Here is a 56,314-nt window from a genome sequence, read left to right as displayed (position 1 = left end):
TATCCCGGCAGCTCACAAACGATGTTGCGATGCCCATATAATAACCTCACGGTCAACGCTTCCTTTTTCAGCCTGTTTTTCTCCACCGCTCTCCACCCACAGTTTAATGAAGCGGTATTCCACCGGGGCTTGCCCCATGCAAAAAGTTTTCCAAACATGTCCGCCTTTGGCTTTTTTTGAAAAAAGTGCTATACTATAGATAAAGAAATATTGCTCGCTTTGTCTCCAATGGAAAGCCCGGTTGCGGACAAAGTGCATGCGTTTTCCCGCGCTTTGCTGCTGAATGATCAGCGGCAAGGCGCTTTCTTACAGGCAAAAATCACACGGGCTTGAAATGCGAGGTGGAACATGTATCAAATCGGACAATACATTATTTATGGCAACACCGGCGTATGCAAGGTGGAGGGACTGGTGGAAAAGCCGCCGCTTGGGCTTTATTATATTTTAAAGCCCCTGTATGAAAGCGGGACCATCTACACCCCGGCCGAGCATCCCAAGGTTTTTATGCGGCCGGTCATCAGCCGCGACGAGGCGGAGGCGCTGATCGATCAGATCCCCCAGGTCGTTGCGCAGCCGGACCGGACCAAGAACCTGCAGGAGCTGAGGGAGCATTACCGCACCGCCACTTGCAGCCATAACTGCGCCGATTTGACCCGGCTCACCATGTCGATCTATGCCAAGAAAAAGGAGCAGGAACAACGGGGCCGCCGCTTCGGCCAGGTGGACGAACGCTTTATGAAGCAGGCCGAAAGCATCCTGTTCGGGGAGTTCGCGGTGGCGCTCGGCATCCCCAAGGAAGAGGTCCACACCTATATTTCCCGCCGGGTGGAAGGCCTGCGCACCGTCCAAGCATAAGCATTTTGTGCAGCCGCACTTGCATTTTGACCAACGGGTCGATGCAAATGCGGCTCTTTTTCTACTTTTCATAAAACATGTTCATCATTACGCCAGATTTTTGTACAATTGTTTGTTTAATTTATCAATTGAAACAATTGCGCAAAATATTTATACTATAAACTAACAAATCAACCACTGAACAACAGATTTTAGAAGGGGGTGTACGGAATGAGCGAACCTACCGCACGTGAACTGTTGGTTCAGCTGACCCAGGAGGCGGAACGTCTCCGGCTGTTGGATTTGGCAGACCGCTGCCGTTCTTTGGACGAGCTGAAGGACTGCCTGCGCGCCATGCTGAAAGGCGTTGTTTGATTTTACCTTTTTCTTTGCTCTCTATCATCTCTACATAGGGAAAGCCCCGGGCCAATCGGCCCGGGGCTTTCCTGTTTTGATTTTGATTCAATCCGCTGCCTGCATATCTGAGGGCGGCGTTTTTTTCAGGTAACGACAAGCAAATTCCTCCGGCGGAATGGGGCAGCTGTAGAAAAAGCCCTGCCCATATTCACAGCCAATGGAAGAAACGAATTCTTCGTCCTGCTGCACCTCCACGCCTTCGGCCACGGTTGTGATCTGCAGGTCCTTCGCCAGCTTGACCACATTTTTCAGCGCAAGCTTGTTCCTTTCCTTCTTATCCGGTGCGCTTTCCAGCAAAAAGTCCTTGTCGAACTTCACCTCATCCACCTGGATACCCGCCAGCACATTCAGCGAAGAATATCCGCTGCCGAAATCGTCCAGCGAAAGGCGGAAGCCCTTTTCATGCAGCTGGGTCAGCGTTTTGTTCATCTGCTCGATGTTCTCGATGGCCAGACCTTCCAGAATCTCCAACTGGATAAGTCCATTTGGAATCTCATACCGCTGCAGAATCGAGCACAGCCGGTCCACATAATCGGACTGATAAAACAGCAGCCGGGACTGATTCACCGAAATACAGATTGGCTCATAGCCCGCATCCAGCCACTTCCTCAGCTGGCAGCAGGTGCGGTCCACCATATAAAGGTCCAGTCGGGCACAGAATCCGTTTTTCTCAAAGGCGGGGATAAACTCATTGGGATAGACCAGCGTTTCGTCCGGACGAATCCAGCGCACCAGCGCCTCTGCGCCCTCCACCTGGCCGGTCTGCAGCCGCACCTTGGGCTGCAGGAACAGCTGAAATTCCTGCTTGGCCAGCGCGCTCTGCATGCTGCTTTCGATGCTGTTTTGGAAATTCTCCTTCCGGTGCATGGCCCGGTCGTAAAAAGCAAGCACGTTCTGGTATTTTTTCACCGCGTGCTTCTGGGCAAACTCCGCCTTGTGCAGCAGCAGCCGCACCTGATCCTCCGGCGGCGCTGTCTCCTGCACCACCGCCGCACCCGCATACAGGATGATGGGGTAACTCACGTTCAGCTCCTGGGCAATGCTGCCCGCACGGTCCATAATCTGCTCCACCCGGGCACGCACCTGTTTCTCCTCATTGGTATGAAGCAACAGATAAAACTGGTCGGCGCTGGAACGGCAGAAACACTCCTTCTCCCCTACCAGTTCTCTCAACAGAACAGCCAGCTTTTTCAGCACCTGATCTGCCTGCGCCTTGCCCAGGATCTCGTTGATGTACTGGAACTGCCGAATGTTCATGGTAACCAGCGAATACGCGCTGTCTTGCTCCAGCAGATCCTCTGCGCACTGAGCGAATTTTTCAAAGTTGTAGGTGCCGGTCAGCCGGTCGTAAAAGGCCAGCTTCATCAGCTCCTTGTTGCTGCCCCACATGGCCCAGCGCACATACCATAGAAGGCCAAGGCACAAAAGGATAATCATTCCGCTGAGCACATTGGCGGTGATCAGGATGGAATAGATCGGACTTCTGCCGGAATTCACCGTGTCTGCATAGCACAGATACCAGCCATTCATTCCAAAGGGCTGCATGTAGACCTTCTGTTCCTTGCCTTCCAAACGGAAAGTAAAATGGAACGCTTCGTTGTTTGCCATCTGCTGCTGCGCAGACTGAGCAGTCTGCTCATCCACACCGGCCTGACTGAGAAAATTCTCCGTGCCCTGCGGTGCAAGGGGGGTATTCTCCGACGCAGCGATGATCCGGCCGTCCTGCTCCACCCAGACCACATCCAGTTTGTTCTGGGACACCGAAGGCTGGGTGAGGATCTTCTGAAAAGCGCTCAGGTCCTTGGAGGCAGCCACCACACCGGTCACCTGCCCGCTGTCCGACTGCACCGGCGCCGCATACATGATCAGCTGCAAGCCCATCTCTTCGTCATAGTAGACCTGAGAAGCCGTTTTTTTGCCCTGCAGTGCATAATAGAGCAGCTGCTGAACCTCTGGCTCCAGTGCTTCCATGGGAATGTTCTCTTCCAATGTGCCGTCCGCACGGACACGACTCTGCATGCCCTCCTGGGTGTAATAGCCCATACGCAGGAAGGAATTTTCCTGACGGGCAGTCTGCAGATCCACCACAAAGCGGCGGAATTCCTCGCTGGATTTGCCCTGCATAAACTCCGCCAGGATCTGCAGCGCCTCCCGGTCAGTCCCCATCCGGTTGCGCATCTCCAGCCAATATTCATTCATAGAGGTTTGCAGCTGCGTATTGTAGGATTTTCGGTTGGCCTGCTGGATCGATGCGATTCCCATACAGGAAACAACGATCAGTGAAATACCAATCAGCACCGTGGAAAGGGTGATTTGCACAAAACGCTGATGCATCCGGGGCCGCGACGCCCGCTTGGATTGGTTGCTTTGTTTCAGGAGCGCCATCTCCCGCCTCCTTCCCCTACTCTTTTGGCATTATTCTTTCGACTATATTACAATAAAATGCTCTTTTTATTTTACCCCATAAAAGCCGCTTTGTGCAAGATGGCGCCGGGCCTTTTGGCACTGTTAATGTACTGCTTTTCGCAAATTTCTTCGTTTTTCTTTGTTTCGTTTATTATACATCTTTATTATATAAGCAGCTTGTACCCCGTGCAACGTGGCAGCCACAAAAAAGATTCAAAAATTTTAAGTTTTTCTCTTGACAATCCCCGGATTCTTGCTACAATATACTTAAATAATTTTAGTTAAATAATTTTAATTAAAATTATGAAACCATTTTTCGACACATTTCAACACCTGAAAAAATAACCAAGGAAAGCGAGAGTTTATTATGTTTGAGAAAGTACGCGATATCATTGTGGACACCCTGAGCTGCGACGCTGACAAAGTGACCATGGAGGCCAGCCTGGCCGACGATCTGGGCGCTGACAGCCTGGACGCTGTTGAGCTGAACATGGCTCTGGAGGACAACCTGGGCGTTGCCATCTCCGACGAGGAGCTGGCCAACATGAAGACCGTTGGCGACATTGTGAATTACCTGGAGGCCAACGCCTGATTTTTGCGGCATAAGGCAAGGCGCTTTTTACCGGTGCTTTGCATCAGCTCTGGCAGGGCGGTCGGAACGCGGCGATCCGCCGCCTGTTCCGGCCGGCTTCTGCCGGAGCTGATTTTCTTTTTGCGCAAAGGCAGCGCAATGCGCCGCCTTCTCGCGCCCCTATCACGATTTATAAGGAGGTTCCCGGCATGACCTTGGAACAAATCACCAGCCTGCTGAAGGCGTTTGACGAAAGCTCCGCCAGCCGTTTGAAGTACACCTGCGGTGAGGAGCAGATCACTTTGGAAAAAGCAGTCGCCCAGAGCGCCGTTGTCTGCGCGCCGGCCGTGGAGGCTGCCCCTGTTGTTGCTGCCGTCCAGCCCGCAGCTGCGCCCGCCGCCGCTGCTCCTGCTGCCGGGGCCACCATCGACGCGCCTCTGGTAGGCACCTTCTATGTGGCCAGCGCCCCGGGCGAAACACCCTTTGTGCAGCCCGGCGACACCGTGCACAAGGGTCAGACCATCGGCCTGATCGAAGCCATGAAAATGATCAACGAGATCCCCGCTCCCTGCGACTGCGTGATTGAAAGTCTGGTCGCGCAGGACGGCGCTCTGGTGGGCTTTGGCGATCCGCTGTTCCAGATCCGGGAGCTGTGAGCCATGTTCAAACGTATTTTAATCGCCAACCGCGGCGAGATCGCGGTGCGCATCATCCGCGCCTGCCGTGAGCTTGGCATCGAGACCGTGGCGGTGTATTCTACCGCCGACGCCACCGCCCTGCATGTGCAGCTGGCCACCAAGGCCGTGTGCATCGGTCCTGCCAAAGCAGCGCAGAGCTACTTAAACCAGACCGCCATTCTGACCGCAGCGGTGGAAAGCGGCTGTGAGGCCATCCACCCCGGCTACGGTTTCCTTTCGGAAAACGACGAATTCGCGGATCTGTGCGCCCAGTGCGGGCTCAAGTTCATCGGCCCCAGCGGCGATGTGATCCGCAAGATGGGCAACAAGGCTGCCGCCCGTGAGCTGATGATCAAGGCGGGCGTGCCGGTGGTTCCTGGCTCCGACGGCGTGATCGAGAGCGCCGAGGATGCTTTGAAGGTGGCCGAGCGCATCGGTTACCCAGTGCTGCTGAAGGCCAGCGCCGGCGGCGGCGGACGCGGCATGCGCCGGGTGTTCAGCCCGGAGGAGCTGCCTGCCGCTTTTGCCTCCGCCCAGGCGGAGGCCGTGGCCTGCTTCGGCAACGGCGAAATGTATCTGGAAAAGCTGGTTCTTTCCCCCCGGCATATTGAGTTCCAGATCATGGCCGACCAGCAGGGCCATGTGGTTCATCTGGGCGAGCGCGACTGCTCGATCCAGCGCAAGAACCAGAAGCTGATGGAGGAATCCCCCTCCAAGGCGCTTTCCCCCGAACTGCGCCAGGCCATGGGCCGGGATGCGGTAAAGGCCGCCCAGAGCTGCGGCTACGAGGGTGCGGGCACCATTGAGTTCGTGCTGGACCCGGAAGGCAACTACTACTTTATTGAGATGAATACCCGCATTCAGGTGGAGCACCCGGTCACCGAGATGGTCACCGGGCAGGATCTGGTCAAGGAGCAGATTCGTGTGGCCGCCGGGCTGCCGCTCTCCTTCACTCAGGAGGATGTGAAGCTGAATGGCCACGCCATCGAGGTGCGGATCAACGCGGAAGACCCCGCCAAGAACTTCGCCCCCATGCCCGGCAAGACCGAATTCGTGCACTTCCCGGGCGGCTGCGGCGTGCGGGTGGATTCCGCTTTGTACAACGGCTACGAGCTGAGCCCCTTCTACGATTCTATGGTGGCCAAGCTCATCGTACACGCCCCCACCCGCCTGGCTGCCATCCGCCGGATGCGCCGGGTGTTGGAGGAGTTCATTGTGGAGGGCTATCCCACCGGCGCGGAACTGGCCCATCTGATCCTGTATCACCCGGATTATCTGAAGGGCGATTACAACACCTCCTTCATTGAAAACAACCTGGACGAGGTGCTGAACTGGATGGAGAAGGGTGCGCCTCTGGCCGACGAGGAGGAACGCTAAATGCTGAACGAACGATTTTCCGATCGGCGGCAGCGGCTGCTGCGCCTGAAGGTGATGCGGGAGGGCGGACGCCTGCCCTCCTCCAGCCGCATTGACGCGCCGGCCATTTTTGAGCAGTGCCCTGCCTGCGGCGAAGCCGTGAGCAAGCGGCAGTGGGCCGATCAGTTGTACGTCTGCCCCCACTGCGGCCATCACCGGCCCATCGGCGCATACCAGCGGCTGGCCCTCACACTGGATTCCGGCACCTTCCAGGAACTGAACGACGGCATGTGCGCCTCGAATCCCCTGGATTTTGATGGCTACGACGACAAGCTGGAGGGCCTGCGCCGCCGCACCGGACTGTCCGAGGCGGTGGTCACCGCTAAGGGCCGCATCGGCGGCTGGCCCGCTGTTGTGGCCGTAATGGACGGCCGTTTCCTGATGGGCAGCATGGGCGTTGCAGTGGGCGAAAAGGTGGCACTGGCCGCCGACACCGCCCGCAAGGCAAAGCTGCCCCTGGTGATCTTCTGCGCTTCCGGCGGTGCCCGAATGCAGGAGGGCATCCTCTCGCTGATGCAGATGGCCAAGACCGCCGAGGCCATCACCCGCTTCCAGCAGGCAGGCGGGCTGTACATTGCTTGCCTGACCCATCCCACCACCGGCGGCGTGACCGCCAGCTTTGCGTCCCTGGGCGACATCACTCTGGCTGAGCCCAAGGCCCTGATCGGCTTTGCCGGCCCCCGCGTGATCGAGCAAACCATCGGCCAGAAGCTGCCGGAGGGCTTCCAGCGCTCCGAGTATCTGGAGGAGCACGGCTTTATGGATGCGGTGGTTCCCCGCGGTCAGATGAAATCCACACTGATGCAGCTGCTTCGGCTGCACGCCAAAGGAGGTGCCCGCCGTGGCTGAACTGCATACCCCCGCTGAGAAGGTGGCGCTGGCCCGGCATGCGGGCCGCCCCGGTACGGCGGATTATATCAAGGCCCTGTTCACCGATTTCTTTGAGCAGAAGGGCGACCGGCTGTGCGGTGAAGACGCGGGCATTCTGGGCGGCATCGCCATGTTCCACGGACGCCCGGTCACGGTGATCGGCCACCGCAAGGGCCGCAATCTGGAGGAAAACACCCGCTGCAACTTCGGTATGCCCAGCCCGGAAGGCTACCGCAAGGCCCAGCGACTGATGCGCCAGGCGGACAAATTCGGCCGGCCCATCATCACCTTCATCGACACCCCCGGCGCCTACCCCGGTCTGGAGGCCGAGGCACACGGCCAGGGTGAGGCCATTGCCCGCAGCCTGGCCGTGATGAGCGAGCTGAACGTACCTCTGATCGCGGTGGTTACCGGTGAGGGCGGCAGCGGCGGCGCACTGGCGCTGGCCATGGGCAACACGGTGCTGATGCTGGAAAACGCCATCTACTCGGTGCTTTCCCCCGAGGGCTTTGCCAGCATTCTGTGGAAGGATTCCACCCGCAGCGCCGAGGCCTGTGACGTGATGAAGCTCACTGCCCAAGACCTGGAGCAGCTGGGCATCATCGACGGGATCATTCCCGAACCGCCGGAGGGCGCACATGCAAACCCCGCCGCAATGTTTGACGCGGTGGACGCGGCGCTGCAGAAGGCCCTGCGCCAGGCGGACCGCATTTCCGACCCGGCGGCTCACCGGCACAAAAAATTCAGAACCATGGGTTCCGCATTCCTGCAAGAGCCCGGAAAGGACCTTTTCTGATGACGGGACTGGAAATTCTGGGCACCGGGCGCTGCCTGCCGCAGCGCTGTGTGACCAACGACGATATGGCCCGCATGGTGGAAACCAGCGACGAGTGGATCTCCACCCGCACCGGCATCCGCCAGCGGTATTTCTGCGGGGAAGACGAGGGCGTTGTGAGCCTTTCTGCGGGCGCGGCCCGCAAGGCGCTGGAGAAGGCTGGCGTGAGCGCGGATCAGCTGGGTCTGATCCTGACCGCCACCTTCACCCCGGACAGCTTCACCCCCTCGGTGGCCTGCCAGGTCCACGAAGCGCTGGGCTGCACCGCCGCCATCCCCTGCTTTGATCTGAACGCCGCCTGCACCGGCTTCATCTACGCGCTGGAAACCGCCCGCTCCCTTCTGATGGCGGGCAGCGCCGGGGAATATGCCCTGGTCATCGGCGCGGAGTGCATCTCCCGCGTGCTGGACATGGAAGACCGCTCCACCTGCGTGCTGTTCGGCGACGGCGCGGCCGCCGCTGTGGTTCGTCTGGCGGATCTGCCCTACGCCTGCATTCTGGGCGGCCGGGGCGAGGCTGCCGGTCTGCATGCCAACAGCCTGCTGCCCGGCCAGAGCCGATATCTGTTCATGGACGGACGGGCGATCTTCCGCTTTGCGGTGGACATCATCCCCAAGTGCCTGGGTCAGCTGTTCGAGAAGAGCGGCACCAGCCTGGAGCAGGTGGATCATGTTGTCTGCCACCAGGCAAACAGCCGCATCATCGACCATGTGGTGAAAAAGCTGGGCGCTCCGGCGGACAAATTTTACAAGAACATGCATCGCTACGGCAACACCTCCGCTGCCAGCATCCCCCTCGCTTTGGACGAGATGCTGGAATCCGGCGCGATCCGGCCCGGTCAGACCGTGGCCTGTGTGGGCTTTGGCGCGGGGCTGACCTGGGGCGCGGTACTGCTGCGTTTCTAAGCAAAGCCCCTCTGATAAAAAAGGAGTAACAATATGCGTTTGAACGAGATCCTCGGGACCGAATTCCCCTTCATCCAGGGCGGTATGGCCAACATTGCCACCGGCACCTTTGCCGCAGCGGTTTCCAATGCGGGTGCGCTGGGCCTGATCGGTGCGGGCGGCATGACCGCCGACATGCTGCGGGAGCAGATTCACATCTGCCGCAGCCTGACCGACAAGCCCTTCGGCGTTAACATCATGCTGATGAACCCGGACGCTGAGAAGATGGCCCACATCGTGGTGGAGGAAAAGGTTCCCGTTGTGACCACCGGCGCTGGCAACCCCGGCGCTTACGTTCCCATGTGGAAGGAAGCGGGCATCAAGGTGTTCCCCGTTGTGCCTGCTGTTGTGCTGGCCCGCCGCATGGCCGGCCTGGGTGTGGACGGCATCATCGCCGAGGGCACCGAGAGCGGCGGCCATGTGGGCGAGATGACCACCATGGCCCTGGTTCCCCAGGTGGTGGACGCCATGAAGGAGTACAATCTGCCCGTAATCGCCGCCGGCGGTATCGCTGACGGCCGTCAGCTGCTGGCTGCCTTTGCACTGGGCGCCTGCGGCGCGCAGCTGGGCACCTGCCTGCTGGTGAGCGAGGAGTGCCCTGTTCATGAGAACTACAAGAATGCCGTGCTCAAGGCCAAGGACAACGACACCGTGGTCACCGGCCGCATCGCCGGTACCCCCGTGCGCATCCTGAAAAACAAGATGGCTCGCAGCTATGTGGCCCAGGAGAAGGCCGGTGCCGACAAGATGGAGCTGGAGAAGTACACTCTGGGTTCCCTGCGCCGCGCCGTATTCGAGGGTGACACCGACACCGGCAGCCTGATGGCCGGTCAGGTGGCGGGCATGCTGCATGAGATCCGCCCCCTGCGCACCATTTTTGAGGAGCTGAACAACGGCTGCATCGAGCGGCTGCACCAGCTGGAACAGGAGTAAGCTTATGCAGGCTGTAACCATCCGCGGCCGTACGCTGCAGCTGCCCATTTTGCAGGGCGGCATGGGTGTCGGCGTTTCCCTGGGCGGTCTGGCCGGTGCCGTTGCTGCCTGCGGCGGCATGGGCACCATCAGCACCGCGGTGGCCGGTTTCAACGAGCCGGACTTCGACCGCGACCCCAACGGGGCCAACCTGCGTGCTCTGGAAAAGGAAATCAAAAAGGCCAAGGAACTGGCTGGCGGACTGGGCATGGTTGCCATCAATGCAATGGTCGCCACCACCCAGTATGCGGACAGCATCCGTACCGCTATCAAAGCCGGTGTGGATGCGGTGGTCTGCGGTGCAGGCCTGGCAGTGGACCTTCCCGCCATTGCCGGTGACGCGGACGTGGCGCTGGCGCCTATCGTGTCCAGCTCCCGTGCTGCGGCCACCCTGTGCAAGCTGTGGTACAAGCGCTTCGGCGTTCTGCCCGACTTCATGGTGGTGGAGGGCCCCCTGGCGGGCGGACATCTGGGCTTTGAGGAGCAGGATGTGAAAAACGGCTCCGCCCAGTGCCTGGAAACGCTGGTGCCCGCCATCACCGAGCAGCTGCGCCCCTTTGAGGAGCTGGCAGGCCGTCCCATTCCGCTGTTTGCGGCGGGCGGTGTTTACACCGGCGAGGATGCGGCCCGGCTGGAGCAGCTGGGCGCAGCGGGTGTGCAGCTGGCCACCCGGTTCATCGGCACCTACGAGTGCGACGCCTCCCCTGCCTACAAGCAGGCCATGCTGGATGCAAAGCCGGAGGACGTACGCATCGTGCACAGCCCGGTGGGCATGCCCGGTCGGGCGCTGAACAGCCCGCTGATCCAGCGGCTAGCCGCGGGCGAGACTTTTCCGCCCAAACGCTGCGTAAACTGCCTGGTCCCCTGCAAAAAAGCCGATACCATCTACTGCATTGCGAGTGCACTGATTGAAGCGGTGCGCGGCAACTGGCAGGAGGGACTTTTCTTCTGCGGCGCCAACGTGGGCCGCATGACCAAACTGGTTCATGTGCGGGAGCTGATGGATGAGCTTGCCGCCGAATGGAGGAAACAGACACAATGAAACTTGCGATTTTGTATGCCGGTCAGGGCGCTCAGCACGCCGGGATGGGCAAAGACCTTTACGAGAGCGAACCCTTGTTCCGCGCCGCGCTGGACGCCGCGGACGCTTCGGTGGATTTTGATCTGAAGCAGCTGTGCTTTGAGGGCCCGGACGAGACCCTGAGCCAGACCCAGTTCACCCAGCCCTGCATGGTAGCCTTTGCCGCCGGTCTGACCGCCGTGCTGAAGGACAAGGGCATCAAGCCTGCCGCCGTGGCTGGCCTGAGCCTGGGCGAGTATTCCGCCCTGTGCTGCGCCGGTGTGTTCGACGCAGCTACTGCCGTTTCTCTGGCCGCCTTCCGTGGCAAGGCCATGGAGCAGGCTGTGACCGGCCGCCCCTGCGGAATGGCTGCTATTCTGGGTCTGGACCGTGAGGCGCTGAGCGCTGCCTGCGCCCAGGCTGCCCAGGCCACCGGCGGTGTGGTGGAGATCGCCAACTACAACTGCCCCGGCCAGATGGCCATTGCGGGCGACCAGGCCGCTGTGGACGCTGCCTGTGAGGCTGCCAAGGCCGCCGGTGCAAAGCGCTGCGTGCCCCTGAAGGTCTCCGGCCCCTTCCACACCTCGCTGATGGCTCCCGCCGGTGACGCGCTGCGGGAAAAGTTCAAGGAGGTATCCTTCGGCGAGATGAGCTGCCCGGTGTACTTCAACTGCCTGGGCGGCCCCAAAGCCGACAGCGACACCATCCCCGCCCTGCTGGAGAAGCAGGTGCAGTCCAGCGTATACATGGAGGACATCATCCGCCGCATGGCCGAGGACGGCGTGGACGCATTTTTGGAAGTAGGCCCAGGCAAGACGCTGGCCGGCCTTGTGAAGAAGACCGTGAAGGGCGCTGCTGTTCGCTCGGTGGAAACCGCTGAGGATCTGGCCGCTGCCCTCGAATGGCTGAAAGGAGAAACCTGATGGAAGCAAAACAGAGTGCACTGGTAACCGGCGGCAGCCGCGGCATCGGCCGGGCCATCTGCCTGGCCCTGGCCGCACAGGGTGTGAACGTGGCCGTGAACTACGCGGGCAGCGCCGCTGCCGCCGAGGCTGTAGCCGAGGAATGCCGCGCCCTGGGCGTGGAAGCCTTCGCCATTCAGGGCAACGTGGCCTGCGAGGCTGACGCCCAGAACCTGATTGCCCAGACCCTGGAGCGCTTCGGCCGCATCGACGTGCTGGTAAACAACGCAGGCATCACCCGCGACAACCTGATGATGCGCATGAGCGAAGAGGACTTCGACGCGGTACTGAATACCAACCTGAAGGGTGCCTTCCACTGCATGAAGGCCGCCTGCCGCCCCATGATGAAGCAGCGCAGCGGCCGGATCGTGAACGTTTCCAGCATCGTGGGCGTGCGCGGCAACGCGGGTCAGGCCAACTACGCGGCCAGCAAGGCCGGTCTGATCGGCATGAGCAAGAGCCTGGCCAAGGAACTGGCCGCCCGCGGCGTGACCGTGAACTGCGTGGCCCCCGGCTTTATTGAGACCGATATGACAGACGTGCTGCCCCAGGCCGTGAAGGAGAAGCTGCTTGGCGAGATTCCCATGGCCCACCTAGGCAAGCCCGAAGATGTGGCCGCCGCTGTGGCGTTCCTCGCCAGCCCCGCTGCCGGTTATGTGACCGGTCAGGTGCTGTGTGTGGACGGCGGCATGGCCGTTTGAGCCCGGAACGAGAAGGAGGAGAGACAAATGGATAAACGACGCGTTGTAATCACCGGCATGGGCGCGGTGACTCCCCTGGGCCTGACCCTGGAGGAAAGCTGGGCCGCTGTAAAAGCCGACACCTGCGGCATCGGCCCCATCACCCAGTACGATACCACCAACCAGAAGGTAAAGCTGGCGGGCGAGGTCCGCGATTTTAACCCCGAGCAGTACATCGACAAGCGTGAGGTACGCAAGACTGACCGCTTCGTGCAGTTTGCTCTGGCCAGCGCCGCCCAGGCCATGGAGCACAGCGGCCTGGTGATGGAAAACGAGAACAGCCAGCGCTGCGGCGTGGTATTCGCCAGCGGCATCGGTGGTTTCTCCACCATTCAGAACGAGTGCTTGAAGGGTAACGAGAAGGGCTACGACCGCGTAAGCCCCTACTTCATTCCCATGGCCATCTCCAACATGGCGGCGGGCAACATCGCCATCCGCTTTGGCTTCCACGGCATGTGCACCTGCCCGGTGACCGCCTGTGCCTCCGGCACCAACGCGGTGGGCGACGCTTTCCGCCAGATCCGCGACGGCTATGCCGACGTGATCCTGGCCGGCGGCACCGAGGCCACCATCACCTCCCTGGCGGTGGGCGGTTTCACCTCTCTGCATGCCCTGCACACCGGCAGCGATCCCAAGCGCGCTTCCATCCCCTTTGACAAGGAGCGTTCCGGCTTCGTGATGGGCGAGGGCGCGGCTGCTCTGGTGCTGGAGGAGTACGAGCACGCCAAGGCCCGCGGCGCCAACATTCTGGCCGAGGTTGTGGGCTACGGCTGCACCTGCGACGCCCACCACATCACCGCTCCCCTGCCGGACGGCTCCGGCGCGGCGGGCGCCATGACCCAGGCTCTGGCCGACGCGGGCGTGGACGCTTCCAGCGTGGATTATATCAACGCCCACGGCACCTCCACCGCCATGAACGACGCGGGCGAGACCGCTGCCGTGAAGCTGGCCTTCGGTGAGCATGCCCATGAGCTGGCCATCAGCTCCACCAAGTCCATGACCGGCCACCTGCTGGGCGCTTCCGGCGCTGTGGAGGCTGCCTTCACCGCCATGGCCCTGCACGACGGCTTCATCCCCGCCACCCTGGGCTACCAGGTGCCGGACGAGGCCTGCGATCTGGACGTTGTGCCCAATCACGGCCGCGAGGCTGCCATCCGTTACGCCATGTCCAACTCTCTGGGCTTTGGCGGCCACAACGCAAGCATCCTGTTGAAGAAGTGGGAGGAGTAAACCAATGACTTTGAATTCCAATGAGATCATGGAGGTTCTGCCTCATCGCTTTCCCTTCCAGCTGGTGGACCGCATCACCGAATGCGTGCCCGGCCAGATGGCGGTGGGCCGCAAATGCGTGACCGTAAATGAGCAGTTCTTCTGCGGCCACTTCCCCCAGAAGCATGTGATGCCCGGCGTGCTCATCATCGAGGCCCTGGCCCAGGTGGGCGCAGTGGCCATTCTCACCGAGGAGGAGAACAAGGGCAAGATCGTGCTGTTCGGCGGCATCAAGAACGCCCGCTTCAAGCGCCAGGTCGTTCCCGGCGACGTGCTGGAGCTGAAATGTGAGCTGACCGCCCGCCGCGGTCCGGTGGGCTTCGGCAAGGCCGTGGCCACCGTGGACGGCCAGGTTGCCGCCATGGGCGAGTTGACCTTCGCCATCAGTTGATTTAAGCAATATATCTTGCTATAATATTATCACCGCAGCAGGCATACGGTTTTTTACACCGTCCCATGCTCTTTTGCCTGGGCCGCGCAGTCAAGGAGGATCGAACGAATGCTGGAGCAAGCATTTGCAGATGTGTATTCTAAATTCAAATTACATTTCTATCAGAAGGTATTCAGTCGGTTCCAGGCGCGGGAAGCGAGCCTGACCACTGTGGAGACCTTCTGCATGGAGATCATCCAGGCGCTGGGTAAGCCCACCATCAACGAATTTGCCAGCTTTGTGCAGATTTCCCCGCCCAATGCGGCCTACAAGGTCAACAGCCTGATCAAAAAAGGCTACCTGAAAAAGGTGCAGTCGGAAAACGACCGCCGGGAGTATTTTTTGGTGGTAACACAGAAGTACGAGGATTACTACAACATCAGCTACAGCTATTTGTCCACCGTGATGAACCGCATCAAGGACCGGTTCTCCCCTGAGGACGTGGCCAAAATCGAGGAGATGCTCACCATCATCTCGGACGAGCTGATGCCGGAGATTCCTTTGAAGTCGCCCAACGCCAATCATTACGCCCCGAACGCCTGAATCAACTGATTCTCAAGCCCTTTATTGTCCGGCAGGCAAGCGCCTGCCGGCAGTAAGGGCTTTTTGTGCTTGTGTGCCCGCCTGTCAGGCGCGGCCCGAGCATCAACGCGCGGAAGCCCTGCGCACAACATTCCTATCCTGGAGGGACCCCTCATGAGCGTTACGTTAAAACAGGCGCTGGTACTGCCCAGCTTGCGCCAGGCCACCCTGCTGGCCGGCTTCGACAATCTGGACCGGCCCATCACCTCGGTCAACGTGCTGGAATACATCGGCACGGAAACCCTGCACCAGCAGAATGAAACGGCAGGCCGGTTTGCCGGCGGCGAGCTGGTCCTCACCTGCTTTTCTTCCATCCCCACCAATGTGAACGCCCAGTGCGAATGCCTGCGCGCTCTGGCCCAGGTGGGGCAGGCCGGTCTGGTGCTGTATTATGTGGGCACCGTGATGCCTCAGGTGGACCCCGCCCTGGTAACGTTGGCCCAGGAGCTGGATTTCCCGCTGCTGGTGATGCCGCCCCGCATGGAGCTGCGCTACAGCGAAGTAATCGGCGATGTGATGGATGCCATCCTGCGGGACCAGGCAGACAACACCCATCTTCTGGGAGACATTCTGGAACACATGACCCTGCTGCCTGAGCATCAGCGCACCGTGGACACCGTGCTGCAGCTGCTCAGCGACCGGCTGCGTGCCACCGTGCTTTTGCTGAACAGCACCGGCCAGCTGCTGGGCGCCTGCGCCTGGCCCCGTGGCTCTCAGACGGATATGACCGATCTGCTGATCCAGGCCCGCCAGGGCAACGCGGACCAGTGCTGCCGTCTGACCATCGATCCCGGCGACGCGGCCCCCATGGAGCTGTGCCTGCTCAAGGCCGGTCAGCCGCTGAGCAACGAGGTGCAGCAGCAGGCCCAGGACGTGATGCAGCTGGCTCTGAACCTGTGGAGCCTGAAGCACGCCGAATTGGCCATTGAGGAGCTGGTGCGGGCCATTCTGCGGGACGAACCCATCAAGATGCGCCGCCTGGCCGCTCTGTTCCGGCTGAACGTGGCGTCCATCCACTGCATGTGGATGCTCAGCCCGCTGGACCCCGCCTGCCGGGAAGAGTTTTTGCGCCGGGTGCCCACCATTGCCTCTCAGCTGCTGGAGCCCCACTGCCAGGCCGCCATTGCGGGCAGCTATCAGGACTTTGTGATCGTGCTGGCGGACAACGGCGTGTTCGGTCCCGAGGGCGAGACGCTTGCCGCCCAGCTGGATGCACAGCTGAAGGCCGAGGGTCTGGGCGCGGGCTTTGTGTGCTGCCAGGGCCTTGAAAACACCGCACAGGTGCGGGCTGCTTTTTTGCGCAGCAGCGAGGGCCTGCCCAGCGCTCAGACCATCTGGCCCACCCGCACCGTACATACTCTGGGCGAGATTGATTTTGCTCTGCACTGCAAGAACGATCTGGTGCAAGACGAGGCCAGCGTGACCCGCTGCCGGGCGGTGCTTGCGCCGTTGCACAGCTCCGCCGAGGAGCTGCCCCTGGTGGACACGCTGGCGGTCTATCTGCTGGATGCGGACCAGAACATCGCCCGCTGTGCCCAGCAGCTGTTTTTGCACAAAAACACGGTGAAATACCGCTACCAGCAGATCACCCACCGGCTGGGCCACACCCCGGACAAGCTGCCCGAGCTCACCGCCCTGTATGAGGCCGTGGCGCTGTACCGGCTGCTGGAAAAGTAATGAAATTTGACCTTTGCGGGCGGCTTCGGGCCGCCCGTTTTTCATGTTTCCTTTGCTGCAATTCATGCACCGGCGCTTTGTTTTTCGACACAGTGTGCTATAATAAAAACGTTCGTCGGCTCGCTTTGCCGGCTGTTTTGATTCTATGTTTTGTGAGGTAACTGCCCATGCATTCCGCCCTTTCCTGGCTGCGCAAAAATCCGCATGCCTGGCTGATGGGGTACTGGGCATTCTATCTGTTCGACTTCTTCAGCCTGGAACAGCTGGACCCGGAATACACCATCATCCATTGCTTCATCGATGACCTGATCCCCTTCAACGAGTGGTTCGTGATCCCCTACTGCCTGTGGTATCTGTGGATGCCCGGCACCATGCTCTATTTGTTTTTCAAGGACAAAACCGACTACTGCCGCCTGTGCTTCATCATGTTCGTGGGCATGACGCTGGCCATGCTGACCTATCTGGTCTGGCCCAACGGCCTGGACCTGCGCCAGCCGATCCCGCGGCAGAATGTTCTGTGCCAACTGGTGGAGCTGCTGCGCGGTATTGATACGCCCACCAATGTCTGCCCCTCCATCCACATTTCCAGCACCGTTTCCATTGCCATCGTGGGGCTGCGCTGCAAGCTATTCCGGGTCAACCTGCCGGTACATGCGCTGATCTGGGCCATGACCATCCTGATCACCTTGTCCACCCTGTTTTTGCGCCAGCATTCGGTGATCGACGTGGTGGCCGGGGCGGCGTTGAGCCTGGTGCTGATGCTTCCCGCCTACCGCATCAACTGGGCGAAAATCTTCCCGGAGATCGCGCCTGCATGCGCCAAAAACAGCGCCTGCTAAAAGCCGTTTTCTCCCTTTTTTCTTTTGGAATTTGCCCAGCGATGAAAACAAGATCTTTTTCTTGTTATTTGCCTGCAATGCGGCTTATTTTCTGCCGCAAATCCATTGACAATCATAGCGGAATCTGAAATAATAAATATGTCTTCGAGACTGTTTGCCTAAAGAAATATTCCATGGAAACAGTCCGCTGGGTTGCGCCGGAAACAGCGCCGCCTTCCATTTTGAAAAGGAGACAGGATTGATTCGGTGCCGCTATGGCCCCGGGTGTTTTTGTTGTGTATCCGTCTCTGAAAAGGAGGCGGATTTTTTTGTATTTCCGCCTTCCGCCGTGCATCTTTACCCGCTCGGGTTGAAAAAAATTCGCGACGTTGAAAGGACTATGTATGAAACACCTGGATTTCAAAACAGCACAGAAAATGCTGATGGACCACGTGCATCCCGTTCAGACCGAACGGCTCCCGCTGTCGCTTTGCGGCGGCCGGATTCTGGCGGAGGATCTTCTGGCGGCAGGCAACATTCCCCCATTTGACCGTTCCCCCTATGACGGCTATGCGTTCCGTGCCGCGGACAGTGCTGCCGCTTCCCCGGACGCTCCGGTTTCATTGACCATTCTGGAAGAGCTGCCTGCCGGGTCCGTGCCCACCAGACCCGTCCTTCCCGGCACCGCTGTGAAAATTCTTACCGGCGCCCCCATTCCCGCCGGGGCAGACGTGGTTTGCAAATATGAAGATACCCGGTTCGACCTTCACACCGTGACCCTTTCCCGTTCCTATCGGGCCGGTGAAAACATCGTGCATGCCGGTGAAGATATCCGCGAAGGCGAGCTGCTCGCCCGCAAAGGCACCCGGATCGACGGCGGACTTGCCGGCACACTGGCCTCTCAGGGAATCTCCTCCCCTCTGGTGTATCGCCGCCTGCGGGTGGGAATCTTGTGTACAGGCAGCGAAGTGGTGGAGTGCAGCGAAATCCCCTCGGCCGGAAAAATCCGCAACGCCAATCGCCATACTCTGGAAACGATACTTGAGGGGCTCGGCTTTGAGCCCGTGTACCTGGGCCTTGCGGGCGATGACCTTGCCGCCATTGCCGCCCTTGTTCAGAATGGGCTTGCGCAATGCGATGCAGTGATCTCCACCGGCGGTGTTTCCGTGGGCGACTACGACCTGACGCCGGATGCCATGAAACAGGCGGGCGTGGAGATGCTGTTCCAGGGCGTGGACCTGAAACCGGGCATGGCCTGCGCTTACGGAATCCAAAACGGCAAACCGGTCTGTGCACTGTCCGGGAACCCGGCATCCGCCATCACGAATTTTTATGTCGTGGCTCTGCCGGCTCTTCGCAAAATGGCCGGTCTGGAAAAATTCGAATTCACCGAGATCACCGTGACCTTGGCCCAGAGCTTTCACAAAAAAAGCCCCTGCACCCGCCTGCTGCGGGGAAAATTGGATTTGAGCGACGGGACCGTTCGCCTTCAGCTTCCTCAAAAGCAGGGCAACGTGGTCCTGAGCAGCTCCATTGGATGCAACGCAATGGCGGTCGTTCCCGCAGGCAGCGGTCCCATTGATCAAAACACACCACTGAAAGGGTTCCTTCTCACATGAAAAAGGTAAATGTAGAACAAGCGGTCGGCATGACGCTCTGCCACGACATCACCGCCATGTTCGACGGGTTCAAGGGCCCGTTGTTCAAGCGGGGCCATATCATCCAGCCGGAAGATATCTCCAAGCTGCTGGACATCGGCAAACGTTCCATTTTTGTGTGGGAAGAGAATGCCGGCGAGCTTCACGAGGATGACTGCGCCCTGCGCATGGCTGCCATGGCTCCGGCAGAAGGCGCTCATTACGAAGGTCCTGCCGAGGGAAAGGTCCTTCTGAAAGCGGATGTGCGAGGCATGTTCCGGGTAAACACCGCCCTGCTGCATCAGATCAACTCCATTGGCGACATCACCATCTGCACGCTGCCGGACCATTTTCCCGTGGAGCCGGGAGACCGGCTTGCCTCCATGCGGATCGTCCCCCTTGTCACCAAAGAGGAACAGATCCTGCAGGCAGAGGCGCTTTGCAAAGAGGAAAAGCTGCTGGACCTGCGCCCTTACCGGCACAAAAAGATCGGCGTTGTCATCACCGGTTCCGAGGTATATCACGGCCGTATTCAGGATAAATTCGAGCCGGTGGTCCGGGCCAAGATGAAGCAGTACCCCAGCGAGATCCTGGGGGTCACCGTCTGCGATGACGACCTGACCATGATCTTGAACGCGGGCCGCCGGTTCCTTGATAAGGGCGCGGATGTTCTGATCTTCACCGGCGGTATGTCGGTGGACCCGGACGATCTGACCCCCACCGCGATCCGCGCTCTGGGGGCGGAGATCATCACCCACGGCGTGCCCTCGCAGCCCGGAAACATGACTTTAGTGGCTTATCTGGACCAGGTCGCCATCCTGGGGGTTCCCGGCGCTGCCATCAGCCTGCCCACCACGGTTTTCGACGTGCTGCTGCCCCAGATCTTTACCGGGGATAAATTGACAAAACAGGATCTGATCCGCTTGGAAGAGGGCGGACTTTGCCGCATGTGCAAGGTGTGCCACTTCCCCACCTGTACGTTTGGGAGATATTGAATTATGATCGACTCCTATGGCCGCCGCATCACATATCTGCGGCTTTCCGTCACCGAACGGTGCAATCTGCGCTGCCGCTACTGCATGCCGGAGGAAGGCATCTGCCAGAAGGACTGCTCCGAAATGCTGACCGAGGACGAGATGATCGCCGCGGTACAGGCTGCCGCCAGCCTTGGCATTACCAAGCTGCGCATCACCGGCGGTGAGCCTCTTGTAAAAAGGAATATCGTTTCCATCTGCCGCCGCGCCTGTGCCGTTCCCGGCATCCAGGACGTCGCCGTTACCACCAACGGACTTGCCCTGCCCGCTCTGGCAAAACCGCTTCGGCAGGCCGGGGTCAACCGTGTGAACATCAGTCTGGATACTCTGGACCCGGAAAAGTACCGGCACATCACCCGCATTGGCCGGTTGGACCAGGCGCTGGCCGGTATCCGCGCCGCGCTGGATGCCGGATTTGACAAGGTAAAGATCAATGTGGTTCTGATCGGAGGTTTCAATGACGACGAAATCGTTCCCCTTGCCAATCTGACCCGGGAGTATCCGGTGGATGTGCGCTTCATCGAGCTGATGCCCATGAACTCCAGCCCGGAATTTGGTCCCGCAGCCTATCTGCCCAGCCGTATTGTTCTGGAACAGCTGCCGGATGCGTCCGCTCTGCCGGAAAGCGATGGCGTCGCCCGGCTGTACCGGCTGCCCGGAGCGCTTGGAAGCATCGGTCTGATCAGCCCGGTGAGCAATCATTTTTGCGCGCAGTGCAACCGCATCCGCCTGACCGCCGACGGGAAACTCAAGCCCTGCCTGCACTCCGCTGTGGAGTACCCCGTCAAAGGGCTTTCCTCGGCGGAAATGCTGGAGCAATTCCGCCGGACCATCGGTTCAAAGCCGGAAAAGCACGAACTTCTTTCCGCCCTGCATCCCAGCCAGGCAGGCCGGATGATGAATCAGATCGGCGGCTGAACGTGTTATTATAACAGAGGAGGAATTTTCTTGATCGAGAATATGAATGATTTCACCCACTTTAACGCCCAGGGCCGGGCAAAAATGGTGGATGTGGGCGAAAAAGACCCTTCCCAGCGGCAGGCCGTTGCCGCCGCCCAGGTATTGGTGGGCCGGCAGACCTTTGAACGCATCCGCAGCGGCGGAATGAAAAAGGGCGATGTGCTTACCGTGGCACAGGTCGCCGGAATCATGGGCGCCAAGCACACTTCGGCTCTGATCCCCATGTGCCATCCGGTTGCGGTGAACGGGATCGACATGGATCTGTGGCTCGACGAGGAGCAGTGCAGCGTGGAGATCCGGGCAACCGTTTCCTGCTCCGGACGCACCGGCGTAGAGATGGAAGCGCTGACCGCAGTTTCCACCGCGGCCCTGACCGTTTACGATATGTGCAAGGCCATCCAGAAGGATATCGTCATTTCGAACATCCGCCTTCTGCGAAAAACCGGCGGCGTTCATGGAGATTTTGAAAGAGAGGAAGCATAATATGGCATATAATGCAGCTGTTATCACCGTCAGCGACAAGGGGTCCAAGGGACAGCGCGTGGACACCAGCGGCCCCGCGCTGGTATCCATCCTCAGCGAAAACGGGTACAATGTGATTCACACCAGCATCGTTCCCGATGAGCGTGAGCAGATCATCAATGAACTGATCGCCTGCTGCGACCAGAAAAACTGCACCCTGGTGCTCACCACCGGCGGGACCGGCTTCTCTCCCCGGGACATCACCCCGGAGGCAACTCTGGCGGTAATTCAGCGGGAAACCCGCGGCATCGCGGAAGCAATGCGTGCCGCCAGCATGAAGGTCACCCCCCGCGGCTGCCTTTCCCGCAGCGCCGCCGGCATCCGTGGCCGCAGCCTGATCATCAACCTGCCCGGAAGTGAAAAAGCCGCTCGGGAGAATCTTCTGGCTGTGATCGGCAGCATTGGCCATGGCCTGGATATGCTTTGCGGCGAGGGCTCTGCGGACTGTGCCGCCCCGGCGGCAGCTTCTGCCGGAAAGGCTTCTCCCAGCCTGGACCAGTGGCTGAAAGAGGCGAAACAAGCTCCTGACGCCGAAAAGGTCGGCATGTATCTGACCCACAACGGAACCGTTCGGATCACGCCCAAGGCCCAGGTGCGCAACGGGCAGACGGACGCCGCGCCGGTGACCGGGATGGAGTTCTCCTACGATCCCCAAAAGCTGGAACAGGCCATTCAGGAGGCCCGCAAGCTGGAGGGAATCTACTACGTGCGCGTCTGGCTGAATGAGGGACGCCTGTCGGTGGGCGACGATTTGATGTATGTGCTCATCGGCGGCGATATCCGCCCCCATGTGGTGGATGCACTTCAGTTCCTGGTGGGCACCATCAAGCGCGAATGTGTTGTGGAAAAGGAGCTTCACTGAGCTCTCTTCCCTATCCATCTGCTTGTTTAAGGAGTATTTTTCATGGAACAACATATCCCCATGATCGGGTTTGCCGCCTATTCCGGCACCGGAAAAACCACCCTGGTGGAACAGCTGATCCGCTTGTTTAAGCAGCAGGGGCTGCGGGTGGCCGTTGTGAAGCATGACGGCCATGACTTTGAAATGGACCGCCCCGGCAAGGATTCCTGGCGCTTCACCCAAGCGGGCGCGGACATCACGCTGATCAGCTCCTCCTCCAAAACGGTCATTCTGGAACAGCGGCCCAGGTCGTTCCAGGAAAACATTGCCTGCCTGCAGGGCGTGGACCTGATCCTGGTGGAGGGCTATAAATACGAAGACCTCCCCCGGGTCGGCATCTGCCGAAAAGCTACCGGGAAAGGTCTTCCTTCCAATGCGGATACATATATTGCCGTGGTTACCGATGACGAGCTGCTGAAGCAGCAGTTCTCCGGGCCCTGCTTTGCGCTGGATGATGTTCGCGGACTTGCCTGTTTTCTGCTGGAATATACCGGTCTGACCTGCTGACCCTTTCACTCGGTCACGCTTTGGCCGCACAGGCTCTGATATATTTCCTGCGTGTTCACGTTGGTCAGCTGCTCCTCCATTTCAGCGGGGATCTCCACGATGTGAAGATTCTGCTGTTCCAGAAACCGCATCACACGCCGGTCGCCTTGTTCCAGGCTTTGCCGCAAAACCGGCGCCAGCTCTTTTTTGTAAATACCGCACAGGGGGTGGATTCGTCCATCCCCTGTTTTTGCTATGCAGCAATCGTATTGCGGCTTCCATTGGCGGAACAGATATTCCACCAGCTCGCTTTTCAAAAGCGTCGTGTCGCAGGCCGTGATGAAAACCAGCTGCGTGTCGGCTGCCTCCAGGCTGGAATAGATCCCGCTCAGCGGTCCGCAGTCTACATACCGGTCCTCTACGGTTTCACCAATGTTTTCGAACCGGTCCTTTCGATCCACCGAGACCACACAGCGGGAAAAATGGGTCAGCTGAGAAGAAAGCGCGCTTAAAAACGACCCGCCCTGCCAGGGCAGGTGGCTTTTGGGATAATAGTTCATCCGGCTTGATTTTCCTCCGGCCAGAATTACCGCCGTACTGGACCGGATCAAGCTCTGGGGGTCCGTTTCCGTATACTGGTTTTTCACAAGCAGTTCCCTCTGTCTTTCCTGGATTTTCCGTCAGTCTCAGCCTTCATTGCGGTACTGCCTTGGCGTACAGCCCACATAGGACTTGAATACCAGTGCAAAATGCTTCGCATCTTGAAAGCCGCAGGCCTCGGCGACTTCGTAGATCTTGTATTCCGGTCTTTTGAGCAGCTGCTTCGTTCGTTCCATCCGGCATTGCGTGATGTAATCGCTCAGATTCTGCTGGGTTTCCTTTTTGAACAGCTTCGACAAATAGGTCGGATGCACATAGACCAGCTGGGCCATGTCGCCCAGCAGGATGTTCTCTGCCAGATGCTCCCGGATGTATCGCTTTACGATGCGCACCATATTGCTTTGGTTCTCAGAGTCCTGAAAATCAAAATGATATCTGTTCCCCCAGACATCCAGCAGCCGCTTTTGTTCCTGCGGCGAATGGAGGCAGGTAAAGCGGCAAAAATCCGGCGTACATTCCTGCACCCGGCCGCAGAGCTCCTGGCATCGCTCCAGACTGGCGCCGTTCACGCTGAAAATCACATCGTTTTTTCGGACCACACTCAGGATCTCTCCCTGTCGGATCTCCCGCATTCGCTCAACAGTCTGCCGGCATCGGTCCATCTGGTCTTCCCCCAGTTCCCCGGTGCGGCAGTTCCAGCAGACCACGCCGCAAAATTTGTCCATCTTCATCTGGGCGACCAGCTGCTCGGCTTCTCTGGACCACAGGGACTCCTGTTCATTGCACAGCATCCGAAACGCCTTGGTTCGCGATTCGTTGTATTTCTGGACCGCAGAGGATATGGCCTGCCGAAATTTCAGCGGGTCCACCGGCTTCAGAAGATATTCCTGAACGCCCTCCCGCATTGCCTGCTGGGCATAGCTGAAATCCGCATATCCGCTGATCACAATGCATTGTACGTTTTTGCGCTCCATCCGGTGCAGCATTTCCAGCCCGTCCAGACCGGGCATCCGGATATCGGTGCAGAGCAGTTCAAAGTCTTCCTTGTCCAGCATCTGGAGCGCTGTAAATGCATCCGCCGCACATTCCACCTGAATCCAGGGCTCAAACCGATTGACCAGCTTCTGCAATCCCGCCCTTGTCTTCGGCTCATCTTCCACTATCAGCAGTTTCATCTTGCATACCTTCCAAGTCTACAATCAGTCTTACGCGGGCATACTCATTTTCCCGGCTTTCGATCGAAAGTCCGCTGCTGTTGCCGAACACGTAGCGCAGCCGACTGTTCACATTGGCCAGACCAATGTGAAAGTCCTGTTCATCCTGAAACTGATGGCTTTCCTGAATGCATTGGCGAAGCTTCTCCAAACGCTTTTGGGGAATCCCCGCGCCGTTGTCTTCCACAAGAATCTCCAAACCATACTCTCTTTGGGCCACCCGCACCACAAGCATTCCGTCGTTTTTTTCCTCAAGGCCGTGGCGGATCGAGTTCTCCACAATGGGCTGCAGAATCATTTTGGGGACCAGGACCGCCATGACCGCCTGGTCCTTTTCAATGCGATAATCGAACCGGTCGAAGAACCGGTTTTTCTGGATGATCAGATAGTTCTCCACCTGTTGAAGCTCCTGCTCCACAGACACAAGGTCTGTGCTGTCTTCCATGCTGTACCGAAGCATGGAGGACAAGGCGATCAGGATCCGGCTGGTTTCCCAGTCTTCCTTTTCGATCAGATTCCAGTTGATGCAATCCAGGGCATTGTACAGAAAATGAGGGCTGATCTGGCTTTGCAGCACCTTGATCTTTGCCTCCCGCTCGCTGATTTTCAGTTTCAGCGTATGCTCGTCGCCGAAGGCGGTGGGGCCTGCGGCCACATCGCCGGCCGCGTAAACATCCGGCACATTGGTCTGCATGAATTCGTTGACCGGAATGCCGCGCTCCACCGTTACGCCGCTGCCTTCCAGGAAAGCCACGTTGGGGCGAACACCGGTGCCGACGATCACAAAGTCAGCGGCAACGGGCTCTTTGTCCTTCAGATGGACCAGGAAGGAACCGTCTTCCAGCTTTTCGATCCGCTCGGTGACCGTTCCGGTGTGCAGAGTCACACCCTTTTCGTGAATCTTTTCCACCAGCACATCTGCGCCCTGCTGATCCAAAACGCTGGGCATGATGCGGTCCATCAGCTCGATGACCGTCACCTTCATGCCTCTGTAGCAGGCTGCCCACGCGGCCTGCAGCGCCACAAAGCCGGAACCGATCACAGCGGCGCGCTTGCTATTCTGGAATTTCGGCATCCGCTTGTCCACATCCGCCTTGGTCCACATGTTGCACACGCCTTCCTGATGCGCGCCCTCGATGGGAGGAGTCAGTGCGTAAGAGCCGGTGGCGATCAGCAGCTTATCGTAGTCAAAGCTGCGGCCGTCTTCCAGGAATACCTTGTGCGCCTGTGCATCCAATTTGGTCACGGTGCCTTCCACGCACTCTGCATGCAAGCGTTCAAAATAATCCTGTGTGCGGATGGTCATGCCCTCGTAAGGAAGCTTGCCCCGCAGCACATAGGAAAGCAGCACGCGGGAGTAAGGCAGAAAGCCCTCCTTGGAGATCATGACAACCTTGCTGTCCTTATCTACTTTACGGAAGTTTTGCAGTGCCGACAGGCCGGCGGCGCTGTTGCCGATAATTACTATATTCACGCAATCACTCCTCATTTTTTTGATGTTTTCTGCTAAGAAAATAGCACAGGAACTTTGCCAAGCAAATATTTAACAGGTGTTCTGACAATTTCATCCCCCTAAAATGCAAGCCTACACCCCTTTTGTTTTCCGGCGTATTCGGCTGGGCCGCCAAGCACCGAAAATGCAATTTGCATCTTTTTGTGCAAATTGCCCCTTGTTTCCTCTTCGTCCGGCGAATATGATAATAATAGAACAGGGTGCGAAGTATCTCGCCGCCCATCGGAAAGGAGCGTGTTTCCAATGCACCAAACCATCGAATCTCTGCTTTTGGCCCACGGGCGCGCCATTCTGAATTCCCCGGGAATGCAGCTGGAGCAGCAGTTCATCCAGCATGGCAGTGTGACCTGCTTCGACCATTCGCTGGCCGTGGCCTATCTGAGTCTGTGGATCGTTCTGCGGCTGGGCCTTCGCCTGGATCTGCGCAGTCTGGTGCGCGGCGCTTTGCTGCACGACTACTTTTTGTATGACTGGCACGAAAAGGACGCAAGCCATCGCTGGCATGGCTTCCACCACGCCCGCCGGGCCCTGGAGAACGCCAGCCGGGATTTTGAGCTGAACTGCATCGAGCAGGATATCATTGAGAAGCACATGTTCCCGCTGAACCTCACCCCGCCCCGCTTTGCGGAAAGCGTTGTGGTGACCTGTGCGGACAAGATCTGTGCTTGCTTCGAGGTGTTTTCCATTCTGCTCTACCGCCCGGACTTTTCCCGTCTGGGCCTTGCGGCAGCAAACAACAACTAATAAATCGCTCCGGGAGGCTCAATGCTCCCGGAGCGATTCTTTTTCGTTAATTCCTTGTATTTCCCTATGAATTGTTTTCAATTTATTCACAATTACCCCATTGACAGAAGATGTCAAAAGAGTTACAATTTAGTTGCAAGAAAGTTACACCCCCTTTTTCATGTGTTGTGAGACGTCTCCGGTTCATCTCCTCCTTCCGCCCCCCTAGCGGTTCTTTGATCCGGCTGAGCAGGGCGTCTCGAAATTCCTGTGGCAAGCTCCACCGCCTGTTGTTGGGCGGTGGAGTTTGTTTTTGCCCTTTTTCTCTTGTACCGCGGTGCCGTAAACGGTATGATAAAAGCAGTAAGGGGACGTTTGCCCCAAACGAAAAGGAGCGTTTGTCATGTCTGCCGTTTTTACCCGGCTGGCCCCGCTGCGTGTGGCGAAATACGCCCTGGGCGGGCTGCTCGCCAGCTTTTTTGCGGCGATGCTGGGGCTTTCCTACAGCACCTCCGCCGGAGTGATTGCCATTCTGAGCATCCAGACCACCCGCAAGCAGACCCTTGCCCTGGTGGTCCGGCGGTTTGCCGCCTTTTTTGCCGCCATGGCGCTGGCCTTCTGCTGCTTTTCCCTGCTGGGCTACCATCTGGCGGCCTTCGGGCTGTTTCTGCTTTTGTTCGCTGCCTTCTGCCAGTGGTTCGGCCTGCAGGAGGCGCTGGTGATGAACACCGTGCTGGTACTGCATCTGTATGCAGAGCGCACGATAGACCTCTTCTGGCTGCGCAACGAACTGCTTTTGCTTTTGACCGGTGCAGGGATCGGGATACTGGTCAACCTGTACATGCCGGGCGCGGCAAAGGCCATCCGCCAAAATCAGGCTCAGATAGAGCAGGCCTTCCGGGACATTCTGCAGCGCATGGCGGACCGGCTGCTGACCCGCAGCAAGCAGGGCTACACCGACAGCTGCTTTGCCCCATTGGAACAGCAGCTGGATGGACTTGCCCGCAAGGCCCGGGAGAACCAGGGCAACGCGATGCTCAGTGACCAGTGGTATTTTGTAAACTATGTGACCATGCGCCAGCGCCAGCTGACGGTACTGCGCCGTGTTTATGACAACATCCACCGACTGGATCAGGTACCCGAGCAGGCCCTTGGCATCGCCGATCTGCTGGAGGATATCAGCCGCTCCTTCCACGAGCACAACAATGCGGCCGCCCTGCTCCAGCGGCTGCACGGCATGCAGGCCGCCATGCGCGGCGAACCCCTGCCCCAAAGCCGCGCCGAGTTTGAAAACCGAGCGCTGCTTTATCGTGTGCTGTACGATCTGGAGGACTTTTTGCAGCTGAAAGCGGATTTCGCCGCCGCACTCACCGAACAGGAGCGCAGTCGTTTCTGGGGCGCCTGACGGCGTCTCAGGCCGCTGAGATTTGGTGTAATTCCACCAAGATAAGTCATACTTCGGCCCATTCTTTGACATATTGCCGGTTTTCCCGGCCTGCCGTTTGAAAAGTTTGGCGGCGGTGCATTTTGTATTTTGCGGTCAAATGTGATACACTTTTAAAAACCACCCGGCACGCAGGGCCGCAGGGCGCAAGCTTTGTGCAAATTTGTGCCCCAAATGCCCGCGTTGTTCTTGTTAGAAAGGCGATTCTGTCTTATAATAAAAGGAACGAAGCGTTTTGCTGGAGAATTGTAATTGCAAAGGAGACAAGGAATATGGCTTATTATTTTGAGGAACCTTCCCGCACGTTTGGCGAGTACCTGCTGGTACCCGGTTACTCTTCCTCCGCCTGTGTACCGGACGCTGTGAGCCTAAAAACACCGCTGGTCAAGTACCGCAAGGGCGAGGAGGAATGCCCCCTCACCATGAACATCCCCATGGTGAGCGCCATCATGCAGTCGGTTTCCGGTGATCGCCTGGCCATTGCGCTGGCGAAGCAGGGCGGCGTATCCTTTATTTACGGTTCTCAGTCTGTGGAAGACGAGGCGGCTATGGTTGCCCGCGTCAAGAGCTACAAGAAGGGCTTTGTGACCAGCGATTCCAACCTGAAGCCCACCGCTACCCTGGCGGACGTTCTGGACCTGAAGGAGAAGACCGGCCACTCCACCGTTGCCATCACCGAGGACGGCACCCCCAACGGCAAGCTGCTGGGCATCGTGGCCAGCCGCGATTACCGGGTCAGCCGCATGTCCCTGGATGAGCCTGTATCCAACTTCATGACCCCGCTGGAAAAGCTGGTCTATGCGCCGGATACCACCACCCTGAAGGAAGCCAACGACATCATCTGGGACAACAAGATCAACTCTCTGCCCCTGGTGGATTCTGAAGGCCATCTGAAATACATGGTCTTCCGCAAGGACTACGACAGCCACAAGGAAAACGTGAACGAGCTGCTGGACGCCAACAAGAGCTACGTGGTGGGCGCCGGCATCAACACCCGCGACTACGCCGAGCGCGTTCCCGCTCTGATCGAGGCCGGTGTGGACGTGCTGTGCATCGACTCCTCCGAGGGCTTCTCCGAGTGGCAGAGCCGCACCATCGCCTGGATCCGTGAGCGTTACGGCGACAAGGTAAAGGTTGGCGCCGGTAACGTGGTGGACCGTGAGGGCTTCCGCTTCCTGGCGCAGGCTGGCGCGGACTTTATCAAGGTCGGCATCGGCGGCGGCTCCATCTGCATCACCCGCGAGACCAAGGGCATCGGCCGTGGCCAGGCCACCGCTGTGATCGAGGTTGCCGCGGCTCGTGACGAGTACTACAAGGAGACCGGCGTCTACATTCCCATCTGCTCCGACGGCGGCATCGTACACGATTACCACATGACCCTGGCTCTGGCCATGGGCGCTGACTTCGTGATGCTGGGCCGTTACTTCGCCCGCTTCGACGAGAGCCCCACCAACAAGCTGCGCATCAACGGCAGCTATGTGAAGGAGTACTGGGGCGAGGGTTCCAACCGCGCCCGCAACTGGCAGCGCTACGACCTGGGCGGCGCCACCAAGCTGAGCTTCGAGGAAGGCGTGGACAGCTACGTTCCCTACGCCGGCAGCCTGGCCGACGGTGTGGGCACCACCCTGTACAAGATTCGCAGCACCATGTGCAACTGCGGCGCACTGACCATTCCTGAGCTGCAGGAGAAGGCCCGTCTGACTGTGGTTTCCTCCACCAGCATCGTGGAGGGCGGCAGCCACGACGTTATCCTGAAGAACAACCCCAACAACTAAGCTGAACAAACGAACAGGGCACCCGCCGCGGCGGGTGCCCTGTTTTTCGTTTCTCACCTATTTTACATTCCCTATGAATTACGCATCCGACGATGCGGTTGACGCGTTTGCCCGGTCACGGCATGATACGCCGGGCCTCCATGTAATAGCGCTTGTCCTGCGCACGGCCCATGGAGAAGGTCTTGCGGGGCAGCACACCATCCAGCACCACGCCCCGGAACAGATCTTCCTTGCGGAATTCCGGCAGCACAAAGCCGATGCACTGCGCACCGGCGCAAAGGGTGCACAGCGTCTCTTCCCCGTGGATGTAGTCCGGCTTTGCTCCCTCCCACTGGGGCATCCGGTCGTCCAGGAAGGCCTGTAGTGCCGCCACCGGCAGCGCCCAGCGCCCATTAGGCTGGATGCAAAGCCAGCCGTTTTTCTCCCCGGCCACCCAGCGGATGGTCCAGGGGGCTTCCTTTTCCGGCGCTTGCTCCAGAAGCTGTGCCTGTGCTCCCTGCGCGGCGAAATAGTTTCCCGCATCCTGCAAAATGGTTTCCGGGTCCACGCCTGTCACCAGCCGGTGAATGGGTTCAATTTCCAGACTTTCGTCCTGCAGGTTCACCACCTCGGCCAGCGCCCAGCGAGCCGGATGTTCCTGCCGCTGCTGCGGAGTAAGGGTCTCGCGAATCTGCTCCCACCGGGCCCGGGCGGCTGCCATGGAATGGTTGCCGTCGCCGGTGGCAAACTGCAGGGCCGGGGCATCTGCCGGGGCGCCGTACCGTTCGCGCAAGCGTTCCGGCGCAGCCAGCGCTTCCAGCGCCTGCTGAATCTTTTCGGTGCGCGGCCCCCCCGGGATAAACCAGCCGGTCAGCTGACCGCCGCCCAGCATGAGCGGTGTATCGTAGGCTCGTTCCAGTTCACTACAAATGGCGGCCACCGGCTCGATCACCGTCCGCCGGGGATCGTCGATCAACAGCAGGATGTGGGGCAGCTCTAAGGTTGCTGCTTCCCGCACCGCCAGCCGAGCGGGAATACGCTGGGGCACCGTGCGCTCGGTGGGCCGAATCAGCGAGTCGGAACCTTCCCGGTAATCGTAGGCTTCCAGGTCCACCGCCATCACCAGACCCCAGCGGGGCGCGGCCACGCCTTCCATCTGGCGGCGCACCAGCATCATGCCGGGCGCGGTGGGCCGGAGCAGGCCGTTTGCCTGGTATTCCTCCATCGCCCGGCTGATGGCCTGGATACGCTGGGGGGCGTCCGGCTCTTCCAGCCAGATCTCCGGCAGGGTCAGCCGCAGTGTGGAGGGGTTATCCCCCACCAGGTCCTGCACCTGCTGCCAGTAATCCGGCTGAGAGGTGTATTGATCGCAGGCCACCACTGCCCACTTTTCCAGGTCCACGCCCGGGGCAGGCAGCAGCATGGCTACGGGTTTTGTGCATCGCTGCATGATTTTTTTCTCCTTTGCTCGGGTCAGATCAGCCGGACTCGCAGCACACCAGGCTGTGCGGCAAGCTGCTCCAGCTGCTGGGGGGTGGGCCCGGCTTCCAGATCGGCCAGCAGGCAGCACCGCTCTCCCTTCCGGGCGGCGGCACGGGCCAGAACCTTCCAGGGCGCCAGCAGCCGATCTTCCTCCAGATTTTCGCCCAGCACACAAAGCCGGGGTCCGGCGGTCTTCGCGCCCAGCGTGCAATCCGGGTAGTTCACCGCATTGCGCAGGGTACCTTCCTCCAGAAAAGCCTTTAGCTGATCCACCGCCATGCAGGCGCAATTGTCCTCCGATTCCTCGGTGGAAGCGCCCAGGTGGGGAATCACCAACGCACCGGGCAGGTGGACCACCGCCGGGTTGGGAAAGTCCGACACATAGCGGCGCACGATCCCCTGCTCCATGGCCTGGGCCAGCGCATCGTCGTCCACCAGCTTATCCCGGGAGAAGTTCAGCAGCACCGTGCCTGGCTTCATCTGGGCGAACACTGCCCCGTCAATCATCTGGCGGGTGGCATCGTTCAGCGGCAAGTGCAGGGTGATGTAATCGCAGTTTTGATAGATCTCCTCCGGACCCTCCAGCAGGCGCACGCCTTCGGCCAAGCCGGGAATGGTACCGTCGCCTTCCAGCAGGGTGTAAGCCCAGACCTCCATACCCAGAGCCAGGGCGGCGTTCGCCACCTTTACTCCGATATGGCCCAGACCAATGATGCCCAGGCGCTTGCCCAGAATCTCACCGCCAGCAAACTGCTTTTTGGCCTTTTCGGTGTCCTTGGCGATGTCCGGGTCGGCCTGGTTGGCGCGGACCCATTCCACACCACCCACCACGTCACGGGCGGCCAGCAGCATTCCCGCCAGCACCAGTTCCTTCACGCCGTTGGCATTGGCTCCGGGGGTGTTGAACACCACGGTGCCCTGCTTGGCCAGCGCATCCAGCGGGATGTTATTCACACCAGCTCCTGCCCGAGCCACAGCCAGCAGCCCGGCAGGCACCGTCATTGCATGCATATCGGCACTGCGCACCAGCGCCAGCTGAGCTTCCTCCAGCGGCGTGTCCAGCTGATAGCCCGCGCCGAATCGTTCCAGCCCCACCTTGGCGATGGGGTTCAGGCATGTTATCTTCGTCATCTTCCCTGTCCCCCCTTAGCCGTTCTCGGTCTCGAACTGCTTCATGAAGTCCACCAGCGCCTGCACGCCTGCCATCGGCATGGCGTTATAGATGGAGGCGCGCATACCGCCCACGGTGCGGTGACCTTTCAGATTCACCAGACCCTTGGCGGCCGCTTCCTTCACGAATTTCGCATCCAGATCCTTGTCGCCGGTCACAAAGGGAACGTTCATCAGCGAACGGTCTTTTTTGTCCACCGTGCCCCGGAACAGGCGGCTCTCGTCCAGGAAATCGTAGAGCAGCTTTGCCTTTTCCAGATTGCGCTGCTGCATCCCCTCCAGGCCGCCCTGGGCTTTAATCCACTGGAACACCTTTCCGCAGATATAGATGCCGTAGCAGGGGGGCGTGTTATATAGGGAATTGTTATCCGCATGGGTCTTGTATTGCAGCATGGTGGGTACAAAAGCCGGGGTCTCCTCCGGGATCAAATCCTCCCGGATAATGACCACCACCACACCCGCCGGACCGATGTTCTTCTGGGCTCCGGCGAAGATCAACCCGTAGCAGCTCACATCCACCGGCTCGGACAAGAAGCAGGAGGACTGGTCTGCCACCAGAGGTTTGCCCTTGGTGTTGGGCAGAGTCTTGAATTTGGTGCCGTAGATGGTATTGTTCTCGCAGATATAAACGTAATCCGCATCCGGCGAGACCGGCAGGTCGGTGCAGTCCGGAATATAGGCGAAGGTGCGGTCCTCACTGGTGGCCAGCTTGTTGGCCTTGCCATACTTTGTACCCTCGGCCAAAGCCTTTTTCGCCCACTGGCCGGTGACGATGTAATCCGCCACACCGTTCTTTATCAGGTTCATGGGCACCATGGCAAACTGCTGGGATGCTCCGCCCTGCAAAAACAGCACCTTGTAATTTTCCGGCAATGCCAGCAGGTCTTTCAGATCCTGCTGGGCCTGATCCAGGATGTTCTGAAAGGAACTGGATCGATGGCTCATCTCCATTACGCTCATGCCGCAGCCCTGATAGTCCAGCATTTCCGCACAAGACTGGCGCAGCACCTCCTCGGGAAGCATCGCCGGTCCGGCGGAAAAGTTGTACACTCTGCTCATTCTCGATCCACTCCTTTTGTTTCAGATTTGCCAGCAATGGACAGCATTCTTTGGCGCTGCATCAATTCATTGCTTTAGCTTAATAAATACATTATCACATCGGAGCGGAAATAACAACTGCCTTTTTTCACAACTTTAGCGGGGCATCCTTTGGAACTGTCCGTCATATAGTCAATTTTGTTCTCTGCCGAAAAACAATTCTGCGATTCCAGCCGAAAACAGAAAAAAGCGCCCTCATGCAGCGCCCAGTGAAAGCCGTACCGGCTTTGACTTCGGGCTGCATGAGAACGCCTTTGCCTTTACAGGGTTCAGAGGGTGAGTTCCGCCTCAAAGCAGCATTTCCCCTCACGGGTGCCGGACACATACCAGCCGTTCTGCGTGCTGCCGCGCTGAACCTGGAAGTGCTCTCCCGCCGGGACCTCGTTGTGGTAGCTGATGCTGATCCGGCGGACCGGGCTCTGCCGCAGCTGCTCCAGCGGCAACGCGTCGCAGGCAATGTCCGCGTAGCGGGTGTTGTTCAGATGGCCGTTGATGTCACAGAAGGTATAATAGGCGGCCGCCTGGCCCACCTGTTCCACCTCCTGGGGACGTTCAATGGTCATATCCAGCTGATAGTCCACATCGTCGCCGAAGGGGAGACTCTGAAACGCCTCGGGCGGACGGCGGATGATGCGGCGAGCCTGCGGGTCCACCAGAACCCAGCGGCTGTCGGTTAGGCCCAGAGCATTGCCCTGCTCATCCTGCACCGTGGTCACACGCTTATAGGTAGCCCGCTTGCAGTTTTCCGGCATGGTGGTCAGGGTGATGATTTCACCGCAGTGAGGCACCCGCTCCCACTGAAGGGCCATTTTCGCCATGAGGAAAATCCCCTGGTTCTTTTCGTAAAACTCCTGGTTCAGCCCGATTGCCTCGCAGTGGTCGGTGGAAAGTTGCTGCACCATGCGCAGAAACGCACCGGGCATCAGGTATCCGTTCAGGTCGCAATCCGTATCCTTGATCTGCAGCGTACGGGTATAGGTACTCAGGTCCTGCATTTGCTTTTTCGCCTTCTTCTGATTAAAATTCCCTTTTATTATAACACAAATTTCCCCCGGGTGGACCGCTGTTTTTTGTCTGGCTGCTTGCCGTTGCTTTCGCCGCGTGCTATACTAAAGAAGACCTGTTCTGACAAACATTCGGACCCCGGTTCCCGGGCCGAAAAAAAGGAGGCATATGCAAATGGTGCAAAAGCCCTGGGGGGCCGGTTCCCTGTCGGTTCCCCTCTGTCTTTTGGGTGTCCTGTTTTCCTGTAATCTTCCCGGCGGCTTCTGCCTGGGTGATGCGGTCTTTTCGCTGGCGGGGATTTCCGCCTGGTCTGCCGGCAGCAGCGGCCTGCACTATCCCCCCTACGCGGCAATCCTTCTGTTTGTGCCCGCCGCGGTGCTGGGCTGGCGTTTCTCCGGCCACCGGCTGGCTGGTTGGGGCAAGTGGGTGTCGACCCTGATCCTCGCCTTTCTCGCGCTCAGCCTGCTGTTCTGGGTCCTCTGAGCCCGGTTCTGTGATGCAAAAAAGCCTGTTCCCTTTCCGGCTTGCCGGAGAAGGAACAGGCTTTTCGTTGTTTCGTTCAATACGATCAATACATCTGGCGGCGCTTCTTGCGGGCGCGGCGGCGCCACACGTTGAACACCGTCATGGCGATGGCCACCAGCAGGAACACCGGGACCAGCCACTGGTTGCCGGTATCGTCAAAACTCTTCATCTGACTCCAGGCCATGTCCATGGCGCTGTTCAGCTCGTCCGAGATGACGCTGGGGTATTCGCTGCGCTCGATCAGAGCGGGATCGGGATACATCAGCTCGCTGTCCCGCAGCTCAGCGGGCAGCAGCTCACGCACCGCTTCCACCGGCGAGGTGTACTGAACAAACAGCGCATTCTGCAGCGCCACATCCACCTCACACATGTAGTTGATGAACATTTCCGCCGCTTCCTGGTTCTGGCTGGAAGCGGGGATGCACATGGCGTCCACACACTGCAGAGTCCCTTCCTCGGGGAGGAACATGCCCAGGCTGGGATTCTCGGCGATCATGGTCAGGCCGTCGCCGGTGTAGTAGGGGGCCAGAGCCGCCTCGCCGCCCTCCATCTTATCGAACACCTCGTCCATCACATAGGCCTGCACCAGGGGCTTCTGCTCCTGCAGCTTGACCAGGGCGTCGTCGATGTCCTGCGTGCTGGTGGGGTTCATGCTGCGGCCAAGGGTCTTGAGGGCCATGGCAAAGCAGTCGCGGCTGTTGTTGAATTGCAGGATCTGGCCGGTGTAGCGGGGGTCCCACAGCAGGTTCCAGCCCTGCTCCAGATCCGCTTCGTCCACCATATCCTTGTTGTAGGTGATACCCACCATGCACCACATGTAAGGCACGCTGTACACATTGCCCGGGTCGTATTCCTTGTCCAGATACAGCTCGGAAATGCCCGCCAGATTGGGGATGTTCTCCTTGTTCAGAGGCAGCAGCATGCCTTCATTGGCCATTTTGCCCAGCATATAATCGCTGGGGAAGATCACATCGTAGCTGGCGCCGCCGCTCTTCAGCTTGGCGTACATGCTCTCGTTGGTGTCGAAGGTGGTGTAGTTGACCTTGATGCCGGTCAGCTCCTCAAAAGCCGAGATCACATCCACGCTTTCGTCCGAGCCGTCCGAAATATAAAGGCCCCAGTTGTAGATGTTCAAGGAGACGTTCTGCCCCTTGAACCGGGTCCAGTCGTAATCGGCGCTGACCGAGATGTCCTCGTTGACCTGGATCTTGTCTTCCGCCGCAAAGGTGGGAAGGGCAAGGCTTCCAGCCGCCAGCACCAGGGTCAGCAGCAGGCTGATCACTTTTTTCATCGCACGTATCCTCCCTTATTCCTTGACCCGCTTTTTGCGGTAGCTGCGGCTTTCCAGCGCGTTGCTCACCAGGATGATGCACAGGATGGCCACAAACATAATGGTGGACAGTGCGTTGATCTCCGGGCTGACCTTTTTACGGGTCATGCTGTAAATGGCGATGGGCAGCGTCTGCAACGTGCCGCAGCTGAAGTAAGAGATGATGAAATCGTCGATGGAGTAGGTCAGGCTGATCAGGAAGGCGGACAGGATGGCGGGCATCAGCTCCGGCAGAACTACCTTGAAGAAGGCCTGACGGGGGTTGCAGCCCAGGTCCAGCGCCGCCTCATACATACGCACATCCATGCGGCGCAGCTTGGGCGCCACGTTAAAGATCACGTAGGGCACACAGAAGGTGATGTGAGCGATCAGCAGGGTACCGAAGCCAAAGATGTTCTCCGGCAGAAATTTCAAAAAGCCGGGCACTTCCGGGTTTGAATTCAGCCAGTGGGCCACATTCACATATACCACAAACAGCATCATCAGCGAAACACCGGTGATGATCTCCGGGTTGACCACCGGCAGGTAGCTCACGGTGTTGATCACGCCCTGGGTGCGCTTTTTCATGCCACTGATGCCGATGGAGGCCATCACGCCCAGAATGGTGGCCACAGTAGCGGCCAGGAAGGCCACCACCAGGCTGAGCCACAGTGCTTCCAGAATCATCTCGTTGTGCAGCAGGCTCTTGTACCATTTCAGGGTAAAGCCGGTGAACAGGGTGCGGCTTTTGCTTTCGTTGAAGCTGAACACCATCATCACCGCGATGGGCACGTACAGGAACGAGAAGATCAGGCACAGATAAACCTTTTGCAGGGCGGCCAAATGTTGCTTTTTCATTACACCACGCCCTCCATATCCTCGTCGTCAAAGCCGTTGGTGAAGCTCATGCACAGCAGCACGATCACCATGAGCACCAGGCTGAGCGCACTGCCCAGGTTATAGTTGTAGCTGTTGCCCAGGAATTGCAACTCGATCAGGTCACCGATCAGCATGTTGGAGCCGCCGCCCAGCATCCGGCTGATGATAAAGGTGGAAACGCTGGGTACGAATACCATGGTGATGCCGGTGGCGATGCCGGGGGCAGACAGAGGGATCAGCACCTTGGTCAGGGTCTTGAACATGCCTGCGCCCAGGTCCTGCGCGGCCTCGATGACGCTGTTGTCGATCTTGGTCATGGCAGTGTACAGCGGCAGAATCATATAGGGCAAAAAGTTATACACCATGCCCAGTACAACCGCACCGCTGGTGTAGATCATCTGGAAAGGTCCGATGCCGAAGAAGCCCAGAATCCGGTTGATGATGCCGTTGTTCTCCAGAAGGCTCATCCAGGCATAGGTGCGCAGCAAAAAGTTCATCCACATGGGCAGCATGACCAGCATGAGGAAGATTTTCTGCTTGGCCGCACGCTGGCGGGAGAGAAAATAACTCACCGGGAAGCTGAGCACCAGACAGATTACGGTGGCTTCCGCCGCCAGCAGCAGGCTGCGCACGAATACCGTGCTGTACTGCCCAATGATCATCAGGTTTTCCAGTGTAAAGTTGCCTGCCTTGTCGGTAAAGGCAAAGTAAGTGACGATGGCCAGCGGCACCAGGATGAACACAACCATCCACACCAGGTAGGGCGCGGCCAGTTTACGGTTCTTGATCATGGCCTTAACCCTCCGTGCGGGTCATGATGTGGATCTCATCCGGCCCGATGCACATACCGATCAGCTCGCCGGGAGCGCTGGCCTGGGTGGAATGGATGATCCACTCGTAGCCGGCCTGCTCCACGCGCATCTCATAGTGAACGCCCTTGAAGATCACTTCCTTGACCACGCCGGTGAGCTGGCCCTGGATGGCGGGCACCACCTGGATGTCCTCCGGGCGGATGACCACCTGCACCAGCTCGTTGTGGGCAAAGCCCTTGTCCACACAGGTGAACTCGTTGCCAGCAAATTCCACACAGAAGTCACGCAGCATGATGCCGTCGATGATGTTGCTCTCGCCGATGAATGAGGCCACGAAGGCGTTCTCCGGCTCGTTGTAGATATCAATGGGGCTTCCAATCTGTTGGATGTTGCCGTCCTTCATGACCACCACCGTGTCGGACATGGTGAGCGCCTCTTCCTGGTCGTGGGTTACATAAATAAAGGTAATGTTCATGGCCTGCTGCAGCCGCTTGAGCTCCAGCTGCATCTCTTTGCGCAGCTTCAAATCCAGCGCGCCGAGAGGCTCGTCCAGCAAAAGCACCCGAGGATGGTTTACAAGGCCCCGAGCGATGGCCACACGCTGCTGCTGGCCACCGGACAGGTTGGTGGTATCCCGGCGCTCAAAGCCCTTCAGGCCCACCACTTCCAGCATTTCCAGCACGCGGCTGCGGATCTCTTTTTCGTCCATCTTCTTCAGACGCAGGCCAAAGGCCACGTTCTCGTACACATTCAGGTGCGGGAACAGGGCGTATTTCTGGAACACGGTGTTCACCTGGCGCTTATAGGGCGGCAGATTGGTGATGTCCTGGCCGTCAAAAAAAACATTGCCGGAGCTCGGCTGAACAAAGCCTCCAATGACCCGGAGCGTCGTGGTCTTGCCGCAGCCGGAAGGGCCCAGGAAGGTGACGAACTCCTTGTCGTGGATGTCCAGCGAGAGACCGTTGAGCACGTTCTCCCCGTCGAAGCCAACAACAATGTTTTTCAGTGATACGATCTTACTCATTGTTTATGATTCCCCCTTTGCGGAATTTTGCCGTGGTTTGCATACACAGGCGGCGCACATGGTACCACCCCGCAAAAGGTTTGTTACACCATCCGAAGCCTTCCGGTTTCGGTGGTTGCAGCGGTACATCCAGCGCCTATATGCCCGGCAAAAGAGCGCACTTCCCCCTTATAGAGTGCCGGGCACAACTGCTACTATACAAGCTGGACCTGGCAATGTCAAGCAGTTTTTCAAAAAATGCAGAAAAACGCTGGATTTCCTTGCCTGCAAGCGGAAATCCAGCGTTTTATGGGTTTATTTTTGGTTTTCTCTTTTATCCTTGCATTTTCTGTTGTTCACAAGGATTTTCCTTTGTTTTACGTGAAATTCAGCTCTGCTTTTTGAATGCCTTGCGGGCGGCACGCTCCACCTTGGTAAGCTCCACCCCGGCCTGAGCGGCTGCGGCGGCCATATCGCCGTATTCCACCTTGCATTTCTTGACCCCATAGCCGGTCCCCTGCTTGACGCGAACCACCCCGTACTTGGTCTTTACCGGCACGATGCGGGTGGAAAGCACGCTGCGGCCCATCACGCTGGCGCGAACGCCCCAGGTGGTGGTGTGGCGCAGCATCAGCTGGGTGAGCTTATCCTGCTCAGATGCATGGCACAGGCAGCAGAGCATCACCGCCGGGCGGCTCTTCTTCATCTGGATGGGCACAGTGTACACATCCAGCGCGCCCTCTTCCAGCAGCAGTTCCGAAGCATAACCAATGGCCTCGCCGGTCATATCGTCCAGATTGCAGCGCAGTTCCACAATCTGGTCGCTCTCCTGCTGTGCCTGGCTGGCATCGCTGCCCCAGAACACCCGCAGCACGTTGGCGGCTTCAAAATCCTTGTTGCCCACACCGATGCCCACCTTTTCGATGACCATGACCGGCATGGGGCCAAAGGACTGAGCAAAGGTCTTGAGCAATGCCGCGCCGGTGGGGGTGCACAGCTCCCCACGAATGGAACCGGTGTAGGCGGGAACTCCCTGCAGAATATAGGCTGTGGCAGGCGCAGGCACCGGCAGAATACCGTGGGCACAGCGCACCTGACCGCTGCCCAGATGCACCGGACTGGCGACGATCTTTTCCGGCGCCAGCATGTGCAGCAGCAGGCAAACGGCGGTCACATCCGCCACCGCGTCCAGCGCGCCCACCTCGTGGAAGTGGACCTGATCCACCGGGCAGCCATGGGCGGCACTTTCCGCCTGGGCAATGGTGCGATAGACGTTTAAAGCTTGCTCCTTTACCTCCGGGGGCAGATTGGTTTCCTGAATGGTATGCTCCACCCAGGCCATGGTGGCGTGATGATGGTGCCCGTGGCCATGCTCGTGATCATGGGGGTGGTCATGTCCGTGCTCGTGCTCATGGTCATGATGGTGTTCGTGCCCATGATCGTGATGATGCTCATGTTCATGTTCGTGATCATGCTCATGAGGATGTTCGTGCGCATGCTCATGGTCGTGCCCATGCTCGTGGGGATGTTCATGAACGGCCGGGGTGGGATGTACCTCCGGATGCACCGGGCCATGATCGTGGCTGTGCTCCTCTTCCCCGTTCACCAGAACCTGCACATGCAGGCCCTGCACACCGCACTTCTGCGCCGGGGTTGCCTTGACCTGGACCCCGGGCAGCAACCGGTTCATCTGCTCCAGAAATGCCTGCTGCTCCTCCGGGCTCAGCAGATCCAACAGCGCAGCGGTGAGCATATCGCCCGCCGCGCCCATGGCACATTCGATGTATAAGGTTTTCATTGGTCACTGCCTCCCATATGATTGATCATGCTGGCCAGATAGCCCGCACCGAATCCATTGTCGATATTCACCACGCTCACTCCGCTGGCACAGGAATTAAGCATGGACAAAAGTGCAGACAGGCCGTTGAAATTAGCGCCGTAACCCACACTGGTGGGGACCGCGATCACCGGGCAATCCACAAGGCCGCCCACCACACTGGCCAGCGCACCCTCCATACCTGCCACGGCAATCACCACACGGGCCTGCATCAGCACATCCAGCTTGGACAGCAGCCGGTGCAGTCCGGCAACGCCCACATCATACAGCCGCTCCACCTTATTGCCCATGGCGATGGCGGTGCGGGCAGCCTCCTCGCAGACCGCCATATCACTGGTACCTCCGGAGACCACGGCAATGTAGCCGGGTGCGGTGATTTTTCCGGTGGGGTGCACAATGCCCAACCGGGACATGGGGTCGTAGTCCATCGGATGGCGCTGCGCCACATAATCCGCCGACTGCTGATTCATGCGGGTCACGATGATGTCGGTGGCATCCCGGCTTTCCATGGCGGTGAGGATGCCGTCGATCTGCTCGGCGGTCTTGCCCGCGCCGTAGATTACTTCCTGCGCGCCCTGACGCAGGCCCCGGTGGTGGTCCACCTTGGCATAGCCCAGGTCCTGAAAGGGCTGCAGCTTCATCTGAAGCAGCGCCTGCTCGGGCGTGAGCGCTCCCTGCTGCACCTGTTCCAGCAGGGCCAGCATTTCCTGTTTTTCCATTGTTATTCCTCCCCTCGGGGTTCCAGATCCAATACGACCGCCGCAAACTGCGGCTTCAATGCCTTCACAAGCTCTTTTCGCTGCTCCAGCGCCTTGCTGAACTGGGCGGCCGGCAGCTGCAGCTTGGCCGTGTCGCCCACGCAGCGCACCCGAAAATCGGAAAAGCCCAGCCGGAACAGCTCGTTTTCCGCCGCTTCCACCCGCTGCAACACCTCGGTGGTAATGGCAGTACCGGTGGGAATGCGGGTGGCAAGGCAGGCATAGGCGGGCTTGTTCCAGGTGAACAGGCCCAGTTCCCGGGATGCCTGCCGCACCTGGGCTTTGGTCACGCCGCACAGCCGCAGCGGACTGTAGACCCGCATCTCTTCCAGCGCCCGCATGCCGGGGCGGTCGGATGCATCATCCGAGGCATTGGTTCCGTCGATAATCTCTTCGAAGCCGTCCGCTTTGGCAGCGGCCAGAATCGCTCCGAACACCTGCTTTTTGCAGTAATAGCAACGCAGCGGACCGTTCTGCCGCACGTTTTCGTCCGCCAGCGGCTGGGCGGGCAGCACCTTCAGTTCCACCCCCTGTTCTTCGCACAGGCGGCGGGCGTGCTCCAGCTCAAAGCGAGGCTGAAAAGGGCTGTCCACAAAATAGGGCTGAATCCGGCAGCCACAGCGCACGGCCTCGGCCAGCAGATAGGCGGAATCCACGCCGCCGGAAAGGCCCAAAGCCAGACGGGGATGCCGGGTAAAGAACTCCTGCAGTGTCATGTGGGTGGTTTCTCCTTATTCTTTATTATACATCGTTTGAAATGGGTTTCACAGTTCGATCCGACGGGTACACACCCGGTCCAGCAGGGGGGCGGAGTGGCTTACGGCCACCAGTCCAATGCCGCGGCGTGTGGTTTCCTCCACCAGAAAGCTCCACAGCTGTGCCTGGGTTGCCAGATCCAACATGGCGCTGAGCTCATCCGCCAGCACAAATCGGGTGGCAGGACCCAGTGCCCGGGCGATGCAGAACCGCTGCAGTTCACCGCCGGACAGCTCTGCCGGATAACGGCTGAGCCATTCCGGCTGGATGCCCAGCGCCTGAACCAGCCGCTCCTCCGGCTCTCCTGCCTCCCGCAGGGTTTTCCCTAACGTCAGGCGGGGGTCCACAACCTGCTCCGGATGCTGCCAGATCAGCTGCACCGGGCAGTAGCCCCGATAGCTGACAAGAGGCTTACCGTCCAGCAACACCTGGCCGGACTGGGGCTTCTCGTAGCCCGCCAGCAGCTTGCACAGGGTGGTCTTACCCCGTCCACTGGGGGCGAAAATACCCACTCGCTCGCCGCCTTCCACCCGCAGAGACAGGTTCTGCAGCACGCTTCTCCCGCAAGGATAGGTAAAGCAGAGATTCTTTGCTTCCAGCGTCATAGCTGTTCTCCTTCCGGGTGCAGGCAGCGCACATAGCCTGCACCCTGTTTTTCATAGGCGACCGCACCTTCATGACATTCCGGCCCCGCCTTGGGGCAGCGGGGCGCGAAAGCACAACCTGCCGGCAGCTGGCCCACCGGCTGAGTACCGGGCAGCGGAACAAAGCCATGGTTGGGGCTGGCCTGCCAGAGTGCCTGGGTATAGGGGTGCTGCAGCAACTCCTTTGCTGCAAAGCTGGCCGCCGGAGCTTCTTCCACCGCTGCGCCCGCATAGAGCACGATCACCCGGTCTGCCACTTCCAGTGCGGCCTCCAGATCGTGGGTAATCAGCAGTACGCCCGCGCCTGCCTGGGCCAGCTCCTTAAAGTGGCCCAATACCCGCCGGGCCGCTTCGGGATGTAGGCCGGGGGTGGGTTCGTCCGCCACCACCAGCGACGGGGTGTGCTGCACTGCGGTGGCAATCAGCACCCGCCGGGCCATGCCGCCGGACAGCTGAAAGGGATACATTTTTTCCACCTCAGGACCAAGCCCGTAACGCCGCAGCGCCGCCGAAGCCTTTTGTGCATCGCCTTTTTCGCCCTTTACCTGCTCCCCCACCTGCATCAGCGGGTCCAGGTAGGACACATTCTGGGGAACCAGTACAATTTCATGTCCCCGCAGTTTCCCGGCCAGCCGGTCGTCCAGCGGCTGGCCCCGGTAGAGTACCTGCCCGCCCACCTGGGCATTGTGAGGCAGGATACCCAGCAGCCGATGGGCCAGCAGGCTCTTTCCGCTTCCGGAAGCACCGACCACTGCCACCAGTTCGCCCTCATCCAGCGAAAAGCTCAGATCCCGCACGCCGGGCAGCGTCACCCGCCGAAAGCCCTGAGCGTACCGGGAAAAGGACACCGTAAGCCCCTGCACCTGCAGCAGCGGGGCATTTTGTTTCTTTGATTCCATTATGCCGCCTCCTGTTCCGCGTTCACTGACCAAAGCGCGGCCAGGCTTTTGCCCGCCAGCTCAAACAGCAGCACCACCGCCACCAGACAGATGCCGGGCAACAGCGCCAGCCACCAGCGGCCGGTGGCCAGATACTGCATACTTTCCGAAAGAATCACGCCCACCGCAGGCTGTTCGCTGGTCAGACCAAAGCCCAGGAAGGTCACACTGGCCTCATGGAGGATAGCGTGGGGAAACAGCAGCACCAGCCCGGTGAAGAACTGGGGCAGCACGCCGGGCAGAATGTGCCGGCCCGCGATGGCTGCCGGGGATGCTCCCAGCTTGCGCGCCACCTGCACATAGCCGCTCTGCCGCAGCTGCATCACCTCACCCCGGATCAGCCGTGCAAGGCTCATCCAGTGGGTGGCCACGATGCCGATGGTCACACCCCAGAACCCACGTCCGCAGGCGCAGGAAATAAGCACCAGCAGCAGAATGTGAGGAATTCCCATAAACAGATCAATCAGCCAGGTGAGGGCGCCGTCCGCCCAGCGGCCCAGCAATGCGGCGCTCACACCCGCCGCCAGCGCCACCACTGCGCTCACCGCAGCGGTAACCACACCGATGCGGATGCTCAAAGAAAGGCCGCTCAGGGTGCGGGTAAGCATATCCCGGCCCATCCAGTCCGTACCGAACAGATATTCGGCACAGGGCGCCAGATTCTTGCGAGTGAAATCTGTGGCAAGGGCCTGCTCCCGGCATGCCATGCCAGCGATCATAACCGCCAGCAGAATTGCCGCCGCCAGGAGCAGCCGGATCAGAGCCGCGGTGCGCGGTTGACGAAGATGATTCAACAACTGCTTCATGTCCGGCCCGCCCCCTTTCGGATCCGGGGGTCCACCAGACCGTACAGGCAGTCCGCCGCGAAGTTTGCGCCGAAGACCATGGCGCTGCAGATTACCGTGATTCCCAGCAGCAGCGGAAGATCTCCGCCAAGGCCTGCCGTCACTGTAGCCTGACCAAGGCCCGGATAGGAGAACACCTCTTCCACCAGTACCGAGCTGCCCAGCAGCTCACCCAGGCTGGCAAACTGCAGGGTGATAGCAGGCAGCAGCACATGCCGCAGCACATGGCGCAGCAGGATGCCCTTTCCGCTCTCTCCCCTGGCCCGGGCAAACAGAACAAAATCCGACTCCAGCGCCTGAATGGTCTTCTGCCGGGTGTGCAGGCAGACCGATGCGGTGCCGGTGATGCTGAGAGCCAGCGCCGGAAGGATTGCATGCCGCAGCCTGTCCGCCAGGGTAACGGCGGTGGCTTCCAGTCCGATGGGTACACTGAGGCCCACCGGCAAAAGTTTGAGCCAGACGCCGAAAATCATCAACAAGAGCAGTGCCACCCAGAAGGCAGGCGTGCTGGCAATGATCATGGACCAGCCCCGAATCAGTTTGTCCGGCCAACGGCCCTGCGTCGCTCCGGCCAGTACGCCCAGGCCGAAGCCCAGCAGACCGGAAATCACCCAGGCCAACACCAGCAGCCAGAGGGAATTTGCCAGCTTTGCGCCAATCACCGTAAGCACTGGCTGACGGTAAAGCAGCGAGACACCGAAATCCCCCTGCAGCATTCCGCTTACCCAGGCTGCGAACCGTTCCAGGGGCGGGGTATCCACACCCCAGTACGCCTGAAGGCGCTCGATTTGCTCCGCGCTCATGCTGCCCATCGCCGCCTGGCCCACATTCTGCTGCAGCGGGTCGATGGGAGACAGGCTCAGCAGCACAAAGGCTGCCAGACTGGCGCAGAAGATCAGCAGCAGCATCCGGATCATCTGCCTGACCGCCATGCGGGCCATTCGTTTTGCCATAAAAACTTCTTCTCCTTTTTCCTAACGGGCAGCCGCACTGCTCCGTTCAAAGCAATACGGCCGCTTTGTCTTCGGTCAGGCCTGGTTCCAGGTCCACTGGTCCACGTTGTTCACCAGCGACCAGCCGTGGCCATGGGGATGCAGCTTCTGCTGCGCCACTTCCAGATTCTGATTCACCCAGTACAGATGATCCACATTCACCATCCAAACCCAGGGCACGTCGTTCACGATCTCCTCCGACTGGGCCTGCTGCCACAGCGCGTAGGACTCTTCCAGATCGCTGCAGGCCAATGCCTGGTCCATCAGCTCATCCACCCGAGCATTGGCATAGGGAGAATACCGGGCCAGATCGCCCACCGTGTGGTAGATATTGTACATCTCCATGGGGCTGTGAGTTCCCCAGCCCCAGACCAGCGGAGTGTTCTGGGCCCGGTCATAGGCGGTATCCCAGCCCACACCCTCGGTGCTGGTCTGGATGCCCAGCTCAGCCAGCTGGTTGGCCATGTCGGCCGCAAGAGCCTGGCGGGTGGAATCGCCCATGGGGTACAGCAGGTTCAGACTGGCGGTCTGGCCGTCCTTCTCCCGCACGCCGTCACTGTTCAAGGTCCAGCCCGCTTCCTCCAGCAGGGCGGCAGCCTTCTGAGGATCGTAGGTCACCTCATCCGCCTCAGAATACCAGGGCATGCCGTCGCACACACTGTAGGCCGGGGTACCGTAGCCGTTGAGCACGTTATCGATCATTTCCTGCCGGTCAAAGCCGATGTTGATGGCCTGACGCACCCGTACATCCGCGGTGAAATCGTTGCCGATGCCGTTTTCTTCCTCCACTGCAGGCAGGTTAATGCCCCGGTTGTCCACGGTCTTCACGGCCATCAATTCAAAGCCGTCAATGGTCTGGTCCGTATAGGAAGCGGCGGTGTAGGCCACATCCACCTGACCGGCCTTGGCAGCAGCAAAGGCAGCATCCTCGCTCATGAAGAGGATGACAACCTTTTTCATCTTTACTTCCTCACCGTAATAATCCGGGTTGGCTTCCAGGATCACCTGCTGGCCCTTATCCCACTGCTTGAGGATATAGCGGCCGGAACCAACGGGATTCTGGCCATAATCCAGGCCATAAGCGTGCTCAGGAACAATGCCTACCACCGCCATGGAATAGGGCCAGGTGGAATAGGGCCGGTTCATGTGAAACACCACTGTGGTGTCATCCACTGCCTCAGCGCTGTTCAGCATGGTGAAATCGTTCACCGTGCTCTCTGCCTTTACTGTATTATAAGTAAAAGCCACATCCGACGCGGTGAGGGGCTCGCCGTCGGTGAACTTCACGTCATCCCGGATGGTGACCGTCCAGGTCAGGCCATCCTCGCTGACCTGCATGTCAGTGGCCAGGTCATAGCCAATGCTCATATCCGCATTGGTGACCACCAGCGTGCTCTGGATCAGCGGCTCATGCACATGCTCGCCCGCACCCCAGCCATACGCCGGGTCAAAGCCGGATGCCGGTTCGGATTCCACGTTCATTGCCACCACCACAGTGTCGGTCTGCTGCTGGCTGGCGGTGCTGGCCGCAGCTGTGGACTGGCTGGCCGGCTGGCCGCAGCCCGCGGCACCAATCGCCAGGCACAGGGCCATGACCGCTGCAAGGATTTTCGTTTTTTTCATGCTCGTCTTTCCTTTCCTTCGCAGAACTTGCCGTGCAGGCGCATCCCGGATGGGCACAAAAAAACCACGCAGGCAAAGAGCCCCGGCCATAACGTGCCGAAGCATCATGCCTTCGTGGCATTCAATTCGCTGTTGCAGAATTTCTCGCCTCTCCTTCATGAAGAAGCAACAAAAATATATTAACATAAATCCGTGTGTATGTAAAGATGCACCAAACAAAAAATCGACGGGCACCCGCTTCATTCCGGTATGCCCGTCGATTTTATATCCTATGCGGCCGTATAGCCTTTCGATTATCCGTTGTCTGCCTGATCAAACTGCAGATTATCAAAGCTGGTCAGCTCCTGAGCCTGGCTGGTGCGGGGATAGTACTCCACCTTTACCTGGTCTCCCGGCTGGGTAATGGCCAGCTCAGCGGACAAACTGCCCTGCACGCTGAACAGCAGCTCGGGATGCTCGTTCAGCACCAGATAATAGGTGGAGCCGCTGCTGTTGTACTCACTGCCGATGCGCTGCACGGTACCGGTCAGGCTGGTAAGCTCGCTGTTCACGTTGCCCACCATGGTGCTGCCGCCCGCACGCAATGCCTTTTCATAGCTCAGGCGTGCCTCGTCGATGGTGTCGCCCACGCCCACGGTCTGATAGTCCTCCACCGATACATAGGCGTATTTCTTGATCAGACCTTCGTTGTCCTTCAGGGTCATGAAGTAGGTGGGCCGGCTGTTCAGATTGACAATCAGCGGGAAGGCCGCCTGGTAGCCGTACTGCTGCACCTCGCCCTGAGCCGACTGCTGAGCCGCCGTCTCGGTGGCGCCGCTGATGCGGTACAGATGCGGCTCCTTGGTGACCATGTCCACCATTACAAAACCGATGGCGCTCTCGTCGCCGCCCACACTGGTCAGGCCGGTGAACAGATAGCAGCTGCCGTCGTTGTAAATCAGGGTTTCGCCGGGGCTGGTACGGTACTTGTCCTTATCACTGAAGTTCAGGTAGCCATGCACGTACTCGCCCTTGTTGTTCAGCTGGGTTACAATGAAATCCTCCGGCTGAACGCGATCTACCCAGTCGGGAAGTTCGTCAATGCTGTAACGCTGGCTTTCGCCGGTGGAGCAGTTGAGTACCACCGCGCCGGTGGCCTCCGGCAGCGAGAAGCCCCGCAGATACTTATAGGTAGTGATGACCCAGTAGGGCTGGCCGGAATCGTCCAGCTCAAAGCTGTAATCGGTCAGGCCGGTGAAGGGTGCGGCCGTGAAGCGGGCATAGAACATCAGGTTCTGCCACAGATAGGCGCACGGCTGGTATTTGATGGTGTAGCCGTCCACATACTGCACGTCCTGAGGATTGATGGCGGATACCACCACATAACCGGGAGTGCCTTCCAGATTGGTAAGCCATTTGAATACACCGGAATGGTAGGTAGGTACCGCCCAGACCAGCTTTCCGTTCACCTGCTGCAGGGTAGGCTCGCCCAGCACCACCTGACTGCCCAGGCTGGGACGCTCACCCAGTTTTTTGTCCGCCAGCTTCTGAGCCATAGCCTTATCTACGATTGGCAGCTGGCTGGTATCGGTGGTGTCGAAGTCCTCAGCAAAGTCCATCTGAATCAGCTCCGGCATCTGATCCCGGAAAGCATTCACCTGAAACAGAACGCTGGATCCGGCCCATACAATAAAGTACGCGCCCCAGAGCACTGCCACCAGAATCAGCGGCCAGCGGCTGCCGTTCTGGAAGCGTTCAAAACGCACACTGCCCGGCACTCCCTGCACCGGCCCCGGCTGTGCCACCACCCGGCCAATGCGGTCCAGAGTAAAGATGGCCACCAGCACCGTGATCAGCACACAATACATAAATGCCGATTCCGGATAAAGAGGATTCAGGTTGGGGTGCTGAAACACCACATACAGTGCGAATACCAGCAACGTGGCCAGCACTGCCTTCAATTTCCAATGTTTCATGGTTTCGGTTCCTTTCTCTCCTGTGCGGCTGCATGCCGCTGTTTACTGGTATTCTATCACTGATCCTGCCTGCTGCCAAGAAAGAAACGGTTAAAATTCCCCTGCACATAAAAACAGCCGGGAGAATCGCTTCGCCCGGCTGCCTGCCATATTCAATTATTCACAGGGTTCCGGTTCGCAGCCGCCGCCCCGCTGATCCGGCGCGGGCTGTATCGCCTGCACCGAACCATCCTGAATCTTCTGTACCCCGCCGGGCAGGAGCATGGGATCCACCCAGGGCAGATACGCCCCAAACCCTTCGTCCGGGTCGGTCTGGTGCTTTTTCCCGCCTTGTTTGCCGGGCTCGTTGCCCTGATCCACCTGCCCCACTGCGTTTTGTCCCTGATGATGAAAATTCATACCGCTTTCCATAGTTGATTTTATATCCTCCTTTTCAAGATTTGGCGCACGGAATGATCTTTGAATCCTGTTTTTTCTCTCCGCTTTTCGCCTTTTGAAGATAGTATGACCAATCAACTGTAAAATATTTGGAAAACTTTTGTAAAAAGGAGAAAACTGAAAATTCTCCGTTGACAAAACAGGTTGCATGGGCTATAATAAACAACGTCGCCGGTGAGAACACCGGGCCAGACGTCCGGGTGTAGCGCAGTTTGGTAGCGCGCTTGAATGGGGTTCAAGAGGCCGTGAGTTCGACTCTCGCCACTCGGACCAAAGCCATCAGCTGAAAGGCTGATGGCTTTTTTATTGCTGTAATGCGGGTTTGCGGGCGGTTCCGAACCTCGGAACCGCCCGCAAACCCTTTCTTTTTTCCTGGCCGTTTTGCTCCTGTCCTGGGGGACATAATGAATGGATTCATTGCGCTGTGCTGGTCTTGCGATCAAAAACCCATAAAATGCGCCGCATCGCCAATACCACTGCCGATAGCACACACTTACATCGTAAAAGATGTCGCTGTCATGCTCAACATTATGCGTACACCGGCATACGTGCTGGTAAAGGAAGGTCCTCCAAAACCTCATGTACTGATACGCCAATTCATATTTTACAAAAGTCGTTTGATGACTGGCTGGAGAAGTTGCAGTTGTAGCGTAGGGCGTTAAATATTCAAAGAGCCGCCGTAGGCTCAAAGCTACGACGGCCTTCTCATATCGGTTACTTTCCAAACAAATCACTATGAGTCCCTGTACGGGTCAAAGTCAATACCAGAACATCGTCCTCAACTCGCTAGACCAAGAGCCAATCAGGCAAAATGTGACATTCTCGATGGCCGACCCAGTTGCCGGTAAGTGCGTGATCTTTATTCTTTTCTGGTAGAGATTGTCCTGCAGCCAAAAGAGCAACGATCTGTTCCAGCAATTCGATTTTCAAGCCACGCTTGATTGCCAGCTTGTAGTCCTTTCGGAATTGCGTGGTGAACTTGACCATATATTTTGTCTGGCTCATTTTTTCAAATCCGCAAACAACTCATCCATATCGGTGTATCCCTTTACAGACGGATCCTTTGCGATCCTTTCCGCCTCCAGCATAGCTGCAATCGTTTCCTTGTTGGGCTGATTTAAACTAATCTCAAAAGGAATCCCGCCCTCTCGAAGAGACTGCCGGACAAAGATGTTGAATGCGGTGGACAGGTTCATGCCGAGTTCAGCAAACAGCGCATCAGCCTGTGCTTTCAGTTCGGAATCCATACGAATACTAATATTGGTGGTAGAACCGGCCATAGAATCATCTCCTTCCTATTGGCACTTTTATTATATGCCATTTGCACGAAGAAAGCAATGCAATGCACGAAAATCTACAAACATTCCATACTGTTGCAGGAGATGCAGAAAAAGCCCTCACATCACACCTTGCGGCAAGGCAAGCAGACATTGCATCAGCACAAACAGCAGACCAAAACACAGCGTCTCCTGCGCAAAAGGTCAAAAGCAAGGACCGGAAAATGGCGCGGTGACAGAAACTCTGAATAAGCAGCTCTTCCTCAATCTCCCGTATGTGCTGAACAACTCAGAAAACACACCTGAACTTTCTATGAACAGCAAGGGAACGCAACGAAGTCAGGCGTTTGTGCTTCACTCAATCTTCTGCACTCCTCGACATATCTCACCTGCTGAAAGCACCGATAGGCGCATAAGATAAGGGACAGGCAATCTTGATGCCTGTCCCTTTTCTTTACTCGATACCAATATACCGATTTTGCCGGACTTTACGCAAACAGCTTCTTCTTTTCTCGAATTGTATAGACCGATGGATCTGCCAGCAGTGCATACCCATCGGATCTGCATCGAATATCTTCCTGCCACTTTTGACTCACACTCACATTATCCCCCTGACAGCTGGTATGAGCCATGGGCTCTGTTTCAGCAACGATTAACTGCCACCGGCTGTTAGCTGGCAAAGTCAGTTCGATGGCACATGCCGGCACCTCCGTCTCGCTGAACTCTTCGCCAGCCTGATACCGCAGCGGATGTGGATCATGATACAGCGTACGGCTGACATGCTTCTGGAGACACATGTGATAGATTTCGCCGGGTGTGGCACCAATGGCCCCCGACCGCCGCATCTCCGACTTCTTCGCATGGCCCATCTGCTGATACGCCTGTTTAGTATCCATGCCGCTCTCACAATATATCCAGGTACAGAAATTACGACGCAATGCATGACATGTAAGCATACTCAGCAAATAATTATCCTGGCACACCTCATCAAAACGATAAGGTCGGCTCTTCTTCAAGGCCTCCAAAATCCGCGGATCACGCAGAAGCTCAGGAATTTGCTCCGTAATATTGTTCATCGTACCGGACACCGTTTTTGCGTCCGTACAGTACTCCCCCGCCTGCACACTTCCACACATGAGCATCAAGGAAACGTTGCCATAATCCCTTTCCAGCTCCTGCTGACGCTGCATCAGGATTTCTCCCAGTTCAACCGACAGCGGCACCACTCGATAGGACGACGTCGTTTTGGGAATTTCTGTTCGTGTGTTCGAACTGACGCCGAGCTGACCTGTAACACGCAAGTAATACATGGCGCCCTGCGAACCCTCCAGCCTGGCAATCGAACAAAACAGCAAACCTCCATATTCACTGATCCGCAGCCCCGTGTCCGCCAATATACCGACCTGTCCCGACAGGATAGTCCCATCGCACACCTGCTTCAGTAAATTTCGCGGAATACTGCGGGCACTGTCAATATAAGACAGCAGCAGATCCTGCCGGGAAGGCTTACCCGCATAGCGCGTGGGCACGAGCGGTATATTATAGCCTTCCGTCGTTTTCAAATCCCAGATCAGCAGATACAGGAGATTCAGCCGTTTGGCACCCGATGGGGGCGCTTCTGTACCCGCCACCCAGTCAGATTTTTTGCGCGCAGTCCCCGCTGCGTTGCGGCAGATACGCTCCTGCAATGCACGATAAATTTCCGGCGTAAGAGATTCTGCCGTCGTTCCGCGCAATTCAGTGACCAAAATATCATACTGGCGCCGATAGTCATCGATTGTACGTTCGGCCCACTGCTGTTGATGAATCGAGAAGAACATCTCTTTAAAGGACTCCGCCGCGTCTCCCAGGTCATGGGTAGGCTCATAACGATTGCTTGCCGCCAACAATCCGGCTTGATACATCGCTTGAATCAACTCATTGGCGATGGCCGGAAAATGGTGCTCCTCAATGTCTGCCGGGTTCGCTCCGTAAACAGGTTTATCCACCGGACAATCGCTCTCGACCCCGAAAAGCTGGCGCTTGGTAATCACATCACCGGTTTCGGGATTGATGGGGCTGATCAAGGCGCGGCACGGCGCCTTGGATGCTTTGCGACCCCTGGGGTAGGCCGTCCGTACGCGGAAACTGACTCCGCCATATTCAATTGTTTTTGTCATCTCTGATTTCCCTCCATTCCGCCTTTACGGCATAATCCGATATGATTTTCACCGTCTGTGGTCCTCCTGTGTCATTCTTAACCGCAAAGATATGACGATTTACTTTGCCAACTATATTTTCAAAAGATGGACACCGCCGCAGCCGCAGATAACGCGCCACAGCATACTCATCACTGAGGATATCCAGATAGGCTTCTTCATCCGTTTCACTCCGAACAAGGCCGAACATGGCATGCAGCATCGGAAGGTCAGCACCACAGATCTGAGCAAGGTACTGTGCATCCCGATAGAGCAGCTTGACACCAGCAGCCTCTGCCTGCAGGTATACCGTTCCATTCTTCCGGGTACGCGGAATCGGACTTTCGGAAATTCCCGCCTGCGCCAGAAGATTACCGATCATATCATCCAGTTCCGCGGGACCTACAATCACATTATCCGGCGCTGGATCAGACAACCTCATCTGAGCAATCTGATGATCGCTATAACCTTGATGCCGCAGGTAATCGATGTACTCCAGCAAAATGGTGGCCGCCCACGGATAGAGGACCACCTTGCGCAGCCGCCGCAGCGGAAAGTCATTATTTGTGGGTCCGATCTGAGAATACCGTTTATGCAATCTGCGCATAACGCTGGTGATTGTGATGATATAGCAGCTTTCTCCCCCATCCAGATTCAGCTGCACGATGTCACCAAAACGCTGGGCGCTGATTTCACAGGTTTCCATGCCACAATAGATCATCGCCAGCACAAACATCAGATACTCGCGCCGCTCCGCATTCTCAACTGCAAACAGTGCCGCCCTCTGATCATCATCCAGATGTGCACTGCGTACGCTGTTTACCAATGCACTATTTTTGCCTTTGATCTTGGCAATCATATCCGCCAACTGAATGCCAGTCGCGCAATCACCGTATCCGCTGCTCTCGATTGCAGCAAACAGCCCTTTATAGGCCCGTTTTGCGTATCCGCGGGAGGATGCACTGGCCTTCTTCCGGGACAGAAGGCGATTGACTTTGCAAACGAGCTGTGTCTGTGTGGTGCTATCCATATCACGCAAGCGCATCTCCCCGATCACCGGCAGTACAAACGTACGGAGCGCCGACATCATATGATTCCGGGCATCCGCCGTTTCGCCCGAAAACAATGCGTCTCCCGCATAATGTACATACTGCTCAATTGTCACATTGCCATACTCGATGTTGGCCTTCCAATAATGTGCAAACAGCAGCGCCGCCATGCGTTCGATCCGCGGCAGCAATTCCTTCTTCGCCCGCCTGGTTGCCTCCTGTGCAGTTTTGCCGCGGCAGCGCATCTCGTACTTGGCGTCGGGGTTTTCTTTTGCTTTCCGTTCGATTGCAGCAATGTCTGCCGCAATCATCTCTGCCAGGGCCGGCTGTTCCGCCGCGCGCTCTTTAAGCGCTGCCACAATCGTCGCATTTGTGTACGGGGCTCCCGTCTTCGGGTCGATCAACTGATAGATCGCATCCTGCTGCCCCTTCTGGTCGCGCGCCGGGCGGACATAAAACCGCTTTGTCCCGCCCATGCAATCCGTGTCATTTTTTGATTTGGACATCCTCTCATCCCTTCTTTCGTTTTATCTGTTGTGTGTAATTTAAGGTAGTAGTGATTAACGTCCCTCTTCAAGGACTATGCAGACCGCACCTGCATCCGCCTGTATTCTGTAAAAAACAAACAGCCATCCTGTATACACCTTCCCGGTATTATACCGGGAAGATCACAAGATGACTGTTTATCTCACAATATTTATATTGATAGCGCCAAAAGATCCCACTTCGAGTGGGCAATTACGATTCGCCAAATTAGCACTCAGGTTGTGCTTTCTATGTCCCTATATTAACACACAGCATTTATTTTTGCAATACTTTTTATCAAATTTTTTATTTATTTTGAATTAAAAAAGTTCTTAGGTTTAAATTAAAAAATACAGAAACTTTCATTTCACAACATTCTTAGCTTCAAACAAAAAAGAAACAATTCATTTAACAAACCTTCAAATCAATACATCACAAAGAGAAAACCGCATGCTTCGATCTATAAAATTTTATAACAGAAAATTGCGAGTTATTTCTCACATTGAACAAAAAGCCATCCCGCAACAGTCCGGCAATGCCGGCGCAATCACAGAATGACTTTTTATCAGAAATAATCTTGTAAGCTCCAGAGGACGCACTTGGAGTGGGTAGTTTCGTTGCTCAAAATTCGCGTTGGATTCCTGCTTACCTGTATTATATGAATTGCATCTGCAGATATCAATCAATCTTCTGAAAATTTTCAGAAGGTGTCATGTGCGGCTGCATCAATCCGCTTGCGGAGAATTTCCTGAACCTCCTGCATCAGCAGCAGTCCGGTGGAAAACCCGTATTGAAATGCATCGCTGCTTTCCGTATCGCAGATAATCAGTGTCTGTTCCAGCATCTGGTCCACCAGCGCCATATCCTCCTCGCTCAGATTGTTCCGCAGGTCTTTCAGGAGCTGTTCAATCTCCTTGCCCGCCTGTTTGTGCCGGCTGTTTCCTTCCAT

General features: G+C 58.0%; 54 protein-coding genes, 1 tRNA gene, 2 pseudogenes and 1 riboswitch. Of the genes and pseudogenes, 29 read left to right on the top strand and 28 right to left on the bottom strand.

The window, feature by feature from the left end:
• Window positions 1-12: 12 nt before the first annotated feature.
• Complete coding sequence (locus B5G03_RS12795) at window positions 13-297, bottom strand: hypothetical protein (RefSeq protein ID WP_140401693.1); 285 nt, start codon at window positions 295-297, stop codon at window positions 13-15.
• 51 nt (window positions 298-348) lie between these two features.
• Here B5G03_RS12795 and B5G03_RS12790 point away from each other — a divergent pair, with 51 nt between their 5' ends.
• Window positions 349-855, top strand: coding sequence for a CarD family transcriptional regulator (locus B5G03_RS12790; RefSeq protein WP_087182077.1), 507 nt, complete (start codon window positions 349-351; stop codon window positions 853-855).
• A gap of 210 nt (window positions 856-1,065) precedes the next feature.
• On the top strand, window positions 1,066-1,209 hold the full coding sequence (locus B5G03_RS17450; protein WP_156417385.1) for a hypothetical protein: 144 nt from the start codon (window positions 1,066-1,068) through the stop codon (window positions 1,207-1,209).
• 87 nt (window positions 1,210-1,296) lie between these two features.
• Here B5G03_RS17450 and B5G03_RS12785 read toward each other — a convergent pair whose 3' ends face one another.
• Window positions 1,297-3,636 (bottom strand): bifunctional diguanylate cyclase/phosphodiesterase, encoded by a 2,340-nt coding sequence (locus B5G03_RS12785; protein ID WP_087182076.1) that lies wholly within the window; start codon window positions 3,634-3,636, stop codon window positions 1,297-1,299.
• A 388-nt stretch (window positions 3,637-4,024) separates the two neighbouring features.
• Here B5G03_RS12785 and acpP point away from each other — a divergent pair, with 388 nt between their 5' ends.
• The 22 genes and pseudogenes from acpP to mobB all read left to right on the top strand — a co-directional run bounded on the left by acpP (window position 4,025) and on the right by mobB (window position 23,041).
• The gene (gene acpP, locus B5G03_RS12780; protein WP_412906082.1) at window positions 4,025-4,249 is read left to right on the top strand and encodes an acyl carrier protein; all 225 of its coding nucleotides are present in this window, start codon (window positions 4,025-4,027) and stop codon (window positions 4,247-4,249) included.
• Between the two features lie 188 nt (window positions 4,250-4,437).
• Window positions 4,438-4,884: an acetyl-CoA carboxylase biotin carboxyl carrier protein gene (accB, locus tag B5G03_RS12775; RefSeq protein ID WP_087182074.1), complete on the top strand. Its 447-nt coding sequence runs from the start codon at window positions 4,438-4,440 to the stop codon at window positions 4,882-4,884.
• A 3-nt stretch (window positions 4,885-4,887) separates the two neighbouring features.
• On the top strand, window positions 4,888-6,282 hold the full coding sequence (accC, locus tag B5G03_RS12770; RefSeq protein ID WP_087182073.1) for an acetyl-CoA carboxylase biotin carboxylase subunit: 1,395 nt from the start codon (window positions 4,888-4,890) through the stop codon (window positions 6,280-6,282).
• Entirely contained in the window at window positions 6,283-7,170 is an 888-nt protein-coding gene (accD, locus tag B5G03_RS12765) for an acetyl-CoA carboxylase, carboxyltransferase subunit beta (RefSeq protein ID WP_343286902.1), read from the top strand.
• A complete protein-coding gene (locus B5G03_RS12760) occupies window positions 7,154-7,987 on the top strand; it encodes an acetyl-CoA carboxylase carboxyltransferase subunit alpha (protein WP_481808416.1) in 834 nt (277 codons plus the stop codon). The genes accD and B5G03_RS12760 overlap by 17 nt, the downstream gene beginning before the upstream one ends.
• Complete coding sequence (locus B5G03_RS12755) at window positions 7,987-8,931, top strand: beta-ketoacyl-ACP synthase III (RefSeq protein WP_087182071.1); 945 nt, start codon at window positions 7,987-7,989, stop codon at window positions 8,929-8,931. Before B5G03_RS12760 ends, B5G03_RS12755 begins: the two co-directional genes overlap by 1 nt.
• Window positions 8,932-8,964: 33 nt before the next feature.
• A complete protein-coding gene (locus B5G03_RS12750; RefSeq protein ID WP_087182070.1) occupies window positions 8,965-9,903 on the top strand; it encodes a nitronate monooxygenase in 939 nt (312 codons plus the stop codon).
• 4 nt (window positions 9,904-9,907) lie between these two features.
• The gene (locus B5G03_RS12745; protein ID WP_087182069.1) at window positions 9,908-10,984 is read left to right on the top strand and encodes an NAD(P)H-dependent flavin oxidoreductase; all 1,077 of its coding nucleotides are present in this window, start codon (window positions 9,908-9,910) and stop codon (window positions 10,982-10,984) included.
• Entirely contained in the window at window positions 10,981-11,925 is a 945-nt protein-coding gene (gene fabD, locus B5G03_RS12740) for an ACP S-malonyltransferase (RefSeq protein ID WP_087182068.1), read from the top strand. The genes B5G03_RS12745 and fabD overlap by 4 nt, the downstream gene beginning before the upstream one ends.
• Window positions 11,925-12,665, top strand: a complete 741-nt coding sequence (fabG, locus tag B5G03_RS12735) for a 3-oxoacyl-[acyl-carrier-protein] reductase (RefSeq protein ID WP_087182067.1) — start codon at window positions 11,925-11,927, stop codon at window positions 12,663-12,665. The genes fabD and fabG overlap by 1 nt, the downstream gene beginning before the upstream one ends.
• 27 nt (window positions 12,666-12,692) lie before the next feature.
• Entirely contained in the window at window positions 12,693-13,934 is a 1,242-nt protein-coding gene (gene fabF / locus B5G03_RS12730) for a beta-ketoacyl-ACP synthase II (protein WP_087182066.1), read from the top strand.
• A 4-nt stretch (window positions 13,935-13,938) separates the two neighbouring features.
• Window positions 13,939-14,364, top strand: a complete 426-nt coding sequence (gene fabZ, locus B5G03_RS12725; RefSeq protein WP_087182065.1) for a 3-hydroxyacyl-ACP dehydratase FabZ — start codon at window positions 13,939-13,941, stop codon at window positions 14,362-14,364.
• 108 nt (window positions 14,365-14,472) lie between these two features.
• Window positions 14,473-14,946: a MarR family winged helix-turn-helix transcriptional regulator gene (locus tag B5G03_RS12720; RefSeq protein WP_087182064.1), complete on the top strand. Its 474-nt coding sequence runs from the start codon at window positions 14,473-14,475 to the stop codon at window positions 14,944-14,946.
• 153 nt (window positions 14,947-15,099) lie between these two features.
• A complete protein-coding gene (locus B5G03_RS12715) occupies window positions 15,100-16,662 on the top strand; it encodes a PucR family transcriptional regulator (RefSeq protein WP_087182063.1) in 1,563 nt (520 codons plus the stop codon).
• 167 nt (window positions 16,663-16,829) lie between these two features.
• Entirely contained in the window at window positions 16,830-17,501 is a 672-nt protein-coding gene (locus tag B5G03_RS12710) for a phosphatase PAP2 family protein (protein WP_087182062.1), read from the top strand.
• A 130-nt stretch (window positions 17,502-17,631) separates the two neighbouring features.
• Window positions 17,632-17,749, top strand: a riboswitch (molybdenum cofactor riboswitch).
• A gap of 135 nt (window positions 17,750-17,884) precedes the next feature.
• A complete protein-coding gene (locus tag B5G03_RS12705; protein ID WP_087182061.1) occupies window positions 17,885-19,099 on the top strand; it encodes a molybdopterin molybdotransferase MoeA in 1,215 nt (404 codons plus the stop codon).
• Window positions 19,096-20,112: a molybdopterin-binding protein gene (locus B5G03_RS12700; protein ID WP_087182060.1), complete on the top strand. Its 1,017-nt coding sequence runs from the start codon at window positions 19,096-19,098 to the stop codon at window positions 20,110-20,112. Before B5G03_RS12705 ends, B5G03_RS12700 begins: the two co-directional genes overlap by 4 nt.
• A gap of 3 nt (window positions 20,113-20,115) precedes the next feature.
• On the top strand, window positions 20,116-21,069 hold the full coding sequence (gene moaA / locus B5G03_RS12695; RefSeq protein WP_087182059.1) for a GTP 3',8-cyclase MoaA: 954 nt from the start codon (window positions 20,116-20,118) through the stop codon (window positions 21,067-21,069).
• 42 nt (window positions 21,070-21,111) lie between these two features.
• Window positions 21,112-21,594, top strand: coding sequence for a cyclic pyranopterin monophosphate synthase MoaC (moaC, locus tag B5G03_RS12690; RefSeq protein ID WP_087182128.1), 483 nt, complete (start codon window positions 21,112-21,114; stop codon window positions 21,592-21,594).
• A pseudogene (locus B5G03_RS12685) lies at window positions 21,566-22,015 on the top strand (MogA/MoaB family molybdenum cofactor biosynthesis protein); the annotation flags it as partial. The gene moaC and the pseudogene B5G03_RS12685, both read left to right, overlap by 29 nt.
• Before the next feature lie 36 nt (window positions 22,016-22,051).
• Entirely contained in the window at window positions 22,052-22,495 is a 444-nt protein-coding gene (locus B5G03_RS17885) for a molybdenum cofactor biosynthesis protein MoaE (RefSeq protein ID WP_291243701.1), read from the top strand.
• Window positions 22,496-22,537: 42 nt separating this feature from the next.
• Window positions 22,538-23,041, top strand: coding sequence for a molybdopterin-guanine dinucleotide biosynthesis protein B (mobB, locus tag B5G03_RS12680; RefSeq protein WP_087182058.1), 504 nt, complete (start codon window positions 22,538-22,540; stop codon window positions 23,039-23,041).
• 5 nt (window positions 23,042-23,046) lie between these two features.
• Here the strand turns inward: mobB and mobA are convergent, their stop codons facing one another.
• Genes mobA through B5G03_RS12665 form a run of 3 tightly spaced genes read right to left on the bottom strand, consistent with a single transcriptional unit; the run spans window position 23,047 to window position 26,308 of the window.
• Entirely contained in the window at window positions 23,047-23,667 is a 621-nt protein-coding gene (gene mobA / locus B5G03_RS12675) for a molybdenum cofactor guanylyltransferase (RefSeq protein WP_140401692.1), read from the bottom strand.
• Between the two features lie 39 nt (window positions 23,668-23,706).
• Window positions 23,707-24,795 carry a response regulator transcription factor gene (locus B5G03_RS12670; RefSeq protein ID WP_087182056.1) on the bottom strand — a complete coding sequence of 363 codons (1,089 nt, stop codon included), beginning with the start codon at window positions 24,793-24,795 and terminating at the stop codon, window positions 23,707-23,709.
• Window positions 24,770-26,308 carry an FAD-dependent oxidoreductase gene (locus B5G03_RS12665; RefSeq protein ID WP_087182055.1) on the bottom strand — a complete coding sequence of 513 codons (1,539 nt, stop codon included), beginning with the start codon at window positions 26,306-26,308 and terminating at the stop codon, window positions 24,770-24,772. The genes B5G03_RS12670 and B5G03_RS12665 overlap by 26 nt, the downstream gene beginning before the upstream one ends.
• Window positions 26,309-26,590: 282 nt before the next feature.
• Here B5G03_RS12665 and B5G03_RS12660 point away from each other — a divergent pair, with 282 nt between their 5' ends.
• The 3 genes from B5G03_RS12660 (at window position 26,591) to B5G03_RS12650 (ending at window position 30,289) form a co-directional block, all read left to right on the top strand.
• On the top strand, window positions 26,591-27,091 hold the full coding sequence (locus B5G03_RS12660) for an HD domain-containing protein (protein WP_087182054.1): 501 nt from the start codon (window positions 26,591-26,593) through the stop codon (window positions 27,089-27,091).
• Window positions 27,092-27,473: 382 nt separating this feature from the next.
• Window positions 27,474-28,475, top strand: a complete 1,002-nt coding sequence (locus B5G03_RS12655; protein WP_087182053.1) for an aromatic acid exporter family protein — start codon at window positions 27,474-27,476, stop codon at window positions 28,473-28,475.
• A 311-nt stretch (window positions 28,476-28,786) separates the two neighbouring features.
• Entirely contained in the window at window positions 28,787-30,289 is a 1,503-nt protein-coding gene (locus tag B5G03_RS12650) for an IMP dehydrogenase (RefSeq protein WP_087182052.1), read from the top strand.
• A 115-nt stretch (window positions 30,290-30,404) separates the two neighbouring features.
• Here B5G03_RS12650 and B5G03_RS12645 read toward each other — a convergent pair whose 3' ends face one another.
• The 4 genes from B5G03_RS12645 to B5G03_RS12630 all read right to left on the bottom strand — a co-directional run bounded on the left by B5G03_RS12645 (window position 30,405) and on the right by B5G03_RS12630 (window position 35,013).
• Window positions 30,405-31,718 (bottom strand): DUF1015 domain-containing protein, encoded by a 1,314-nt coding sequence (locus tag B5G03_RS12645; RefSeq protein ID WP_087182051.1) that lies wholly within the window; start codon window positions 31,716-31,718, stop codon window positions 30,405-30,407.
• 23 nt (window positions 31,719-31,741) lie between these two features.
• Complete coding sequence (locus B5G03_RS12640) at window positions 31,742-32,881, bottom strand: 3-phosphoglycerate dehydrogenase (RefSeq protein ID WP_087182050.1); 1,140 nt, start codon at window positions 32,879-32,881, stop codon at window positions 31,742-31,744.
• Between the two features lie 15 nt (window positions 32,882-32,896).
• A complete protein-coding gene (serC, locus tag B5G03_RS12635; RefSeq protein WP_087182049.1) occupies window positions 32,897-33,979 on the bottom strand; it encodes a 3-phosphoserine/phosphohydroxythreonine transaminase in 1,083 nt (360 codons plus the stop codon).
• Between the two features lie 308 nt (window positions 33,980-34,287).
• Window positions 34,288-35,013, bottom strand: coding sequence for an acyl-[acyl-carrier-protein] thioesterase (locus B5G03_RS12630; protein WP_087182048.1), 726 nt, complete (start codon window positions 35,011-35,013; stop codon window positions 34,288-34,290).
• Between the two features lie 184 nt (window positions 35,014-35,197).
• Here B5G03_RS12630 and B5G03_RS12625 point away from each other — a divergent pair, with 184 nt between their 5' ends.
• A complete protein-coding gene (locus B5G03_RS12625; protein ID WP_087182047.1) occupies window positions 35,198-35,506 on the top strand; it encodes a hypothetical protein in 309 nt (102 codons plus the stop codon).
• An 85-nt stretch (window positions 35,507-35,591) separates the two neighbouring features.
• Here B5G03_RS12625 and B5G03_RS12620 read toward each other — a convergent pair whose 3' ends face one another.
• The 14 genes from B5G03_RS12620 to B5G03_RS12555 all read right to left on the bottom strand — a co-directional run bounded on the left by B5G03_RS12620 (window position 35,592) and on the right by B5G03_RS12555 (window position 50,310).
• Window positions 35,592-36,839, bottom strand: coding sequence for an ABC transporter substrate-binding protein (locus B5G03_RS12620; protein ID WP_087182046.1), 1,248 nt, complete (start codon window positions 36,837-36,839; stop codon window positions 35,592-35,594).
• Window positions 36,840-36,854: 15 nt separating this feature from the next.
• Entirely contained in the window at window positions 36,855-37,715 is an 861-nt protein-coding gene (locus tag B5G03_RS12615; RefSeq protein ID WP_087182045.1) for an ABC transporter permease, read from the bottom strand.
• Window positions 37,715-38,527: an ABC transporter permease gene (locus B5G03_RS12610; RefSeq protein ID WP_058966123.1), complete on the bottom strand. Its 813-nt coding sequence runs from the start codon at window positions 38,525-38,527 to the stop codon at window positions 37,715-37,717. Before B5G03_RS12610 ends, B5G03_RS12615 begins: the two co-directional genes overlap by 1 nt.
• Before the next feature lie 4 nt (window positions 38,528-38,531).
• Window positions 38,532-39,572, bottom strand: coding sequence for a spermidine/putrescine ABC transporter ATP-binding protein (potA, locus tag B5G03_RS12605; protein WP_087182044.1), 1,041 nt, complete (start codon window positions 39,570-39,572; stop codon window positions 38,532-38,534).
• A gap of 367 nt (window positions 39,573-39,939) precedes the next feature.
• Window positions 39,940-41,349: a nickel pincer cofactor biosynthesis protein LarC gene (larC, locus tag B5G03_RS12600; RefSeq protein WP_087182043.1), complete on the bottom strand. Its 1,410-nt coding sequence runs from the start codon at window positions 41,347-41,349 to the stop codon at window positions 39,940-39,942.
• Window positions 41,346-42,107: a nickel pincer cofactor biosynthesis protein LarB gene (gene larB / locus B5G03_RS12595; protein ID WP_087182042.1), complete on the bottom strand. Its 762-nt coding sequence runs from the start codon at window positions 42,105-42,107 to the stop codon at window positions 41,346-41,348. Before larB ends, larC begins: the two co-directional genes overlap by 4 nt.
• Window positions 42,108-42,109: 2 nt before the next feature.
• Window positions 42,110-42,862: an ATP-dependent sacrificial sulfur transferase LarE gene (gene larE / locus B5G03_RS12590; RefSeq protein WP_087182041.1), complete on the bottom strand. Its 753-nt coding sequence runs from the start codon at window positions 42,860-42,862 to the stop codon at window positions 42,110-42,112.
• 48 nt (window positions 42,863-42,910) lie between these two features.
• The gene (locus B5G03_RS12585; RefSeq protein WP_087182040.1) at window positions 42,911-43,507 is read right to left on the bottom strand and encodes an ABC transporter ATP-binding protein; all 597 of its coding nucleotides are present in this window, start codon (window positions 43,505-43,507) and stop codon (window positions 42,911-42,913) included.
• Window positions 43,504-44,445 (bottom strand): ABC transporter ATP-binding protein, encoded by a 942-nt coding sequence (locus tag B5G03_RS12580; RefSeq protein ID WP_087182039.1) that lies wholly within the window; start codon window positions 44,443-44,445, stop codon window positions 43,504-43,506. The genes B5G03_RS12585 and B5G03_RS12580 overlap by 4 nt, the downstream gene beginning before the upstream one ends.
• Window positions 44,445-45,290: an ABC transporter permease gene (locus tag B5G03_RS12575; protein ID WP_087182038.1), complete on the bottom strand. Its 846-nt coding sequence runs from the start codon at window positions 45,288-45,290 to the stop codon at window positions 44,445-44,447. The genes B5G03_RS12580 and B5G03_RS12575 overlap by 1 nt, the downstream gene beginning before the upstream one ends.
• A complete protein-coding gene (locus tag B5G03_RS12570; RefSeq protein ID WP_343286901.1) occupies window positions 45,287-46,282 on the bottom strand; it encodes an ABC transporter permease in 996 nt (331 codons plus the stop codon). Before B5G03_RS12570 ends, B5G03_RS12575 begins: the two co-directional genes overlap by 4 nt.
• 75 nt (window positions 46,283-46,357) lie before the next feature.
• On the bottom strand, window positions 46,358-47,944 hold the full coding sequence (locus B5G03_RS12565; RefSeq protein WP_087182037.1) for an ABC transporter substrate-binding protein: 1,587 nt from the start codon (window positions 47,942-47,944) through the stop codon (window positions 46,358-46,360).
• 293 nt (window positions 47,945-48,237) lie between these two features.
• The gene (locus B5G03_RS12560; protein WP_087182036.1) at window positions 48,238-49,899 is read right to left on the bottom strand and encodes a hypothetical protein; all 1,662 of its coding nucleotides are present in this window, start codon (window positions 49,897-49,899) and stop codon (window positions 48,238-48,240) included.
• Between the two features lie 156 nt (window positions 49,900-50,055).
• Entirely contained in the window at window positions 50,056-50,310 is a 255-nt protein-coding gene (locus B5G03_RS12555) for a hypothetical protein (protein ID WP_087182035.1), read from the bottom strand.
• A 223-nt stretch (window positions 50,311-50,533) separates the two neighbouring features.
• Between B5G03_RS12555 and B5G03_RS12550 the strand changes: the two genes are divergently transcribed.
• Window positions 50,534-50,610, top strand: a tRNA-Pro gene (locus B5G03_RS12550).
• Window positions 50,611-51,051: 441 nt separating this feature from the next.
• On the opposite strand, the pseudogene B5G03_RS12545 reads toward B5G03_RS12550, so the two are convergent.
• The 5 genes and pseudogenes from B5G03_RS12545 to B5G03_RS17445 all read right to left on the bottom strand — a co-directional run.
• A pseudogene (locus B5G03_RS12545) lies at window positions 51,052-51,342 on the bottom strand (type II toxin-antitoxin system YafQ family toxin).
• On the bottom strand, window positions 51,339-51,617 hold the full coding sequence (locus tag B5G03_RS12540) for a type II toxin-antitoxin system RelB/DinJ family antitoxin (RefSeq protein ID WP_058966146.1): 279 nt from the start codon (window positions 51,615-51,617) through the stop codon (window positions 51,339-51,341). The pseudogene B5G03_RS12545 and the gene B5G03_RS12540 overlap by 4 nt, the downstream one beginning before the upstream one ends.
• Before the next feature lie 485 nt (window positions 51,618-52,102).
• The gene (locus B5G03_RS12535) at window positions 52,103-53,773 is read right to left on the bottom strand and encodes a site-specific integrase (protein ID WP_087182034.1); all 1,671 of its coding nucleotides are present in this window, start codon (window positions 53,771-53,773) and stop codon (window positions 52,103-52,105) included.
• Window positions 53,757-55,346: a hypothetical protein gene (locus B5G03_RS12530; RefSeq protein WP_087182033.1), complete on the bottom strand. Its 1,590-nt coding sequence runs from the start codon at window positions 55,344-55,346 to the stop codon at window positions 53,757-53,759. The genes B5G03_RS12535 and B5G03_RS12530 overlap by 17 nt, the downstream gene beginning before the upstream one ends.
• Before the next feature lie 719 nt (window positions 55,347-56,065).
• Window positions 56,066-56,314, bottom strand: a 249-nt coding sequence (locus B5G03_RS17445) for a DUF6809 family protein (RefSeq protein ID WP_087182032.1), incomplete at its 5' end; no start/stop codon positions are given.

The sequence above is a fragment of the Gemmiger sp. An50 genome, assembly GCF_002161595.1.
Lineage (GTDB): Bacteria > Bacillota > Clostridia > Oscillospirales > Ruminococcaceae > Allofournierella.
The sequence above is the reverse complement of the archived record's forward strand: the minus strand, read 5'-3'. Positions and strand labels throughout refer to the sequence as shown.

Bases quoted from the DNA above. Each gene is read 5' to 3' on its own strand.
- B5G03_RS12755 (WP_087182071.1), top strand. From the start codon at position 7,987: ATGACGGGACTGGAAATTCTGGGCACCGGGCGCTGCCTGCCGCAGCGC.
- B5G03_RS12750 (WP_087182070.1), top strand. From the start codon at position 8,965: ATGCGTTTGAACGAGATCCTCGGGACCGAATTCCCCTTCATCCAGGGC.
- serC (WP_087182049.1), bottom strand. From the start codon at position 33,979: ATGAGCAGAGTGTACAACTTTTCCGCCGGACCGGCGATGCTTCCCGAG.
- B5G03_RS17885 (WP_291243701.1), top strand. From the start codon at position 22,052: ATGCTTTGCGGCGAGGGCTCTGCGGACTGTGCCGCCCCGGCGGCAGCT.
- larE (WP_087182041.1), bottom strand. From the start codon at position 42,862: ATGACACTGCAGGAGTTCTTTACCCGGCATCCCCGTCTGGCTTTGGGC.
- B5G03_RS12640 (WP_087182050.1), bottom strand. From the start codon at position 32,881: ATGACGAAGATAACATGCCTGAACCCCATCGCCAAGGTGGGGCTGGAA.
- B5G03_RS12540 (WP_058966146.1), bottom strand. From the start codon at position 51,617: ATGGCCGGTTCTACCACCAATATTAGTATTCGTATGGATTCCGAACTG.
- B5G03_RS12715 (WP_087182063.1), top strand. From the start codon at position 15,100: ATGAGCGTTACGTTAAAACAGGCGCTGGTACTGCCCAGCTTGCGCCAG.
- B5G03_RS12655 (WP_087182053.1), top strand. From the start codon at position 27,474: ATGTCTGCCGTTTTTACCCGGCTGGCCCCGCTGCGTGTGGCGAAATAC.
- B5G03_RS12560 (WP_087182036.1), bottom strand. From the start codon at position 49,899: ATGAAACATTGGAAATTGAAGGCAGTGCTGGCCACGTTGCTGGTATTC.
- B5G03_RS12650 (WP_087182052.1), top strand. From the start codon at position 28,787: ATGGCTTATTATTTTGAGGAACCTTCCCGCACGTTTGGCGAGTACCTG.
- mobB (WP_087182058.1), top strand. From the start codon at position 22,538: ATGGAACAACATATCCCCATGATCGGGTTTGCCGCCTATTCCGGCACC.
- B5G03_RS12630 (WP_087182048.1), bottom strand. From the start codon at position 35,013: ATGCAGGACCTGAGTACCTATACCCGTACGCTGCAGATCAAGGATACG.
- fabF (WP_087182066.1), top strand. From the start codon at position 12,693: ATGGATAAACGACGCGTTGTAATCACCGGCATGGGCGCGGTGACTCCC.
- B5G03_RS12620 (WP_087182046.1), bottom strand. From the start codon at position 36,839: ATGAAAAAAGTGATCAGCCTGCTGCTGACCCTGGTGCTGGCGGCTGGA.
- B5G03_RS12745 (WP_087182069.1), top strand. From the start codon at position 9,908: ATGCAGGCTGTAACCATCCGCGGCCGTACGCTGCAGCTGCCCATTTTG.
- larB (WP_087182042.1), bottom strand. From the start codon at position 42,107: ATGGAAAAACAGGAAATGCTGGCCCTGCTGGAACAGGTGCAGCAGGGA.
- B5G03_RS12535 (WP_087182034.1), bottom strand. From the start codon at position 53,773: ATGACAAAAACAATTGAATATGGCGGAGTCAGTTTCCGCGTACGGACG.
- B5G03_RS12585 (WP_087182040.1), bottom strand. From the start codon at position 43,507: ATGACGCTGGAAGCAAAGAATCTCTGCTTTACCTATCCTTGCGGGAGA.
- B5G03_RS12785 (WP_087182076.1), bottom strand. From the start codon at position 3,636: ATGGCGCTCCTGAAACAAAGCAACCAATCCAAGCGGGCGTCGCGGCCC.
- B5G03_RS12575 (WP_087182038.1), bottom strand. From the start codon at position 45,290: ATGAAGCAGTTGTTGAATCATCTTCGTCAACCGCGCACCGCGGCTCTG.
- B5G03_RS12710 (WP_087182062.1), top strand. From the start codon at position 16,830: ATGCATTCCGCCCTTTCCTGGCTGCGCAAAAATCCGCATGCCTGGCTG.
- fabG (WP_087182067.1), top strand. From the start codon at position 11,925: ATGGAAGCAAAACAGAGTGCACTGGTAACCGGCGGCAGCCGCGGCATC.
- B5G03_RS17450 (WP_156417385.1), top strand. From the start codon at position 1,066: ATGAGCGAACCTACCGCACGTGAACTGTTGGTTCAGCTGACCCAGGAG.
- B5G03_RS12610 (WP_058966123.1), bottom strand. From the start codon at position 38,527: ATGATCAAGAACCGTAAACTGGCCGCGCCCTACCTGGTGTGGATGGTT.
- B5G03_RS12705 (WP_087182061.1), top strand. From the start codon at position 17,885: ATGAAACACCTGGATTTCAAAACAGCACAGAAAATGCTGATGGACCAC.
- acpP (WP_412906082.1), top strand. From the start codon at position 4,025: ATGTTTGAGAAAGTACGCGATATCATTGTGGACACCCTGAGCTGCGAC.
- B5G03_RS12625 (WP_087182047.1), top strand. From the start codon at position 35,198: ATGGTGCAAAAGCCCTGGGGGGCCGGTTCCCTGTCGGTTCCCCTCTGT.
- B5G03_RS12700 (WP_087182060.1), top strand. From the start codon at position 19,096: ATGAAAAAGGTAAATGTAGAACAAGCGGTCGGCATGACGCTCTGCCAC.
- B5G03_RS12660 (WP_087182054.1), top strand. From the start codon at position 26,591: ATGCACCAAACCATCGAATCTCTGCTTTTGGCCCACGGGCGCGCCATT.
- moaA (WP_087182059.1), top strand. From the start codon at position 20,116: ATGATCGACTCCTATGGCCGCCGCATCACATATCTGCGGCTTTCCGTC.
- B5G03_RS12670 (WP_087182056.1), bottom strand. From the start codon at position 24,795: ATGAAACTGCTGATAGTGGAAGATGAGCCGAAGACAAGGGCGGGATTG.
- accD (WP_343286902.1), top strand. From the start codon at position 6,283: ATGCTGAACGAACGATTTTCCGATCGGCGGCAGCGGCTGCTGCGCCTG.
- B5G03_RS12645 (WP_087182051.1), bottom strand. From the start codon at position 31,718: ATGCAGCGATGCACAAAACCCGTAGCCATGCTGCTGCCTGCCCCGGGC.
- accB (WP_087182074.1), top strand. From the start codon at position 4,438: ATGACCTTGGAACAAATCACCAGCCTGCTGAAGGCGTTTGACGAAAGC.
- B5G03_RS12580 (WP_087182039.1), bottom strand. From the start codon at position 44,445: ATGGAATCAAAGAAACAAAATGCCCCGCTGCTGCAGGTGCAGGGGCTT.
- B5G03_RS12570 (WP_343286901.1), bottom strand. From the start codon at position 46,282: ATGGCAAAACGAATGGCCCGCATGGCGGTCAGGCAGATGATCCGGATG.
- potA (WP_087182044.1), bottom strand. From the start codon at position 39,572: ATGAGTAAGATCGTATCACTGAAAAACATTGTTGTTGGCTTCGACGGG.
- larC (WP_087182043.1), bottom strand. From the start codon at position 41,349: ATGAAAACCTTATACATCGAATGTGCCATGGGCGCGGCGGGCGATATG.
- accC (WP_087182073.1), top strand. From the start codon at position 4,888: ATGTTCAAACGTATTTTAATCGCCAACCGCGGCGAGATCGCGGTGCGC.
- B5G03_RS12555 (WP_087182035.1), bottom strand. From the start codon at position 50,310: ATGGAAAGCGGTATGAATTTTCATCATCAGGGACAAAACGCAGTGGGG.
- B5G03_RS12615 (WP_087182045.1), bottom strand. From the start codon at position 37,715: ATGAAAAAGCAACATTTGGCCGCCCTGCAAAAGGTTTATCTGTGCCTG.
- B5G03_RS12530 (WP_087182033.1), bottom strand. From the start codon at position 55,346: ATGTCCAAATCAAAAAATGACACGGATTGCATGGGCGGGACAAAGCGG.
- fabZ (WP_087182065.1), top strand. From the start codon at position 13,939: ATGACTTTGAATTCCAATGAGATCATGGAGGTTCTGCCTCATCGCTTT.
- fabD (WP_087182068.1), top strand. From the start codon at position 10,981: ATGAAACTTGCGATTTTGTATGCCGGTCAGGGCGCTCAGCACGCCGGG.
- B5G03_RS12565 (WP_087182037.1), bottom strand. From the start codon at position 47,944: ATGAAAAAAACGAAAATCCTTGCAGCGGTCATGGCCCTGTGCCTGGCG.
- moaC (WP_087182128.1), top strand. From the start codon at position 21,112: ATGAATGATTTCACCCACTTTAACGCCCAGGGCCGGGCAAAAATGGTG.
- B5G03_RS12790 (WP_087182077.1), top strand. From the start codon at position 349: ATGTATCAAATCGGACAATACATTATTTATGGCAACACCGGCGTATGC.
- B5G03_RS12720 (WP_087182064.1), top strand. From the start codon at position 14,473: ATGCTGGAGCAAGCATTTGCAGATGTGTATTCTAAATTCAAATTACAT.